This window comes from Bacillus cereus group sp. Bce041 (genome assembly GCF_052646455.1).
Genome location: NZ_JBQXON010000022.1, coordinates 1 through 48,412 on the forward strand (window position 1 = coordinate 1; position 48,412 = coordinate 48,412).

A 48,412-nucleotide genomic window follows, 5' to 3' on the forward strand; every position below is an offset into this window, starting at 1 on the left:
GGCAGAGAGGTCACACCCGTTCCCATACCGAACACGGAAGTTAAGCTCTCTAGCGCCGATGGTAGTTGGGACCTTGTCCCTGTGAGAGTAGGACGTCGCCAAGCAACTAAAAACACAAGTCATTTGACTTGTGTTTTTTTGTATTGTTAAAAAGAATGGGAAAGAAGTAATGGAAATACAAACACGTTGCCCAAGAGTTAATCATATTATATAAAAGATGGGTGTATATTTTTCTGTAAATTGTTAAGGATTAGAAGTATAAAATAGGTTCACTTAAATAGGGAGGGAAGATTATGAAATTACAAAGTGAAGTTTGTATTGTTTGTGAGACAAAAAGAAAAGAAGGTATATATGTTTATAATAATTTAATATGCCATGAATGTGAAAAGGATATGGTGAATACAGAGACAGATGATCCGAAATATATATATTATTTAAAGCAGCTTCGAAAATTAGAAGTATCATATTTTTAAATAGGCATATGCCTATTATTTTTTTTGTTCTGTATAATAGATAGAGAATGAATAATAAGGAAGAGATGTAGATGAATCAAAATCGTATGCCTTTATATGAGGCGTTAATAGAGTTTAAAGAAAGAGGGCCGTTATCCTTTCATGTTCCTGGTCATAAGAATGGTTTAAACTTCCCTCAGGAGGCAATAAGAGAGTTTAAAGGTATTCTATCTATTGATGTAACTGAATTAGCAGGACTAGATGATTTGCATAGTCCGTTTGAATGTATAGATGAGGCACAACAATTATTGGCTGAAGTTTATAATACAAAGAGAAGTTATTTTTTAATTAATGGTTCAACAGTCGGGAACTTAGCAATGATTTTGTCTTGTTGCGGGGAACATGATATTGTTCTTGTACAAAGAAATTGTCATAAATCAATTATTAATGGTTTAAAACTTGCGGGAGCAAATCCCATTTTTTTAGATCCATGGATTGATGAAGCTTATAACGTACCAGTGGGAGTTCGTAATGAAATTATTAAGAACGCAATTGGAAAGTATCCAAATGCGAAAGCACTTATTTTAACGCATCCTAATTATTATGGTATGGGGATGGATCTAGAGGCAAGCATCGCTTTTGCACATGCACATAAAATCCCTGTTTTGGTAGATGAGGCACATGGGGCACATCTATGTTTGGGAGAACCATTTCCGAAGTCAGCATTAACATATGGTGCAGATATTGTAGTTCATTCTGCACATAAAACATTACCCGCAATGACAATGGGTTCCTATTTACATATAAATAGTCATTTAGTAGACGAAGATAAGGTTACTACTTATTTAAGTATGCTACAATCTAGTAGTCCATCGTATCCAATTATGGCTTCCTTGGATATAGCACGCTTTACAATGGCGCGTATAAAAGAAGAAGGTCACAGTGAAATTGTTGAGTTTTTACGAAGATTTAAGGAACAATTACGTTCTATTCCCCAAATCACCATTTTAGAATATCCGTTGCAAGATGAGTTAAAGGTCACCGTACAAACTCGTTGTCAGTTATCAGGGTACGAATTACAGTCTGTATTTGAAAAGGTCGGTATATATACAGAGATGGCTGATCCGTACAATGTCCTATTTATTTTACCCTTACAAGTAAATGAGGGATATATGAAGGTTATAGAGATGATCCGAGTAGCATTGCAACATTATGAGGTGAAAGACAAGAGGGAATCTATTCGTTATACTTATAATGGTGAATTCTCTCTTTTACCGTATACGTATAAACAACTAGACGGATATGAAACAAAGATAGTATCTATAGAAGAGGCTGTTGGAATGATAGCGGCGGAAATGGTGATTCCGTATCCACCTGGAATTCCATTAATTATGTATGGAGAGAGAATTACTTCAGAGCATAAAGAGCAAATTATGTATTTAGAAAGAGCAGGAGCTCGTTTTCAAGGTAATACGAAATATATGAAAGTGTATGATATAGAAAGTAGGTTTTAGGATGAAGGGATTATTTGTAACAATTGAGGGCCCAGAAGGTTCAGGTAAAACAACGTTAATTAAAAGCTTATTGCCATATTTTGAACAAAAAGCACAGAAGGTAATGGCGACAAGGGAACCAGGCGGTATTGCAATTTCTGAGGACATTAGGACGATTTTACATAAACAAGAATATACGATGATGGAAGCACGTACAGAAGCGCTTCTTTATGCTGCTGCGCGCAGACAACATTTAGTAGAAAAAGTTATGCCAGCACTTAATGAGAACTACCTCGTGTTATGTGATCGTTTTATAGATAGCTCTTTAGCATACCAAGGCTATGCAAGAGGATTGGGTATGGATAAGGTATTTGAAATAAATCGTTTCGCAACAGAGGACTGTATGCCTAGTTTAACAATTTATCTAGACATTGAGCCTGAGGTTGGTTTGGCTCGGATTGAAAAAGATGCAGGACGTGAAGTAAATCGACTAGATATGGAAGATATCTCTTTCCATAAACGTGTGCGCGAAGGGTATTTACAAGTTGTAGAACGTTTCTCGGATCGTATTGTATTGGTAAATGCTGATCAACCGATGGAAAAACTTATAGAAGAAGTTGTTCAGATTATAGAAGATAAATTGTTATAATAGAAGGAAAGAATGAAATAAGTGAGGTATGCATTATGACGAAGACGTGGGAGCAGCTTTCTGCTATACAACCCATCGGTGTAAAAATGTTGATGAATAGCATTGCAAAAGAGCGTATATCCCACGCTTACTTGTTAGAGGGAGGGAAAGGGACAGGAAAGTTTGCGACAGCAATTCAAATGGCAAAGAGTTTCCTCTGTTCTGAGCGGAATGGAGTAGAGCCCTGTCATGTATGTACAAACTGTAAGCGAATTGATTCAGGTAACCACCCTAACTTACATATTGTAAAACCAGACGGATTATCTATTAAGAAGCAGCAAATTCATGATTTGCAAGAAGAGTTTTCAAAAACAGGATTAGAGGCAAATAAAAAATTATATATTATTGAGCACGCAGATCGTATGACAGCAAATGCGGCAAATACACTTTTGAAATTTTTAGAAGAACCAAGTAGTGATACAACTGCTATTTTACTTACTGAACAAAGTCATCAAATTTTAAATACGATTTTATCTCGCTGCCAAGTTGTTACGTTTAGACCGTTACCTACGGAATCTTTAATTAGAAGATTACAGGATGAAGGGATTACAGCATCTTTATCGACACTTGCTGCTCAACTTACAAATAGTTTTGATGAAGCTTTAGCTTTATGTAGTGATGAATGGTTTGCACAAGCACGAGCTTTAGTGATAAAATTATGTGAAGCGCTCGAAAAAGATAAAACCTCTATTTTTTTTGTACAAGAAAAATGGGGAAAACACTTTGGAGAGAAAGAACAATTACAGCAAGGTTTAGATATGTTACTCCTTATTTATAAGGATTTATTATATGTTCAACTTGGAGAAGAAGATCGTCTTGTTTTTCATGAGCAGAAAGAGATGTTTGAATCGTTTTCCTATGCTCAGAAGCGCATTGTATCAGCTCTCTTTAATATATTAGAGGCAAAAAATAGAATCAACGCTAATGTAAATGCGCAGCTTGTGTTCGAACAGTTAGTGTTGCGGTTGCAGGAGGGATGACCGTTTTGTATGATGTAGTAGGTGTTCGCTTTAAGAAGGCCGGAAAGGTATATTACTTTGATCCAAACCAGTTCGATATCTCTGAAAATGAGTTTGTCATTGTAGAAACGGTAAGAGGTATTGAATACGGAAAAGTAGTTATTACCAAAAAACAAGTTGATGAAAACGACGTTGTATTACCGCTAAAAAAGGTTATTCGTATTGCAAATGAAAATGATCGTACCATTGTTGAAGAGAACAAACATGCTGCCAAAGAAGCATATCAAGTCTGTCAACAAAAGGTAGTAGAGCATAATCTTGATATGAAACTTGTAGATGTAGAGTATACATTCGATCGTAATAAGATTATTTTCTATTTTACTGCGGATGGTCGGATCGATTTCCGCGAACTAGTGAAGGACTTAGCCGCAATTTTTAGAACAAGAATTGAACTAAGACAAATTGGTGTTCGTGATGAAGCGAAGATGCTAGGTGGTATTGGTCCATGTGGTCGTATGCTTTGTTGTTCTACTTTTTTAGGGGATTTTGAACCTGTATCCATTAAAATGGCAAAGGATCAAAATTTATCATTAAATCCTGCAAAAATCTCTGGTTTATGTGGTCGCTTAATGTGTTGCTTAAAATATGAGAATGATGAATATGAGGCAGCAAAGGAACAACTTCCTGATTTAGATCAACGTATACAAACCCCGCATGGTACTGGCCGTGTTATCGGATTAAATATTTTAGAAAGATTAATTCAAGTGGAACTAGTAGACAAGGAACGGATAGTAGAATATACGTTAGATGAGTTAGTGAATAAAGGGGTCGTTTCGAGTCAAACCACAGATTAATGAGGTGGGTGCTTGTGGAGAAAAAAGATATTTTTGAATCGGTTTCTAGTATGGAAGAGCAAATTGGACATTTATATAAACAGTTGGGAGAATTAAAACAGCATCTTGCAGAGTTGTTGGAAGAAAACCAGCATATAAAAATGGAAAATAACAATTTGCGACACCGTTTTGAAGAAGTGCAGAATAAAGAAAAACAAAAAACTCAAAAACGTAAAGAAGTGAAGCCGAAAACAGATATTGGTGAAGGCTATGACAATTTAGCCAGACTATATCAAGAAGGTTTTCATATTTGCAATCTACATTATGGAAGTGTACGTAAAGAGGGAGATTGTTTGTTCTGCCTTTCATTCTTAAATAAAAAGTGAAATTACCTTTCCAATTATAATTGGAAAGGTAATTTTTTATACATGAAATAGGGTAGGTTAAGGGTAAGAAAAGGAGCAGTATATGAATTTATATGAAGATGAACGTTTAGATTACTTATTAGCACAAGACATGAAGATTATACAAAGCCCATCAGTATTTAATTTTTCTTTAGATGCCGTTTTACTCGCAGATTTTGCATGGGTACCAATTCAAAAGGGGAATTTACTTGATTTGTGTACAGGTAACGCGGTTGTTCCCCTTCTATTAAGTACAAGAACAAAAGGAAATATTACTGGTGTGGAAATTCAAGAACGCTTATATGATATGGGAGTAAGAAGTGTTCAATACAATGGGTTGGAAGAAAGAATTCACCTCATACATGGAGATTTGAAAGATATGCCAGAGAAACTTGGGCGTCATCAATATGATGTTGTTACATGCAATCCACCATATTTTCAAACACCTCAAACTTCAGAGAAAAATATGAATGAACATTTAGCGATAGCTCGTCATGAAATTATGTGTACATTAGAAGATGTTGTATCTGCAAGTAGTCAGTTAGTAAAACAAGGTGGGAAAGTAGCGTTTGTACATCGTCCAGGGCGATTACTAGACATTGTCACATTAATGCGTAAATATAAAATTGAACCAAAGCGTGTGCAATTTGTTTATCCTAAGGTTGGAAAAGAAGCAAATACATTGTTAATTGAAGGAATTAAGGATGGAAATGCAGATTTGAAAATTTTACCGCCTCTCGTTGTATATGAGAACAATAACGAATATACAAAGGAGCTACGTTCAATTTTATATGGAGAAGAATAAGCACTTTTTTTATGTGGTAGAGTGCTCTGATGGAAGTTATTATGCTGGATATACAAACCATATAGAAAAGAGAATTCAGACTCATAATAGCGGCAAAGGGGCTAAGTATACACGCGTCAGGCTTCCTGTCGTTTTAAAATATGTAGAGACCCACGATGATAAGCGTACAGCTATGCAAGCGGAGTATTACTTTAAGCAATTAACGAGAAAACAAAAAGAGGCATATATGCAAAAAGGAGAACGCTATGTGGCAACAAAAAAGCTTTCAACAAAATGAAAAGGGAGTTTTATATTTAGTACCAACTCCTATTGGAAATCTAGAAGATATGACATTTCGTGCAATCCGAATTTTAAAAGAAGTTGATTTAATTGCTGCTGAAGATACGAGACAAACGAAAAAACTTTGTAATTATTTTGAAATTGAAACACCTGTCACGAGTTATCATGAGCACAATAAAGAAGTAAGTGGGAAGAAACTGTTAGAGAAATTAGAGGATGGAAAGAATGTAGCACTTGTTAGTGACGCTGGTATGCCGTGTATTTCTGATCCAGGTTACGATATTGTCGTTGAGGCAGTAGCTGAGCAATATCATGTAATTCCGCTTCCTGGAGCAAATGCAGCCCTTACAGCATTAATTGCATCCGGTCTTGAAACAAAGCAGTTTTATTTCTATGGTTTCTTGCAGAGAAACAAAAAGGAACGGAAGATGGAGTTAGAAAAGCTTCGTTATGTACAAACTACAATGATGTTTTATGAAGCACCTCATCGTTTAGATGATACTTTAATTTCGATGCAGGAAGTGTTGGGAAATAGAGAGATTGTATTATGTCGAGAGTTAACGAAAAAATTTGAGGAATTTATTCGAGGAACAATCGAAGAAGCAATTGAGTGGACGAAGCAAAATGAAGTACGTGGTGAGTTTTGTATTTTAGTATCTGGTTCAACAGAAGAACCTGCTCCAGAAGAACAATGGTGGGAATCTCTTTCGGTATATGATCATATTGAATATTATATAAATGAAAAAAGTATGAATTCAAAAGAAGCGATTAAAACAGTCGCTAAAGATCGAGATTTGTCGAAAAGAGATGTATATCAAATCTATCATGTCGATAAAAAATAAGCTTCTCATAATTGAGAAGCTTATTTTGCTGTTTCGATATAATCTTGAAGTTCGTTTAAGATTTGTTCAGCGCCTTCTTTGCTTAAGATGATTTTACCTTCAGCTAAAGAAAGGTTACCGTCAGATACTTCACCAGTTACTTGGCAAGTCATGTTTGGTTTATATTTCTTTAAGATGATTTTTTCGTCATCAACATAGATTTCAAGAGCGTCCTTTTCTGCAATACCTAAAGTACGGCGTAATTCGATTGGAATTACTACACGACCTAATTCATCAACTTTACGAACAATACCAGTAGATTTCATAATTTTTTTCCTCCTAAATAAATAGTTTATAAGTTTCGAGTCTATTTTTAGATTCGTCATTTTTCGACAAAATACCCTATGGACATATGATACCAATCATTTACATTTCCGTCAATTCTTAAATTCTATATTTTTTAAAAAGATTTATAGATTTCTTATTTCTTATATATAATAGATTGAGAGGAAATTCCACAATTATTTACATTATTTTCTGAAAAAATAATAAATTAAAAGTGGATATTGTATATTTTTTTTGAAATATGAGCAATAGATGATAAAGATATTGAGCATTAAGACCTAAATTGAAAATTAGGTTGGCGTAAAGAAGATAAGTTAGATTTGGGCTGCTCGTAAAAGCCCAATTAACGTAGGCTAATAATTAGTGGGGAGGAACAAAAACCCTACTGATTAAAGTTTCACTTTATATATGAGTTTTTGATATACTGTTTATAAATACATATGAGGTTATTCGGGAGGTCCAAAACAATGACAGAGGAAAATAAGTCCTTTTATATTACTACCCCAATTTATTATCCAAGTGGAAAATTACACATTGGACATGCTTATACGACAGTAGCAGGAGATGCGATGGCACGATATAAGCGTATGCAAGGTTATAATGTGCATTATTTAACAGGAACTGATGAGCATGGACAGAAGATCCAAAAGAAAGCAGAAGAGTTAAATATTACGCCACAGGCATATGTTGATAACATTGTTGCAGGAATTAAAGAGCTTTGGGAGAAGATGGATATTTCTTATGATGATTTTATTCGTACAACTGAAGATCGTCATAAAGATGTTGTCGAAAAAATCTTTAAACAATTAGTAGATCAAGGTGACATTTATCTTGATGAATATGAAGGTTGGTATTCTGTACAAGATGAGACGTTCTATACAGAGCATCAATTAGTAGATCCAATTATGGAAGGCGACAAAGTAGTTGGAGGAAAAAGCCCAGATAGTGGTCATGATGTAGAACTTGTTCGTGAAGAATCTTATTTCTTTAGAATGGGTAAATATGTCGACAGACTATTAAAGTTCTATGAAGATAATCCACATTTCATTCAGCCGGAGTCTCGTAAAAATGAAATGATTAATAATTTTATTAAACCGGGATTAGAAGATTTAGCAGTTTCTCGTACTTCATTTGACTGGGGAGTTCGTGTTCCTGGTAACCCAAAACACGTTATTTACGTGTGGGTTGACGCATTATCTAACTATATTACGGCGTTAGGTTATGGAACAGCAAATGAAGAGAAATATAAAAAATTCTGGCCTGCAGATGTGCATTTAGTTGGGAAAGAAATTGTTCGTTTCCATACAATTTATTGGCCGATAATTTTAATGGCATTAGATTTACCTCTTCCGAAGAAAGTCTTTGCTCATGGCTGGATTTTAATGAAGGATGGAAAGATGAGTAAGTCAAAAGGAAACGTAGTAGATCCAGTTACATTAATCGATCGTTACGGATTAGATGCATTACGTTATTACCTACTTCGTGAAGTTCCATTTGGATCTGATGGCGTATTTACACCAGAAGGATTTGTGGAGCGTATTAATTTCGACTTAGCAAATGACTTAGGTAATTTATTAAATCGTACAGTAGCTATGATTGATAAGTACTTTAACAGAGAAATCCCTGCATTTAAAGCAAATGTGACGGAATTTGATGAAACGTTAGTAGCGTTTGCACAAGATACTTTGAAAAAAGTAGAAGAAGCAATGGAGAATATGGAGTTCTCTGTAGCGTTAGGATCTATTTGGCAACTAGTTAGTCGTACGAATAAATATATTGATGAAACACAACCATGGGTATTAGCAAAAGATGAGAATGATCGTGAAAAGTTAGCCTCTGTAATGGCTCATTTAGCAGAAGTACTTCGTCAAACAGGTATTATGCTTATGCCATTCTTAACAGTAGCACCAAGCAAGATGTTTGCTCAGCTTGGCCTTACTGATGAAGCTCATAAATCTTGGGAAAGTCTATCTACAATTGGCTGCATTCCAGCTGGAACAAAAGTAGAAAAAGGAAACCCAATTTTCCCTCGTTTAGAAATGGAAGTGGAAGTAGAGTACATTAAAGAACAAATGAAAAGCTCTGCTCCTAAAGTAGAAGAGAAAAAAGAAGAAGAACCGAAGGCAGAAGAAATTACAATTGATGATTTCTTTAAAGTAGAATTACGCGTAGCTGAAGTACTATCTGCTGAACCTGTGAAAAAAGCAGACAAGCTGTTAAAAATTCAACTAGACTTAGGTACAGAAAAGCGTCAAGTTGTTTCTGGAATTGCAAAATTCTATTCGCCGGAAGACTTAAAAGGTAAAAAGGTTATTTGTGTAACAAACTTAAAACCTGTAAAATTACGCGGTGAATTATCGCAAGGTATGATTTTAGCGGGTGAAGAGAATGGCGTATTGTCATTAGCATCAATTGACCAAAATCTACCAAATGGTACAAAAATCAAGTAATTAAGACAAGAAAAGAGATGTTTCACGTGTAACATGTGTGAAGCGTCTTTTTTCTTTTTACACTCTCTATTTTTGCATTAAGATTGTAGTATTGTTATCGTTAAGTTATTAAAGAACTTATTTTTGTAGAATAAACTTGATTTCAATATAAAAGGAGTTATGTATTATGTTGTTTGATACACATTCACATTTGAATGCAGAGCAATTCGAAGGAGATTTGCAAGAGGTTATTGCCCGAATGAAAGAAGCGGGAGTTACTTATACAGTTGTTGTTGGTTTTGATGAAGTAACGATAAAAAAGGCGATGGAATTAGCTGAAGCCTATGATTTTATTTACGCTGCGGTTGGGTGGCACCCAGTTGATGCGATCGACATGACAGAAGAACATTTAGCTTGGTTAGAAGAACTTGCTTCTCATCCTAAAGTCGTTGCACTTGGAGAAATGGGCTTAGATTATCACTGGGATAAGTCTCCAAAAGAAATACAGAAAGAAGTATTCCGTAAACAAATTGCATTAGCGAAAAAAGTAAAATTGCCGATTATTATACATAACCGCGATGCAACTCAAGATATTGTTGATATTCTAGAAGAAGAGAATGCAGCTGAAGTAGGAGGCATTATGCATTGCTTTAGCGGCAGCGTAGAGGTAGCAGAGCGATGTGTTGATATGAACTTTTTAATTTCGTTAGGTGGACCAGTTACATTTAAAAACGCTAAGAAGCCGAAAGAGGTTGCTACGGAGATTCCATTAGAGAAATTGTTAATAGAGACGGATTGTCCGTATTTAACACCGCATCCATTTCGAGGGAAACGAAATGAACCGAGTTATGTAAAACTCGTGGCAGAAGAAATTGCGAATTTAAAAGGAATTTCTTATGAGGAAGTAGCAAAAATGACAACTAAAAATGCAAAAGTTTTATTTGGTGTTGAATAAAAAAGAATGGGGAAACCTGTTCTTTTTTATTTTGAGAAAAACTAGTAGAAGTGATGAAGAAAATAAATGTGAATGATGAAGTGTTACAATAAGGACAGAGAACAAAGATTTTTCTATTCTATTTTTTAAAATATAAGAATGGGGAAAATAATAATGGAAAAGTCGTCATTTTTTTGTTTTACTAAGTAGAGACGAAATGAGTGTGGAGGCAAGCATGAAAATAAAAGAGATTATCGTTGTAGAAGGTAAAGATGATACAGTTGCGATTAAGCGTGCTGTTGATGCGGATACAATTGAAACGAACGGTTCAGCAATCGGTGATCATGTTATTGAGCAAGTTAAATTAGCGCAGCAAAAAAGGGGCGTTATTATTTTCACAGATCCGGATTATCCTGGAGAGCGTATTCGAAAAATTATTTCTGACAAGGTTCCTGGCTGTAAGCATGCCTTTTTACCGAAGGAAGAAGCGCTTGCTAAAAGGAAAAAGGGTGTTGGGATCGAACACGCTTCTAATGAGTCGATTCGCCGCGCTCTAGAGAATATACATGAAGAAATGGAAGCTTACACAAGTGAAATTAGTTGGAGTGATTTAGTCGATGCAGGCTTAGTGGGCGGAGAAATGGCAAAGAGCCGCAGAGAAAGAATGGGTAAGCTATTAAAGATTGGTTATACAAATGCAAAACAGTTACATAAACGATTACAGATGTTTCAAGTTTCAAAGGAATCATTTGCAGAAGCTTATAAGCAAGTAATACAGGAGGAAAAAAAATGAAGGATATCGCAACGCCAAATCGTACAAAAGACATTGTTGAAAAGTATGGATTTTCATTCAAAAAAAGTTTAGGACAAAACTTTTTAATTGATACAAATGTATTAAATCGTATTGTCGATCATGCAGAAATTGGTTCAGAAAGTGGTGCAATTGAAATTGGACCAGGTATTGGTGCATTAACAGAGCAATTAGCAAAGCGTGCTAAAAAAGTAGTGGCTTTTGAAATTGATCAAAGACTATTACCAATTTTAGATGAGACGTTAGCGCCATATGGTAACGTTACAGTTATTAATAAAGACGTACTAAAAGCAGATGTACATGAAGTATTTAATGAGCAATTTGAAGAAGGGCAAGATGTAATGGTAGTAGCTAACTTACCATACTATATTACAACGCCAATTTTATTTAAATTGCTTGAAGAAAAGTTACCAGTTCGTGGATTTGTTGTTATGATGCAAAAAGAAGTTGGAGATCGTTTAGCTGCTAAACCTGGAACGAAAGAGTATGGTTCTTTATCGATTGCTATTCAGTATTATACAGAAGTTGAAACAGTTATGACTGTACCGCGTACAGTGTTTGTACCACAGCCAAATGTTGATTCTGCAATTATTCGCCTTCTAAAGCGTCCGAAACCGGTTGTAGAGGTGACAGATGAAACATTCTTCTTTGAAGTAGTACGAGCAAGTTTCGCACAGCGCCGTAAAACTTTGATGAATAATTTATCAAATAATTTAAATGGTTTCCCGAAAGATAAGGAATTATTGGATCGAATTTTAACAGAAGTAGGAATTGATCCAAAGCGAAGAGGCGAAACGCTATCTATTGAAGAGTTTGCAACATTAAGTAATGCATTAGTTCTTCATAAATTATCATAAGAATATGAAAGGGACAGTTCAAGTTGAACTGTCCCTTTTGTCACCTTTCTCTCTTTAAATTCATACTTTAAAAACAGGTAAGATGGCCTAATGAGTTTGGAGGTAGGAGAATGGTTTTACATGTTGGAGAATTAGTGGAACGATATTCTCATAAGAGGGATATTCTTTTTCGTATTATAGAAATAAAAGGCGAGATAGCTATATTGTTTGGAGAGGAAATTAGACTGGTGGCGGATGCGCCACTTGAAGATTTAATTAGTATAGATCAAAGAGAACATAAAAAAAGGGTGAAGCGTGAGAAAGAAACAATGGAGCGCACGTATCGTTTGTTTCAACAAGATTATGTACTGATGAAACAAAGGCATGAACATACTTCAACTGGTGGATACACAAGTGAGGTGAATTATTTTCAAATGCCGGGACGTGTATTGCATATAGATGGAGACCCTTTATATTTGCGCAAGTGCTTAGATTTATATAATAAAATTGGCGTTCCTGTTCAAGGTATTCATTGTAAAGAAACGGAGATGCATGAAAAAGTAGTAGACTTAATAGATCACTTTCGCCCAGACATTCTCGTTATTACAGGGCATGATGCATATACAAAATCAAAAGGAGTGAAGGGAGATTTAGCGGCATATAGGCATTCAAGACATTTTGTACAGGCTGTTCGTGAAGTGCGAAAAAAATATCCATCATTGGATCAACTTGTTATTTTTGCTGGGGCATGTCAATCACATTTTGAGGCACTAATTCGTGCAGGGGCCAATTTCGCTAGTTCACCATCTAGAATTAATATTCATGCACTAGATCCTGTATATGTAGTTGGTAAAATTAGTTTTACTTCATTTATGGAGAGAGTCAATGTATGGGATGTCGTACGTAATACAATTACTGGTGAAAAGGGACTAGGTGGAATTGAAACGAGAGGGATTTTACGAACGGGATTACCTTTTCAACATTACGAAGAGTAAGCAGGATACATATGTATCTTGCTTTTTTGTATGGAAGGATTTAAATGAATTTGGATAAAAAGAGGTAAGAACGTGCAGACTACGTAATGATACTTTTACAATATAGTATTTCTTCTATCTATTCAAACGCAGGATGATATTAGCTGTGAATCGCGGTTAATAATTAGGATAGATATATCGTGCTTTAAGTGTTCAATCTAAATTACAGCGAGGTGTAGCGAAGTATATGTCAAAACGTTTAGATGAAATTAAAAGCGAATTAGATCACCATCTTGGACAGCGACTTATGTTAAAAGCAAATAGTGGAAGAAGAAAAACTGTGGAGCAATCAGGTGTACTAGCAGAAACATACCGTTCCGTTTTTGTTGTACAATTAGATCAACAAGAAGATGCGTTGCAACGTGTATCTTATAGTTATGCAGATGTTTTAACAGAGACAGTAGAGTTAACATTTTATGGAGACCCTCATAATGAGGTCATTTTATAATCCGTATATCATTACATATATTCCCATAAATGAAAAGCTATATTATTTTGCATACTAACTATACCGTAGCAAAATAAGGAGGGACTCTGCATTGAGTAGACGAAGAGGTGTCATGTCAAACCAATTTAAAGAAGAGCTAGCAAAAGAGCTTGGCTTTTATGATGTTGTTCAGAAAGAAGGATGGGGCGGAATTCGTGCGAAAGATGCTGGTAACATGGTGAAACGTGCTATAGAAATTGCAGAACAGCAATTAATGAAACGAAACCAGTAGTTGTAAGATACTTTCTATGCTACGGTAGCCGAGGAGACATTCCTCGGCTTTTTGTACTCTAAAAGGTGCCATCATTTTACATAAGTAGTTTCATTCTGAATGCTTTTCGTTATAATTAGGGAAGTGTCATCGTCTTACTATAAATTTATGGTAAAATAAACGATAAAAGATTGAGTACATAGAGTGGGTGAATAGATTGAAGCTACTAGTGAAAGCACCAGCAAAGATTAATCTGTCGTTAGATGTACTGGGAAAAAGACAAGACGGATATCATGAAGTGAAAATGATTATGACAACCATTGATTTAGCAGATCGTCTAGAACTAACGGAATTAGCAGAAGACCGTATTGAAATTTTATCCCATAATCGGTATGTCCCAGACGACCAACGAAATTTAGCTTATCAGGCAGCGAAATTATTAAAAGAGAAGTTTAATGTAAAAAAAGGTGTATCTATTACTATTGAAAAAACGATTCCAGTAGCAGCTGGATTAGCAGGTGGAAGTAGTGATGCAGCAGCCACATTACGTGGTCTTAATAAATTATGGAATTTAGGGCTTACAATTGATGAGTTAGCAGAGCTTGGCGCAGAAATTGGATCAGATGTATCGTTCTGTGTATACGGAGGCACAGCAATTGCCACTGGAAGAGGAGAGAAAATTGAGCATATAAAGACTCCGCCTTCTTGTTGGGTTATTTTAGCGAAACCACATATAGGTGTATCTACTGCTGATGTGTATGGAAATTTAAAGTTAAATCGAGTTACACATCCGAATGTAGATAAAATGGTTGATGTCATAAATTCTGGTGATTATAAAGGAATTTGTGATACTGTTGGTAACGTTTTAGAAGATGTAACATTTGGAATGCATCCTGAAGTTGCCCGTATTAAATCACAGATGAAGCGATTTGGAGCGGATGCTGTATTAATGAGTGGAAGTGGTCCAACTGTATTTGGACTTGTACACCATGATTCACGAATGCATCGCATTTATAACGGATTAAAAGGATTTTGTGAACAAGTCTATGCGGTACGTTTATTAGGAGAGCGAGAAACGCTTGAATAAAGACGTATAATACGTTATGATTTGTTTAGAATATTCGTGATTTGAGGTGAGAGTATGAAAATTAGAAGAAGTACAAGATTAGTCGATATGACTTATTACTTGCTACAAAACCCTCGTCAGCTAGTATCTCTCACTTTTTTTGCTGAAAGGTATCAATCGGCTAAGTCTTCCATTAGTGAAGATTTAGTTATTATTAAGCAAACGTTTGAACAACAAGGGGTCGGCACATTGCAAACGATACCAGGAGCAGCAGGAGGAGTGAAATATATACCGTATATAAGTGAAGAAGAGGCAGATCTAATTATTGATGAGCTTTGTGGCTTATTTGAAAACCCAGATCGTATTTTGCCTGGCGGTTACTTATACATGACAGATTTATTGAGTAATCCTCGCCATATTAATGGCGCAGGTCGTTTGTTTGCTTCTGTTTTTGCTAGGCAACCAATTGATGCAGTTATGACGGTGGCAACGAAGGGGATTCCACTTGCTTATGCAGTGGCAAATTACTTAGATGTACCAGTTGTAATTGCAAGGAAAGATAATAAGGTAACAGAAGGTCCGACTGTTAGTATTAACTATGTGTCGGGTTCTTCTAAACGAATTCAAACAATGACGTTAGCAAAACGCAGTCTTCCAGAAGGGTCGAATGTTTTAATTATTGATGACTTCATGAAAGCTGGCGGAACAATTCAAGGTATGATGAGTATGTTAGAAGAGTTCAAGGCTAATGTTGTTGGTATTGGTGTATTAGTAGAATCCACAGATATTGAAGAACGACTAATTAATAATTTTGTATCATTAATTCGTCTATCGGAAGTTGATGTGAAAGAAAAAACGATTCAAGTGGAAAAAGGGAATTATTCTCTTGCGCCATTTGATGAAGGGCTTGTAGAGGCGGAATAAAAGATAGAGCAGATAGCTCTATCTTTTTTATTTTATTTATAGATTATAAAATAGATGGACAAACTGCCTTTCGTACACTATTTTTAAAGAGTAAAATAAATAATAAAAGGGTGAAAAGTATGAAAGTTGTTCAAACAAGCAAGGCACCACAAGCAATTGGACCTTATTCACAGGGGATTATTGTAAATAACATGTTCTATAGCTCAGGACAAATTCCATTGACGGCAAATGGGGAGCTTGTAACAGGAGATGTAACAGTACAAACAGAACAAGTATTTCAAAATTTACAAGCGGTATTAGAGGAAGCAGGTGCTTCATTTGATACAGTCGTAAAAACAACAGTATTTTTAAAGGACATGGATGATTTTAATGCTGTGAATGAAGTGTATAGCTCTTATTTCTCTACTCATAAACCAGCTCGATCTTGTGTGCAAGTAGCAAAATTACCGAAAGATGTTTCCGTTGAAATTGAAGTAATCGCCCTAGTTAAGTAACCTTTTGTAAGCGATAACCTCCACTAATCTCTATATTCAACTACTTTAAAAATTTTTATCTTAAAAATTTTTAAAAAATTAAAGGGAAAATAGAAAATTTGTGGAATTTATACAAATATATCGCTTATTTAGAAAAGGGTGGTGAACACAAGATGGAAGTGACTGACGTAAGATTACGCCGCGTAAACACAGAAGGCCGCATGAGAGCAATTGCCTCTATTACTCTAGACCATGAATTTGTTGTTCATGATATTCGTGTAATTGATGGTAATAATGGATTATTTGTAGCAATGCCAAGTAAACGTACTCCAGATGGAGAGTTCCGTGACATTGCACATCCAATTAATTCTGGTACACGCTCTAAAATTCAAGATGCGGTTTTAACAGAGTATCATCGTTTAGGCGAGTTAGAAGAGGTTGAGTTTGAAGAAGCGGGTGCTTCGTAAAATTCGAATGAAAAGGGCTTTTGACAAAAAGCCTTATAATTTTGTAGCAAACTCCTGTAAGCATTTACAGGGGTTTGTTTTTTTTGCTTTATATTTGGAAACTGCATAATTTATTAACATAAAAAGAAGAAACTACTAATTTTTTCAAAATCATTTTAAATAGTATAGCTTATTTCTTAAAAAAGATACTAAAGAGTAAAACATCTTATAAGAATTATGGTAAAATTTAATAGTTAAAATGTGTTTCTTGAAATATATGATGATTTAGGATAATATCTTTAATGGATAAATAGGTTGCGATGGAGGGTCTATATGTCAAACAGATTTGCAGTGATTCTAGCTGCAGGTAAAGGCACACGTATGAAGTCTAAGCTATACAAAGTGCTGCATCCTGTATGTGGAAAACCTATGGTACAACACGTAGTCGATCAAGTATCTCAATTAGGATTGCAGAAACTTGTAACGGTTGTTGGACATGGTGCTGAAATGGTACAAGAACAGCTAGGGAACGTAAGTGAATTTGCATTACAAGCAGAACAACTTGGTACAGCACATGCTGTAGATCAAGCTGCAAGTGTACTTGCAAATGAAGAAGGAACAACTTTAGTTATTTGTGGTGATACGCCTCTAATAACTGCTGAAACAATGGAAGCATTACTTCAGCAACATAAAGAAGCAGGAGCAATGGCGACGGTGCTAACAGCATACATAGAAGAGCCTGCTGGATATGGCCGTATTGTTCGTAATGAGAATGGTCATGTTGAAAAGATTGTTGAGCATAAAGATGCAAATGAGAAAGAATTAGCTATTAAAGAAATCAATACAGGTACGTATTGTTTTGATAATAAGGCTTTATTTGCTTCACTTTCTAAAGTTTCAAATGATAACGTGCAAGGTGAATATTACCTTCCAGATGTTATTGAGATTTTAAAAAATGAAGGTCATATCGTATCAGCTTATCAAACAGAGCAGTTCGACGAAACGTTAGGTGTTAACGACAGAGTCGCTCTATCGCAAGCGGAAATTATTATGAAAAACCGTATCAACCGAAAGAACATGGTAAACGGTGTTACAATTATTGATCCAAGTAACACTTATATTTCTGCTGATGCAGTTATCGGTAGTGATACAGTTCTTCATCCAGGAACAATTATTGAGGGGAACACTGTAATTGGCTCTGATTGTGAAATTGGACCGCATACAGTAATTCGCGATAGTGAAATTGGAGATCGTACGACAATTCGACAATCTACTGTACATGATAGTAAGCTTGGTACAGAAGTATCGGTTGGTCCATTTGCACATATTCGCCCAGATTCAGTTATTGGAGACGAAGTACGCGTTGGAAACTTCGTGGAAATCAAAAAAACTGTCTTTGGTAATAGAAGTAAAGCTTCACACTTGAGTTATATCGGGGATGCACAAGTTGGAGAAGACGTGAATCTTGGTTGTGGTTCAATTACGGTGAACTATGACGGTAAGAATAAATTCAAAACTGTGATTGGTAATGGGGTATTTATTGGATGTAATTCAAACCTTGTTGCTCCAGTAACAGTTGAAGATGGTGCTTATGTGGCAGCAGGCTCTACAATTACAGAGAATGTTCCATCAAAAGCATTATCGGTAGCACGTGCACGTCAAGTTAACAAAGAAGACTATGTTGATCAATTGCTGAATAAGAAAAAATCATAATGTGGAGGGTTAATCTAGATGTCGACTCAATATCTAAATTCTAATTTGAAAGTATTCTCTTTAAACTCTAATAAGGAACTTGCTGAGCAGATTGCAAAGCATATTGGAGTAGGGCTAGGAAAATGTTCTGTTGATCGTTTTAGTGATGGAGAAGTTCAAATTAACATTGAAGAAAGTATCCGTGGTTGCGATGTATTCATTATTCAATCTACAAGCTTCCCAGTAAACGAACATATCATGGAATTACTTATTATGATTGATGCATTAAAACGTGCATCTGCGAAAACAATTAATATTGTTATTCCTTACTATGGTTATGCGCGTCAAGACCGTAAAGCGCGTTCTCGTGAACCAATTACATCGAAACTTGTAGCAAACTTGCTTGAAACAGCAGGTGCAACTCGTGTAATCACTCTAGATTTACATGCTCCACAAATTCAAGGGTTCTTTGATATCCCAATCGACCACTTAATGGGTGTACCGATTCTTTCAGATTACTTTGAAACAAAAGGTCTTAAAGATATCGTAATCGTGTCTCCTGACCATGGTGGTGTAACTCGTGCAAGAAAAATGGCAGATCGTCTAAAAGCGCCAATCGCTATTATTGATAAGCGTCGTCCTCGCCCGAACGTATCAGAGGTAATGAACATTATCGGTAATATTGAAGGTAAAACAGCGATTTTAATTGATGACATCATTGATACAGCTGGTACAATTACATTAGCAGCAAACGCTCTTGTTGAGAACGGTGCTTCTGAAGTATATGCTTGCTGTACACACCCAGTATTATCTGGTCCAGCAATTGAGCGTATTCAAAATTCAAATATTAAAGAGTTAGTTGTAACGAACTCTATCGTATTACCAGAAGAGAAGAAAATCGACAAAGTACATGAACTTTCAGTTGCTCCATTAATCGGAGAAGCAATCATTCGTGTATACGAAGAAGAATCTGTGAGTGTATTATTCAATTAATTGGATAGAATGAGACGTAACCAAAATTGGTTACGTCTTTTCGTATCGAAAAAAGAAAGTAGTGGTACAAGAATGAAATTGATAGTAGGACTTGGGAACCCAGGTAGAGAATATGAATTAACAAGGCATAATATTGGATTTATGGCCATTGATGAACTTGCGAAGCGTTGGAACATTTCTTTGAATGAACAAAAATTTAAAGGTGTATTTGGTGCAGGGTTTGTTAATGGAGAAAAGGTAATCTTATTAAAGCCGCTAACATACATGAACTTATCTGGGGAAAGTATTCGTCCACTCATGGATTATTATAAAATTGATGTTGAGGACTTCGTTGTTATGTACGACGATTTGGACATTCCTGTAGGTAAATTGCGTCTTCGCATGAAAGGTAGTGCTGGTGGACATAATGGTATAAAGTCAACGATTTCGCACCTAGGAACACAAGAATTTCAACGTATCCGTATGGGAATCGATCGCCCGAAAAATGGAATGAAGGTAGTCGATTATGTATTAGGACGCTTTACATCTGAAGAGATTCCGGATGTTAACCATTCTATTGAAAAAGCAGCGGATGCATGTGAAGAGTGGCTAAATAAGCCTTTTCTCCAAATCATGAATACTTTCAATAGTTAAAAATGAGATTGGGAATATTTCTCTTTTGTTTTACCCATACTAGTAGTAATTGAATTTTTAGGAGGCTAGTATGGAAGGGTATTATTATTGCAGACACTGCGGAGGTAATGTAGGCTCCATTAACGCAGAAAAAGTATATAGCGACGTTTTATTTCAACTAACAGAGCAAGAAGTAGTAGAAATGATTCATTTTCATGAAAATGGAAATATATATATAAAAACGATTTGTGAATCGTGTCAAGAAACGCTCGCATCTTATCCTGAGTATTATGAGTATGAAAAATTTCTGCAATAAAATGTTGTCGCTTTGGCATGTCCAAAGCATTTTTCTGTTTTCCTTTTCCGAAATATTTGCATAAAATAGAATGACTTGCTCTTTATGTTGAGAGGAGTTTTAAAAATGATAGGTTTATTAGAGCAATTTTATAAAAATGAAGAGATACAATCGGTTATTAATGGATTAGAAGATGGGTTAAAAGAACAACTTATATCAGGGATGGCAACGTCTTCTCGTTCGTTATTAATGGCGGCTTTATATAAAAAAACAAAAAAATCACAATTAATCGTGACACATAACTTATACCAAGCACAAAAAGTACATGAAGATTTAGTGGCGTTACTTGGTGAAAAAGATGTGTGGCTATATCCAGTGAATGAACTGATAGCATCGGAAATTGGGGTTGCAAGTCCAGAATTGAAGGCGCAACGTATAGAAGTGTTAAATCGCTTGGCTGCGGGAGAGAATGGAATCATTGTAGCGCCAGTGGCAGGATTGCGTAGATTTTTACCAATAAAAGAATTGTGGAAGCAAAAGCAAGTTGAAATCAATCTAGGGCAAGAGATTGATTTAGATGCGCTCTTGCATACTTTACATCATATTGGCTATGAACGTAAGTCGATGGTAGAAGCTCCAGGGGAGTTCAGTTTGCGTGGGGGAATATTAGATATTTATCCTTTAACTGAAGAACTACCATTTCGTATTGAATTCTTTGATACAGAAGTCGATTCTATTCGATTATTTGATGTGGATGAACAGCGTTCTCAAGGTAAAAAAGAAAGCGTTAGGTTTGGTCCGGCAACAGAGTTTTTATTTTCACAGGAAGAATTAAAATCAGGAATTCAGCATCTTGAAGAAGGTTTAACTAAGACGATGCAAAAACTTTCTGATGATAAACTAAAGACTACAGTGCTTGAGACGGTAAGTCATGAAATTGAGATGTTGAAAAACGGGCAAAGTATAGAACAGATGTTTAAATACTTATCTATTTTCTATAAAGAACCTGCTAGTCTGATAGATTATTTACCAGAAGACGGTGTTGTAATTTTAGACGAGATTTCCCGTATTCAAGAAACAGCATCGCATCTTGAAACAGAAGAGGCGGAATGGTATATATCACTTCTTGGTGAAGGAACAATTATTCAAGATTTATCTTTCTCTCACCCATTCGAGGGGTTTCTTCATCATAAAAAAAGAAGTTTTGTATATTTAACGTTATTCTTGCGTCATATCGCACACACACATCCGCAAAATATTGTTAATGTAACATGTAAAACAATGCAAGATTTCCATGGACAGATGAATTTGTTAAAAACAGAAATTGATAGATGGAATGAAGGGCATTTTACGACTGTTGTACTTGGAACAGATGATGAACGTGTGAAAAAATTACAACATATTTTAAGTGATTATGATATTGAGGCAGATATTGTAGAAGGTACAGATATCTTATTGCCTGGAAGGTTACAAATTGCTGTAGGTGATTTACATGCAGGATTTGAAATGCCGATGCAAAAGCTTGTTGTCATTACTGAAAAGGAGCTTTTTCATAAGAAAGTTAAAAAATCACAACGTAAACAAAAGTTATCGAATGCTGAACGTATTAAAAGTTATTCGGAATTAAAAGTTGGAGATTATGTAGTTCACGTAAATCATGGTATAGGTAAATTTTTAGGTATTGAGACATTAGAGATTAATGGTGTTCACAAAGATTATTTAAATATTAAATATCAAGGTAATGATAAGCTATACGTTCCAATTGAACAAATTGATCAAGTCCAAAAATATGTAGGATCTGAAGGTAAGGATCCGAAAGTTTATAAATTAGGCGGTAATGATTGGAAAAAGGTTAAAACGAAAGTTGAAAAATCTGTACAAGACATTGCGGATGACCTAATTAAACTATATGCTGAGCGCGAAGCTTCAAAAGGCTATGCATATACGCCAGATACGGCAGAACAACAAGAGTTCGAATCCTCTTTCCCATATCAAGAGACAGAGGATCAGTTACGTTCTATTGACGAGATTAAAAAAGATATGGAACGCGGACGCCCGATGGATAGGCTCCTTTGTGGTGACGTAGGGTATGGAAAGACTGAAGTGGCTATTCGTGCGGCATTTAAAGCAATTATGGATGAAAAACAAGTTGCAATTTTAGTACCGACAACGATTCTTGCGCAGCAACACTATGAAACAATTCGAGAGCGTTTTCAAGATTATCCGATCAATATAGGCTTATTAAGTAGATTCCGTACGAGAAAACAACAAAATGAAACAATTAAGGGCTTAAAGGATGGAACAGTAGATATTGTAATCGGAACACATCGTATTTTATCTAAAGATGTTACGTATAAAGATTTAGGGCTTCTTATTATTGATGAAGAACAAAGATTTGGTGTAACACATAAAGAAAAAATTAAACAATTGAAGGCAAATGTTGACGTATTAACATTAACGGCAACTCCGATTCCGCGGACGCTTCATATGTCTATGCTTGGTGTGCGCGACTTATCTGTTATTGAGACACCACCAGAAAATCGTTTCCCAGTCCAAACGTATGTAGTCGAGTATAATCCAGCGTTAATGCGAGAGGCAATAGAGCGAGAGCTTGCAAGAGGTGGTCAAGTTTACTTCCTATATAACCGTGTAGAGGATATTGAAAGAAAAGCAGATGAAATTTCGATGTTAGTTCCAGATGCCCGCGTAACGTACGCACATGGGAAAATGAACGAAAGCGAATTAGAGTCTGTTATGCTATCATTTTTAGAAGGACAGCATGATGTTCTTGTAAGTACAACAATTATTGAGACGGGTGTAGATATTCCGAATGTAAATACGTTAATTGTATTTGATGCAGATCGTATGGGATTATCACAGTTGTATCAGCTTCGTGGGCGTGTTGGACGTTCTAATCGTGTTGCGTATGCATACTTTGCATATAAACGTGACAAAGTGCTGTCAGAGGTTGCAGAGAAGCGTCTACAAGCAATTAAAGAGTTCACGGAACTTGGATCTGGTTTCAAAATTGCGATGAGAGATTTATCTATTCGTGGAGCAGGTAATTTGTTAGGGGCAGAACAGCATGGATTTATTGATTCTGTCGGATTTGATCTATATTCGCAAATGTTAAAAGATGCAATTGAACAGCGTAGAGGAACAGATGGGGCTGAAAATATAGTTAATGTTGAAATTGACTTAGAGGTAGATGCATATTTACCAGATGCTTATATTTCAGATAGTAAGCAAAAAATTATGATGTATAAACAATTTAGAGGTGTTTCTGCAATTGAGGATATTGAAGAATTGCAGGAAGAAATGATCGATAGATTTGGCGATTATCCACAAGAAGTTGGTTATTTATTACAAATTGCAAATATTAAAGTGTTGGCAATGAAAGAACAAATTGAATTAATTAAACAGAATAAATTTGAAGTAACATTCCTGTTTTCTGAACAAGCAAGTCAAAATATTGATGGTGGAAAATTATTCATGCTCGGAAATAGTTTTGGACGTATGATCGGTTTAGGAATGGAAGGATCACAATTGAAAATTGTTATGAAAACAAATGGCTTAGAGACATCGAAGTGGTTAACAATTGCTGAAAATTTATTAAAAGGCTTACCAGATGTAAAAAAAGAAGTAATAAATGCCTAAAATAAGATAAAAAAATACAATTCGACGTGCATAGAAGAACTAATGTGTAAAATACTATGTCTAACAGTTGGTGATTTTTACATGAACAGGTAAATTCACCACTTTGATCATCAGTAGAAAGTGAGGCAGCATTAGAATGAAAGCAACTGGAATCGTACGTCGAATTGATGATTTAGGCAGGGTAGTAATCCCGAAGGAAATTCGTAGAACTTTACGTATTCGAGAAGGAGACCCACTAGAAATATTTGTTGATCGCGATGGAGAGGTAATTTTAAAGAAGTATTCTCCAATTAGTGAGCTAGGTGATTTTGCGAAAGAATATGCTGATGCTTTATATGACAGCTTAGGACATAATGTGCTTGTGTGTGATCGAGATTCTATCATCGCAGTATCAGGCGTATCGAAAAAAGAATACTTAAATAAAAGTGTTGGCGATCTAATTGAAAAAACGATGGAAGAACGAAAGTCTGTTATTATGACGGATGAAAGTGATATTTCCATTATTGATGGTGTAACAGAAAAGGTTCATTCTTATACAGTTGGACCGATTGTTGCAAACGGAGATCCGATTGGAGCCGTCATTATTTTTTCAAAAGAAGCCATTATAAGCGAGATCGAGCATAAAGCGGTTAATACTGCTGCCAGTTTCTTAGCGAAACAAATGGAACAGTAAGGGTATATTGATTTTAGAAGTAGCAATCTTTCCTAATTATGATCTTTCTTTTTGAGAAATCAATTATTTGGAGATATATGTATATTGAATGAAGGTAGCACTTTGCTACCTTTTTTCGTTGAATATTTTTAACATTTAGGAACTCATTATTACCCGTGTTGGTAAGGGAGTTTGTTCTTTTCTTTATGATATAATACGAGAGGTGAGAATAGAAAAAGGAGTTTTCTTGTATGGAAGCGAAGAAGTATCAAGCCTTTTGGCGTGGGGCTATTATATTAACGATTGCAAGTTTCGTTACAAAAGTATTAAGCGCTTTTTACCGTATTCCATATCAAAATATAGCGGGGGATATTGGGTTTTATATTTACCAACAAATTTACCCGTTTTATGGATTTTGTTTAATTTTAGCTACTTATGGATTTCCTGTTATCATTTCGAAAATGGTTGCAGAACGACTAGAGCGGGGAAAACAAAAAGAAGCAGAAGAAATTATTTGTGTATCTTTTTGGTTCTTATTAGGGATTGGTTTTATAGGCTTCTTTACACTGTTTTTTGGGGCCGAAACAATTGCGGTAGCTATGGGCGATATACACTTAGATAAGTTACTACGTGTTATTTCATTTTCATTCTTATTGATGCCATTTTTGTCTGTAGCAAGAGGGTATTTTCAAGGATTCAATAATATGATGCCAACGGCTGTTTCGCAAGTAATAGAACAAACAATTCGAGTTTCTATTATTGTATTTTTATCGCTATTCCTAATTGCTCACGGATTTGATTTATATACAGTTGGTGCAGGGGCTATGTTAGGCTCAATTGCGGGTGGACTTATTGGGATTATTGTACTTATATTGTATATGCGTCAAGATTTTCGTTCTATATTCTTCAAAAGTGCAGCGAGAATTAAGGGTAAAAGGAAGATAGTTAAAATCCTTTTTTGGCAGGGGTTAGCGATTTGTGTTAGTAATTTAGTGCTTATTTTTATACAGATGGCTGATTCAGTGTCCTTTTACAGCTTACTTATTGGTGCGGGAGAACAGGCTGAAAATGCAAAGGTATTAAAGGGTGTTTATGATAGAAGTATTCCGCTAATGCAATTAGGTACTGTTGTGACGACTTCTTTCTCGTTGTCACTTATTCCGATTATTACAGCGGCGAAGGAAAGAGGAGATCTTTCCTTTATTCAAGAAAAGGTAAAGTTAGCAATGAAAATAACATTTGTTATTGGACTTGCAGCAGCTATTGGACTAACTTGTATTATTCAACCTACCAATATTATGTTGTTTGAAAACAGTGATGGATCAGATGTTTTATCTATTTTATCGTTATCTATTTTATTTAGTTCATTGTCAATTACGACAGCTTCTATTTTACAAGGATTAGGGCAAACGTTTAAGCCAGCGTTATTTGTTGTATTTGGAGGTTGCTTAAAGTTAGCGTTAAATTATATATTCATGCCTTATTTTGGTGTGAAAGGTGCAGCTTTTGCGACTTTATGTGCGTTAATTATAATCTCTGGATTAAATAGTTTATTGCTTACGAGAGCTGTATCAGGGTCACTTATCAATAAGCGAAATATGTTAAGGATAGTAATTAGTGGTATCTGTATGGGGTTTGTATTAATGATGTTCACACGTGTGTTACAGATGTCTGGATTAGTAATTAATACGGAACATAGAGGAAGCGCGACGCTTGAAGCGTTGTTAGGTGTAGCCATCGGCGGATTGACATATATGTTTTTTATTTTGAAATTACGTGTATTTACAAAAAAAGAATTAGGAACCGTTATGAAACAAGAGAAAAAAGAAGGTTCATTGAAGAAGAGTGGATAGAGGTGACTGGTTGTGAGTGGAATCATTACTATTTTAGGTTTAGGAGCTGGTGAATTAGATCAGCTAACGATGGGGGTATATCGAAAAATAAAAGAAGCAGACCATCTGTTTGTTAGAACGAAGGAACATCCAGTTATAGAAGAATTGGAGAAAGAAGGCGTACAATATACGTCTTTTGATGCTGTATATGAAGCGCATGATACGTTTGAAATTGTATATGAAACAATTGCGAATAAATTGCTAGAACAAGCTGAAGGTACAGAAATTATCTATGCTGTTCCCGGGCATCCACTTGTAGCAGAAAGAACAGTTCAGCTACTGTTAGAAAAAGGAGAAGTTTCAAATGTTGAAGTGCGAATTGAGGGTGGACAAAGTTTCCTTGATCCTATGTTTGCAAGTCTAAAGATTGATCCGATTGAAGGATTCCAATTACTTGATGCTACATCATTTGAAAGAGGGCAATTAGAACTGCGTCAACATTTAATCTTTTGCCAAGTATATGATGCATTCGTTGCATCTGATGTGAAATTAACATTAATGGAGATGTTACCAGATGATTATGAAGTGTATATCGTAACAGCTGCAGGAACTTCATTTGAACAAGTAAAGAAGGTACCGTTGTACATGTTAGATCATGAAACGGAATTGAATAATTTAACGAGTGTGTACGTGCCGCCAGTTCAGGAGCGTGCGTCCTTGTATCAACAGTTTGATGTTCTTAGAGAAATTATTGCGGAACTTCGTGGTCCAAATGGTTGTCCGTGGGATAAAAAGCAAACACATCAATCATTAAAGAAATATTTAATTGAGGAAGCTTATGAAGTGTTGGAAGCAATCGATGAAGAGGATGATGATCACTTAGTAGAAGAATTAGGTGATATATTATTACAAGTTATGCTTCATGCTCAAATCGGAGAAGATGAAGGTTGGTTCTCTATAGATGATATCATTCGAACTCTATCTGAGAAAATGGTTCGTCGCCATCCGCATGTGTTTGGAAATACGGATGTAAACAGCGCTGATGAAGTGATTGCAAATTGGGAAGAAATTAAAAAACAAGAAAAAGGATTCGTGAAAGAATCTGTTTTAAATGGCGTTCCAAAAAGTTTGCCGCAGTTACTACGCGCCTATGAAATTCAGAAGAAAGCTGGTAAGGTTGGATTTGATTGGGTTGATGTGCAACCGATGATAGAGAAAGCTTTGGAAGAATGGCAAGAGTTCCAACAAGAGGTTACAAATATGGATGAGGAAAAGATGCTGGGTGAGTTTGGTGATTTACTATTTGCATTTGTTAATATAGCTCGTCATTACAAAATAGATCCAGAAGAGGCGTTACGTTCAACTAATGAGAAATTTACTGGTCGTTTTTTATACATGGAGGCAAAAGTAGCTGAAATGAATAAAGAGATGAAAGATTTATCATTAGAACAGTTAGATGTTTTATGGGAAGAAGCGAAACAAACAGAGCGTTAATAGGGGGATTTGATATGCGTCTAGATAAGTTTTTAAAAGTATCACGTTTAATTAAAAGAAGAACATTAGCGAAAGAAGTAGCTGATCAAGGAAGAATATCTATTAATGGTCAAGTGGCAAAAGCGAGTTCTGATGTGAAAGTAGCTGACGAATTAACAATTCGTTTTGGTCAAAAAATAGTGACTGTGAAAATAAATGAATTAAAAGAAACAACTAAAAAAGAAGATGCAGCAAATATGTATAGCTTAGTTCGTGAAGAAAAAGTAAAAGCGGAAGAAGGCTTGTTCTAAAATCATGTATCCCCTCATACATTACTATTAGCTAGTAAAAACCTATGGGGGGATTTACGTGAATAATGGTTACTCACCTACGTCTTCTAATCAACAAAATGTTTCTGTAGAGCATGACATTATTATGCGTGGCAGGCGTATAATTGATATTACCGGTGTGAAGCAGGTAGAGAGTTTTGATAGCGAAGAGTTTTTACTAGAGACCGTAATGGGTTTTTTAACGATTCGTGGTCAAAATTTACAAATGAAAAATTTAGATGTGGAAAAAGGTATTGTGTCGATTAAAGGGAAAGTTAATGAGATGCTGTATATTGATGAAAATCAAGGGGAAAAAACTAAAGGTTTCTTTAGTAAGTTGTTTAAATGAGCTTAACAATTCAGTTGTATACAATGCTTTCAATGATTGGGATGGGTGCTTGGATTGGAGCGTCTTTAGATACATATCAACGTTTTTTAAAGCGCCAAGAACGTAAACGTTGGCTTGTATTTATACATGATATATTATTTTGGATTGTCCAAGCATTATTCGTCTTTTATGTATTGCTTATCGTAAATGAAGCTGAGCTACGTATATATGTGTTTTTGGCATTATTATGTGGTTTTGCGGCATATCAAAGCTTATTGAAGGCACTATACATGAAGCTGTTAAATTTTCTCATCTATATTTTTATGCAAACAACATATTTTTTTGTTCGAATTATACAGCTACTCATGATAAAACCTGTTATTATTATAGCGCAGCTATTTATTGCATTTATATTATTCTTATTTCGTATACTGCTTTCAATTGGACATGTGTTATGGAAAATGGTGATTTGGATATTACTTTTCATATGGAAAGTTTTTTTCTGGCCTGTTCGATTTATTGCTTCGCTCATATGGAAACTTCTCCCTAATCGTGTTAAACTTTTTATAGTGAAACATATAGGGTTCCTGCAATATATAGCAAAATTGAAGGGACATATCTTCCAACTATGGGAGCATATAAAAAAGAAGTTAGGGGGACCTCGGAAATGAGGGAACTGAGACAAAGAACAATCGAAAAACAGAGTCCAAATCCTGTTAAAGAGCATATAATACAAACGGATGAGAACAGGAAGCGACTTTATCGCCGTTTAGCGGTTTTTCTTGTCTTTACTTTTACAATTATTGCGAGTATTAGTGTAACGTTTTATCAACAAAACAGTTCCATTAAAGCAAAAGAAGCAAAAGTTAAGGACATGAAAAAAGAACTGGATTCATTAACGAATAAAGAAAAAAGTCTAAAAGACGAAGTTCAAAAGTTAAATGATGAAGAGTACGTATTAAAGATTGCTAGAAGGGATTATTTCTTCTCTGGTAAAGGGGAGATAATTTTTCCTGTTTCTAAGTAGAGTATGTCTTATTGACACTATATTTTAGGATTATATATAATAAAGTAAAATTTGACTTTTTAACCACTAAGGAGGAGCATTTTTTTTATGTCAATCGAGGTAGGCAGCAAGTTACAGGGTAAAGTAACAGGTATTACAAATTTTGGGGCTTTTGTGGAGCTGCCAGAGGGCTTAACGGGTCTTGTTCATATTAGTGAAGTTGCTGATAACTATGTAAAAGATATTAACGATCACTTAAAAGTGGGCGACCAAGTAGAAGTAAAAGTTATTAATGTTGAAAAAGATGGAAAGATTGGTTTATCTATCAAAAAAGCGAAAGAACGTGAAAAAACAGAAGGAGATCGTCCACGTGGTGAATACCAACGCGGTGGTGATCAACAACGTTCTGGACGTCCACAACGTAATAATCGCTCTTTCAACAGAGATAATCGCGGTGGCGGTAACGACCGAGCTCCGAAAGAAACATTTGAGCAAAAGATGGCACGCTTCTTAAAAGATAGCGAAGATCGTTTAACTTCTTTAAAGCGTAACACAGAGTCTAAACGTGGTGGCCGTGGCGCGCGTCGCGGATAATAAGGACGTTTAGTTTTTAACATATAGAGAGGTACCCAGAGTAATGTCTCAGGGTGCTTTTTTATATGTAAAAAATATTTTCAAAAAAGTTTTTGAGATGTGTTGACTTTAATTAGTATCTGATGTAAGATACTAATTGTCCGTTAAATAAGACGACATGGCGGTGTAGCTCAGCTGGCTAGAGCGTACGGTTCATACCCGTGAGGTCGGGGGTTCGATCCCCTCCGCCGCTATATTTAATTTAACGGCCCGTTGGTCAAGTGGTTAAGACACCGCCCTTTCACGGCGGTAACACGGGTTCGAATCCCGTACGGGTCATCTAAAAAGATCATGCAAATTTGCATGATCTTTTTTTGTTAAATAAATTAAGATATACAACACTTCTACAAAATCACCCTATATTTTCTGAATATTTAATTAAAATATCGAAAATAACTTACATACCCTGTATATCTGTAGAGTTATTTCGAATAAAAAGTCGAACGATTATAAAAGTGAAAACTGTTGTTTTGACAAAAAAAACAACAATCATCTTTTATAATGACAGTAATTAAACTATGCAGGTGGTGTTAAAAATATGCCTAAAGCAGGAAGGAATACTATGAATACAAGTGCATTGGCAATGAATGAGAGTCAGCTTGATGGAATAAAGTGGACGAGTAAGTTGCGAATGAAATTTGAGCAAGTTTTCTTTAGATGGGGATTTATTATTGTTGTTATTGGTTTTCTTTTGGGACGAGCATATATATTAACAAATATTTTACCGTTTGCACTGCCATTTTTTGCTGCTGTTTATGTTATGAAGCGGGATAAGATGCCGCTAGCATTTTTAGCTCTAATGGGAGGAGCTCTTTCAGTATCGATAGATAATTTGTTTTTTACCTTTGCATCTATCTTTACCTTCTTCATTTATAATATCTTCTTTAGTCGATTTACACGTAAAACTGTTGGACTTGTTCCATTTCAAGTATTTATCTCCGCATTAACCGCACACTTAGTTGTTGTATATTTTGCGCAACAAACTGTCACCATGTACGATTTACTCGTTAGTACCATTGAGGCTGGGCTTAGTTTTGTATTAACTATGATATTTTTACAAAGTGTCCCACTTTTAGTGGAAAGGAAAGGAAAACAACAGGCATTAGAGACGGAAGAAATTGTTTGTTTGATTATATTACTAGCATCTGTTTTAACGGGTACAACAGATTGGTTTGTATATGATGCTTCTATTCAACATATTTTTACAAGGTATTTAGTGCTAGTATTTGCATTTATTGCGGGTGCTGCCACAGGGTCTACAGTGGGGGTTGTAACAGGACTAATATTAAGTTTAGCAAATGTGTCTAGCTTGTCTCAGCTTAGCCTTCTTGCTTTTTCTGGATTGCTTGGTGGATTGTTAAAAGAAGGAAAGCGTTTAGGTGTTAGTTTAGGTTTATTAATTGGGACAAGCTTAATTACATTATATGTAGACAAACAGACAAATATTGTAACAACTTTAATTGAGTCAGGTGTAGCGATTGTTATCTTCTTATTAACACCGAAGCTTGTTTTGGATCGTATTGCTAAATTTATGCCAGGTACACAAGAGCATTCGCAAGATCAACAACAATATTTAAGAAGGATGCGTGATGTTACAGCAAATAAAATCAACCAATTTGCAAATGTATTTGCTGCTTTATCTAATAGCTTTTCTGTATATGGGTATGTAGAGGAAGAAGATAAAGAGACAGAAGCAGATTTGTTTTTGAGTACAATTACTGCGAAAACATGTCAAACATGCTTTAAAAAGGATCAATGCTGGGTAGTGAATTTTGATAAAACGTACGATTATATGAAACAAATAATGAATGAAACGGAAGAAGGAACCCTGCAACATAATCGTAAATTAGTTCGTGAGTGGGACAAGCATTGTGTGAGAGGGAAAAAAGTGACGGATTTAGTAGCCGGTGAATTAGATCACTTCTATGAGGGACAAAAATTACGAAAACAAATGAAGGAAAATCGTAGAATAGTAGCGGAGCAACTATTAGGTGTATCAAAGGTTATGGAGGATTTTGCTAAGGAGATACAACGAGAGCGTGAAAATCATCAAGTGCAGGAAGAACAGATTATGCAAGCGTTCCGAGATTTTGGTGTCGAAGTAGAGCATGTTGATATTTATTGTTTAGATAGAGGAAGTATTGATATTGAAATGTTAATTCCAGTTGCATCTAATGAACATGGTGAGTGTGAAAAGTTAGTTGCACCGATGCTTTCAGATATCCTTAAAGAAAATATTGTCGTTAAACATGAAGAAAAGTCTTCTTATCCAAATGGCCATAGTTTAATATCATTTGGTTCGGCGAAGACGTATTCTCTTGATACAGGATTGGCTACAGCTGCAAAAGGCGGTGGATTTGTTTCGGGTGACTCTTATGCGATGATGGATTTAAGTGTTGGTAAATATGCACTTGCGATTAGTGATGGTATGGGTAATGGGCAAAGAGCTCATATGGAAAGTAAGGAAACGGTGAAATTATTACAAAAAATACTCCAATCAGGCATTGATGAAGAAATAGCAATTAAGTCTATCAATTCAATTCTTTCTTTGAGAACGACAGAAGAAATGTTTACGACATTAGATTTAGCTATGGTAGATTTGCGGGATGCGAGTGCAAGGTTTTTAAAGATTGGATCGACGCCGAGTTTTGTTAAACGCGCAAATAATATTTTGAAAATTGAAGCAAGTAATTTGCCGATGGGAATCATCGAAGATGTTGAAGTTGATGTGGTGGGTGAACAATTAAAAACGGGCGATATTCTTATTATGATGAGCGATGGGATTTTTGAAGGAGCACAGCATGTGGAGAATCATGAATTGTGGATGAAACGAAAAATTAAAGAATTGCAAACCGAAGACCCGCAAGAAATTGCTGATATCATTATGGAAGAAGTGATTCGCTCTTGTGATGGTTATATAAATGATGATATGACTATTGTAGTGGCAAAAGTGAAGAAAAATATGCCGAAGTGGGCTACGATTCCGATTGTAGGAATGCAGGCGCAGTAAAATATAAGTGGAATGTTTATCTATAATTTGATTTTAAAAACCTAGGTAAATACCTAGGTTTTTTTGTGGGAAAAGGTAATGTTATTAATTTTGTGAATATACACGGAGGATGTAAGATAAAAATGTAATTTTTGTATATCTTTTTTTTGCACAATGTTTGTAAAAGTTGTACCATTGTAGACAAGGTGACTAAGGTTGCTGTTCTTGTTTAATGAAAGGTGATTGCGAAGTTGAAAGATACATTTGTTGAAAAAGTAGATGACTTTGTAAAGCAGCATGATGTATTAAAGAATGATTCAACAATTGTTGTGGGAGTTTCTGGTGGTCCTGACTCGTTAGCGCTTTTATATTATTTATTAGAAAAAAGAGCGGAAAAACAGTTGGAAATTGTAGTTGCTCATGTGGATCATATGTTTAGAGGTGATGAATCTTATGAGGATTTACAGTTTGTGCAGGGCCTTTGTGAAGAACTGGGAATTATTTGTGAAACGATAAGGATTAATGTATCACAATATCAACAGCAATACGGAATGAATGCACAGGTTGCTGCGAGAGAATGCAGATATGCATTTTTGGAAAGAATAATGAAGAAATATGATGCGAGATATGTTGCTCTTGGACATCATGGAGATGATCAAGTCGAGACAATTTTAATGCGTCTTGTAAGAGGGAGTACTCCGAAAGGATATGCAGGAATTGCAGTGAAGCGTCCTTTTCATAATGGATATTTAATTAGGCCGTTACTTGGCGTAACGAAGGAAGAAATTGTTGATTACTGTAATAAGCTAAATTTAATGCCACGTATAGATCCGAGTAATAAAAAGGAAGTATATACAAGGAATCGATTACGTAAATATGTCCTTCCTCATTTGAAAGAAGAAAATCCACAAATGCATGAGAAATTCCAAAAATTTAGCGTGCAGATGCAAGAGGATGAGGCTTATTTGCAGGAATTAGCTTTTGAGAAAATGAATAAAGTAATTACAAAAAAAAGTGATAAACAAATTAGCTTATCAATTCCTGCCTTTGAATCCATGTCTATGCCTTTACAAAGAAGAGGGATTCAACTAATATTAAACTATCTTTATGAATATAAGATTCCATCTTCTCTTTCTTCTATACATATTGACAAGTTGATTGAGTTTTTTAAGCGGACACAACCTTCAGGTTCACTTGATTTTCCGGGTGATTTGAAAATTGTTCGTTCATACGAGGAGTGTAGCTTTAGATTTAAACAAGAAATTGTCTCTCCTTTTTCACAAGATTTATTAGTACCCGGGACCATTACGCTATTGAACGGGGATGAATTTGTAACAGAGGTGAGCGAAGATATACCAAGTAACATGAATGAAACAGTATTTGTTGCTAAGTATAATGATATATCATATCCACTTCGTATTCGTTCTAGAGAAAATGGAGATCGCATGTCAATACAAGGTATGAATGGCACGAAAAAGATAAAAGCTATTTTTATCGAAGCGAAAGTACCGAAAGAAAAAAGAGAAGAATGGCCGGTCGTTTGTGATGCAAGTGGGACTATTATTTGGGTACCCTTGTTGAAACGATCTGCATTTGCAATTTCGAAAGAGATGGCAAAGAAGGATAAATATATGATTATTCACTACAAAAGCAAGGAGTCTTCCGGGAGGATAATGAAATGATGAATCAAGATATCGAAAAAGTATTAATTTCTGAAGAGCAAATACAAGAAAAGGTGCGCGAACTAGGTGCAATTATTGCAGAGGATTATAAAAACACAGTACCTCTTGCAATTGGTGTACTAAAAGGCGCAATGCCATTCATGGCAGATTTATTAAAGAGAACAGATACATATCTTGAAATGGATTTTATGGCTGTATCTAGTTACGGTCACTCTACAGTTTCAACAGGCGAAGTGAAAATTTTAAAAGATCTTGATACTTCTGTAGAAGGTCGCGATATTTTAATCGTCGAAGATATTATTGATAGTGGTCTTACACTAAGCTACTTAGTAGACTTATTCAAATATCGTAAAGCGAAGTCTGTAAAAATTGTTACATTATTAGATAAGCCAACAGGCCGTAAGGTTGATCTGAAAGCGGATTATGTTGGATTTACTGTTCCACATGAATTTGTAGTAGGATATGGATTAGATTATAAAGAGCAATACCGTAATCTTCCTTATGTAGGCGTATTAAAACCAAGCGTTTACTCAAATTAATTAAATATAGGCTTCACAATTGTATAGGAAAGTTTTTCTATGTTACGATTTACTATAGTGTTTATGCCGTGAGAGGAGGTTAGGAATGAATCGTATCTTCCGTAATACCATCTTTTATTTACTGATATTCTTAGTAGTAATTGGAATCGTGAGCTATTTTAATGGTTCGACACAAAAAACGACATCAGTTAGCTACGACAAATTCATTACTAAACTAGAAAGCGGTGAAGTGCGTAATGTGCAACTTCAACCGAAAAATGGTGTATTTGAGGTAAAAGGACAATTTAATAACTCTAGCCAAGGAGAACAATTTGTTACTTATGCACCAAATACTGAGGAATTACAAAAGAAAATTAATGATAAAGCGAAAGGTGCCGAAGTTAAGTATCAACCAGCAGAAGAAACAAGTGCTTGGGTAACATTCTTTACTTCAATCATTCCATTTGTCATCATCTTCATTTTATTCTTCTTCTTATTAAACCAAGCTCAAGGCGGCGGTAGCCGTGTTATGAACTTCGGGAAAAGTAAGGCGAAGTTATATAATGATGAAAAGAAAAAAGTTCGTTTCAGAGATGTTGCTGGTGCGGATGAAGAGAAACAAGAACTTGTTGAGGTAGTTGAATTCTTGAAAGACCCTCGTAAGTTCTCTGAAGTTGGTGCTCGTATTCCAAAGGGTGTCCTATTAGTTGGACCTCCAGGTACAGGTAAAACTTTATTAGCACGTGCTGTTGCAGGTGAGGCTGGCGTTCCATTCTTCTCTATCAGTGGTTCTGACTTCGTAGAGATGTTTGTCGGTGTCGGTGCATCACGTGTACGTGATTTATTTGAAAATGCAAAGAAAAATGCTCCTTGTATCATTTTCATTGATGAAATTGATGCAGTAGGTCGTCAACGTGGCGCAGGTCTTGGTGGTGGTCATGATGAGCGTGAGCAAACATTGAACCAATTACTTGTTGAAATGGATGGATTCGGTGCAAACGAAGGTATTATTATCGTTGCTGCGACAAACCGTCCAGACATTCTTGACCCAGCGTTATTACGTCCAGGTCGTTTTGACCGTCAAATTACAGTAGATCGTCCAGATGTAAATGGCCGTGAAGCTGTACTGAAAGTACATGCGCGTAATAAACCACTTGATGAGCATATTAATTTAAGAGCAATTGCGACTCGTACACCAGGATTCTCTGGTGCGGATCTTGAAAACTTATTAAACGAAGCTGCTTTAGTAGCTGCACGTCAAGATAAGAAGAAAATTGATATGAGTGATATCGATGAAGCGACGGATCGTGTTATTGCAGGTCCAGCTAAGAAAAGTCGTGTTATCTCTGAAAAAGAACGTAATATCGTTGCTTTCCATGAAGCAGGTCATACTGTAATTGGTGTTGTTCTCGATGAAGCAGATGTCGTTCATAAAGTAACAATTGTCCCTCGTGGTCAGGCTGGTGGATATGCGGTAATGCTTCCGAAAGAAGATCGTTACTTCATGACGAAACCAGAGTTACTTGATAAAATCACTGGTTTACTTGGTGGCCGAGTAGCTGAGGAGATTGTATTTGGTGAAGTGAGTACAGGTGCTCATAATGACTTCCAACGTGCGACTGGTATTGCAAGACGTATGGTTACGGAATTTGGTATGAGTGACAAACTTGGACCGATGCAATTTGGTAGCTCGCAAGGTGGTCAAGTGTTCTTAGGAAGAGACTTCCACTCAGAACAAAACTATAGTGATGCGATTGCACATGAAATCGATATGGAAATGCAATCAATTATGAAAGAATGTTATGCTCGTGCAAAACAAATTCTTACTGAAAACCGTGATAAACTAGATATTATCGCACAAACGTTACTTGAAGTAGAAACGTTAGATGCAGAGCAAATCAATCATTTATGTGATTACGGCAGATTGCCAGAACGTACAACATCTTCAGATGATGTGAAAGTAAACATCAACATGAAGAAAGACGATGAAGATAAAGAAGATAAGTAAGAAGTGAAGGAGTGACTATCGTCACTCCTTTTTTGTTTGTTAAAATCTTTGTTAATTACTATTGAGAACTTAGTGGATAAAGTAATTTAAGTAAAACTAGTATTAAAAATTGAAATAGAGAGCAATCTTTTTGTAAAATGATGAGGATAGGAAAGCTGATTATATAAGTATGTGTGATATGATGTTTTTATAAGTTTTATACATACTGCACAAATATAGATTAAATAAGATAAGTGGTGAGAATATGATTTTTGTATTGGATGTAGGGAACACAAATGCTGTACTAGGTGTGTTTGAAGAGGGGGAACTTCGTCAGCATTGGCGCATGGAAACAGATCGTCATAAGACAGAAGATGAATATGGAATGCTTGTAAAGCAATTGCTTGAGCATGAGGGTCTTTCGTTTGAAGATGTGAAAGGTATTATTGTGTCTTCAGTCGTACCACCAATTATGTTTGCTTTAGAGCGCATGTGTGAAAAATATTTTAAAATTAAACCGCTTGTAGTAGGGCCTGGGATAAAAACAGGACTAAATATTAAATATGAAAATCCGCGTGAAGTAGGCGCAGACCGAATTGTAAATGCAGTAGCAGGAATCCACTTATATGGAAGTCCGCTCATTATTGTTGATTTTGGTACGGCTACTACATATTGTTATATTAACGAAGAAAAACATTATATGGGTGGAGTTATTACGCCAGGAATTATGATTTCAGCAGAGGCTTTATATAGCAGAGCAGCAAAACTTCCTCGTATCGAAATTACAAAACCAAGCAGTGTTGTTGGGAAAAATACAGTAAGTGCGATGCAATCTGGTATCCTTTATGGTTATGTTGGACAAGTGGAAGGTATTGTTAAGCGTATGAAAGAAGAAGCTAGACAAGAACCTAAAGTTATTGCAACAGGTGGATTGGCAAAATTAATTTCCGAAGAATCGAATGTAATTGATATTGTAGATCCGTTTTTAACGTTAAAAGGTTTGTATATGTTATATGAACGTAATGCAAATTTACAGCATGAGAAAGGTGAATAAATACGTATGAAAGATTATTTAGTAAAAGCGTTAGCATTTGATGGAGAAGTGCGTGCGTATAGTGTACGTACAACAAATACAGTAAGTGAGGCGCAAAGACGTCATGATACATGGAGAACAGCTTCAGCGGCACTAGGGCGTTCTTTGACTGCGGGTACAATGATGGGCGCAATGTTAAAGGGTGAGCAAAAGTTAACGATTAAGGTAGAAGGTAACGGTCCAATTGGCCCTATCTTAGTAGATGCTCATGCAAATGGAGATGTACGTGGTTATGTAACGAATCCGCATGTTGATTTTGAAGGAACAGAACAAGGGAAGTTACGTGTATATCAAGCGGTAGGTACAGAGGGGTTTGTAACTGTAATTAAAGATATTGGAATGCGTGAGCCGTTTATTGGTCAATCTCCAATCGTTTCAGGAGAATTAGGAGAAGACTTTACGTATTATTTTGCAGTTTCTGAACAAACGCCTTCTTCTGTAGGTGTTGGTGTTCTTGTAAATGGAGATGATAGCATATTAGCGGCAGGTGGATTCATCCTTCAAATTATGCCGGGTGCGCAAGATGAAACGATTTCATTTATTGAAGACCGTTTACAAAAGATTCCACCTGTATCAACGTTGATTGAACAAGGTCTTTCTCCGGAAGAGCTACTATATGCAGTTCTTGGAGAAGATAAAGTAAAAGTATTAGAAACAATGGATGTTCAATTTAATTGCACATGCTCACGCGAGCGTATTGAGAGTGTATTAATTAGTTTAGGTAAAACAGAGTTAGAGCAAGTTCGTGAAGAAGAGGAAGAGACAGAAGTTCACTGTCATTTCTGTAATGAACGATACAAGTTCTCTAAAGAAGATATTACAAATTTAATCGAGAATTTGTAATAAGGGAATTAAGAGGAGCAATCCTCTTAATGAATTGACAAACAGGGAATTTTCTGACAAAATCTAAATATAGATAAAACCAATAAAAATACTCGGTGTTAGGAGTGACAGGAATGCGAGTGGCACAATCAGTTTCAGAATTAATCGGGAAAACGCCGATCGTTAAGTTGAACCGCATCGTAGAATCAGACAGCGCAGATATATACTTAAAATTAGAATTTATGAATCCGGGGAGTAGTGTTAAAGATCGTATCGCATTAGCTATGATTGAAGATGCTGAAAAAAAGGGATTATTAAAAGAGGACGATACTATCATTGAGCCGACAAGTGGTAACACAGGAATTGGTTTAGCGATGGTAGCGGCTGCTAAAGGATATAATGCAATCTTAGTAATGCCAGAAACAATGAGTATTGAGCGTCGTAATTTATTACGTGCTTACGGTGCGGAATTAGTATTGACTCCAGGGCCTGAAGGAATGGGTGGAGCAATTCGTAAAGCGACTGAATTAGCAAAAGAACATGGCTACTTTATACCACAACAGTTCAAAAACCAATCGAATCCAGAAATTCACCGTTTAACAACAGGTCCAGAAATTATTGAACAAATGGGCGACCAATTAGATGCGTTTATTGCAGGTATTGGTACAGGTGGAACGATTACTGGTGCTGGTGAAGTACTGAAGGAAGCGTATAAAGATATTAAAATTTATGCAGTAGAACCTGCAGATTCACCAGTATTATCTGGTGGGAAGCCAGGTCCACATAAAATCCAAGGAATTGGGGCGGGATTTGTTCCGGAGACGTTGGATGTAGAAGTATATGATGAAATTATTCAAGTGAAAACAGAGCAAGCATTCGAATATGCGAGAAGAGTGGCTAAAGAGGAAGGTATTTTAGTTGGTATCTCTTCAGGCGCAGTTATTTATGCAGCAACAGAGGTTGCGAAAAAGTTAGGTAAAGGGAAAAAGGTACTTGTTATTATCCCGAGTAACGGTGAACGTTATTTAAGTACACCACTTTATCAATTTGAATCCTAATTAAACGCGATTGAAAAAGCATCCTTGAAAAAGGGTGCTTTTTCTTTTGGGATTGGAAATAGGAAAAGAGTGAATGACTAGAAAACTTCATGTAAAATAAGAGGTAGTATAATTAAATTATTTTCACTAGCCTTCGAGTATAATCAATCTCTATATAAATAACTTATGTAGTTTGAGCTGGTTTATCTAAGAGGGTGGGATAAAAGAAGACGGGGTGTTGATATGCAACGAAGAAAATCTTTAGCGCTTTCTATTCCATATCAGTTAGATTTCTTTAAGCAATATAAATTTCTTTCTCAGGGTAAATCGCAACATATTTTGTTAGAAAGCGGCCGTGGCGGTCGTTATAACATTGTAGGGCTGAACCCAGTAGCGGTAATTCGAGGGAAGGATGAAACGTTACATATAAGTGAAAGTGGTAAGGAAACAATAAAACGAGGGAATCCGTTAGATTTAATGCAAGAATATATGGAACAATGGAAGACGGACTATAACCCAGAGTATCCGCCTTTTCAAGGTGGTGCAATTGGCTATTTCAGTTATGATTGTATCCGTTATATTGAAAAGCTACCTTCTCTTGCGGAAGATGATATTAATATACCTGACATCTTCTTTTTATTATTTGATGACGTATTTGTCTATGATCAAAAAGAACAAGTGTTATGGGTTATTACGCATTATGTAGATAAATATGAAGAGGCGAAAGAACGGCTAAATGAGTGGAAGAGTCTTTGGATGACAGAAGCGCCTGAAGTGACCGTGCCCTTTGAAAGTCCTGAAAAGAAAAGTGAAGCAGTTGCTTTTACTGAAGCTGGCTTTATGAAGGCAGTTGAATGTATTCAAGAATATATTGGAGCGGGTGATGTGTTCCAAGTAAACTTGTCGACGAGACAAGAAAGAACGTTACAGACACACCCACTAGAAATTTATACAAGTCTTCGTGAAATTAATCCATCTCCATATATGGGTTACCTGGAGCTTGGGGATTTTCAAATCGTTAGTGGATCGCCAGAGTTGTTAATTAAGAAACAAGGAACTGAAGTAAGTACAAGACCAATTGCTGGAACGAGATCTAGAGGCGCGGATGAGCAAGAGGATGAAGAATTAGCAAGAGAATTAATTGAGAACGAAAAAGAAAGAGCAGAGCATGTAATGCTTGTGGATTTAGAAAGAAATGATTTAGGACGTGTTTGTAAATATGGCACTGTAGAAGTAGATGAATTTATGGTAATTGAGAAATACTCGCATGTTATGCATATTGTTTCTAATGTACGTGGTGAGGTGGAAGAAGATAAAGATGCTTTTGATTTAGTGAAGGCTGTATTCCCTGGGGGAACAATTACTGGTGCCCCAAAAATACGTACGATGGAAATTATTGAGGAATTAGAACCTGTTCGAAGAGGGATTTATACAGGTTCAATCGGTTGGATGGGTTATTCTGGAGATACAGAATTGAATATTGTAATTAGAACACTTCTTGCTAAAGATGGAAAAGCTCATGTACAAGCAGGGGCGGGAATTGTAATTGATTCAAATCCGGAAAATGAATATAAAGAGTCGTTAAAAAAGGCGATTGCTTTATGGCGTGCAAAAGAACGTAGCGAAGAAACGGTTAGGTGAGAGAAATGATATTAATGATTGATAATTATGATTCTTTTACATTTAATTTAGTGCAGTTTCTTGGAGAACTTGGACAAGAGCTCGTTGTTAAACGTAACGATGAAGTGACCATTTCAGATATTGAGAATATGAAACCAGATTTTCTAATGATTTCTCCAGGCCCATGTAGTCCTAATGAAGCTGGGATTAGTATGGAAGCTATTAAATACTTTGCTGGAAAGACTCCGATTTTTGGTGTTTGTCTAGGGCATCAATCTATTGCACAAGTGTTTGGGGGAGAGGTTGTCCGTGCAGAGCGATTAATGCATGGGAAAACGTCGCTTATGCATCATGATGGAAAGACGATTTTTTCGGATATTCCTAATCCGTTTACTGCGACGCGCTATCATTCCCTTATTGTTAAGAAAGAGACGTTACCCGATTGCTTAGAGGTAACATCTTGGACAGAGGAAGGGGAAATTATGGCACTTCGTCATAAGACATTACCGATAGAGGGTGTGCAATTCCATCCAGAATCTATTATGACTTCTCATGGGAAAGAGCTGTTGCAGAATTTCATTCGTAAATACAGTCCAAGTGCGACATTATGTTAATTTACGTAAATGGTCAGTATGTAGAAGCAAGTGAAGCGAGAATTTCTCCTTATGATCATGGTTATTTATATGGTCTTGGAGTTTTTGAAACGTTTCGTATTTATAATGGTCATCCTTTCTTATTGGATGATCATTATAACCGTTTAATAGAGGCGCTGGATACATTGCAAATTAAATGGACAATGACAAAAAATGATGTGATGCTTATTTTGAAAGATTTACTCGCTAAGAATGAATTGAAGCATGCATATGTACGTTTTAATGTATCGGCGGGTATAGATGAAATAGGATTACAAACGGAAATGTATGAAGAGCCTTCTGTTATTGTTTTTATAAAACCTTTAACAGCTCCAGGGGATGTAGTGGAAAAAGAAGGTGTTATTCTAAAACAAGTGCGAAATACACCGGAAGGGACATTTCGCCTGAAGTCTCATCACTATTTAAATAATATTTTAGGGAAGCGTGAAATTGGAAATGTTGTGAGTAAGGAAGGTATTTTCCTCACTGAAGCAGGTTATGTTGCAGAGGGCATTGTTTCGAATCTATTTTTTGTGAAAGGTGATGTTTTATATACACCTTCGTTAGAGACAGGGATTTTAAATGGTATCACTCGTGCGTTTATTATAAAGAGTGCTGAAGAATTAAATATAGAAGTAAAGGAAGGTTTCTTTACAAAAGATGAGCTATTTTCAGCGGATGAAGTCTTCGTAACAAACTCCATTCAAGAAATTGTTCCGCTTTATCGTATAGAAGCGCAGGATTTCCCGGGTAAAGTAGGAGTGGTTACAAAAAGTTTAATGTACCTTTATGGAATGCAAAGAGAGAAATTATGGAGCAGAAATGAATTACGAAGAGGAGATGTGTAGTTTGAAGTGGGATTATGATTTGCGCTGCGGCGAATATACATTGAATTTAAATGAAAAAACATTAATTATGGGGATTTTAAATGTAACACCAGATTCGTTTTCTGATGGTGGGAGTTACAACGAGGTAGATGCTGCGGTACGTCACGCAAAAGAAATGCAAGGTCAAGGTGCTCATATTATTGATATTGGTGGCGAATCTACTCGCCCAGGTTTTGCTAAAGTATCAGTAGAAGAAGAAATAAAGCGAGTTGTCCCGATGATTCAAGCAGTTTCAAAAGAAGTAAAATTGCCTATATCTATCGATACATATAAAGCTGAAGTTGCAAAGCAAGCAATTGAGGCTGGTGCTCATATTATTAATGATATTTGGGGAGCGAAGGCGGAGCCAAAAATTGCTGAAGTCGCAGCTCATTATGATGTACCCATCATTTTAATGCATAACCGCGATAATATGAATTATCGTAATTTAATGGCGGATATGATTGCTGATTTGTATGACAGTATTAAAATTGCTAAAAATGCTGGTGTGCCAGATGAGAATATTATTTTAGATCCAGGTATCGGTTTTGCTAAAACACCTGAGCAGAACTTAGAGGCGATGCGTAATTTAGAACAGTTAAATGTGCTAGGTTATCCAGTTCTCTTAGGTACTTCGAGAAAGTCCTTTATTGGGCACGTATTAGATTTGCCAGTGGAGGAACGCCTTGAGGGAACAGGAGCTACCATTTGTCTTGGTATTGAAAAGGGCTGTGAGTTTGTTCGTGTCCATGATGTGAAAGAAATGGCGCGTATGGCTAAAATGATGGATGCGATGATTGGTAAGGGGGTAAGGTAATTGGATAAAATTTATATCCATGATATGGAGTTTTATGGTTATCATGGTGTGTTCCCAGAGGAGAATAAATTAGGTCAGAGATTTAAAGTTGACTTAACGGTGGAGTTGGATTTAAAGCGTGCAGGGGAAAGTGATGACTTAGAGCATTCGGTCAATTATGGAGAGCTTTTCGAATTATGTAGAAAAGTTGTTGAGGATAGAAAGTATAAGCTTGTGGAGAGTATCGCTGAAAATATTGCTGCAGATATATTAAAACAATATGAAAGTATTTCACGCTGTACAATTAAGGTAATTAAGCCGGATCCACCGATACCGGGTCATTATCGTGCTGTAGCAGTAGAAATTACGAGAGAACGTCCATGAACAATATAGCTTACATTGCATTAGGGTCAAATATTGGAGAGCGTTATACGTATCTAACTGAAGCGATTCAGTTTTTAAATAAAAATCCTTATATTCAGGTTGATGATATTTCATCTGTATATGAAACTGAGCCAGTTGGCTATACTGACCAAAGTTGCTTTTTAAATTTAGTTATAAAAATTTCTACCAATTTATCACCACAAGAGTTATTGAAAGTAACACAAAAAGTAGAAAATGACCTAGGAAGAAAAAGGGAAATTAGGTGGGGGCCGAGGACTATCGACCTTGACATTTTACTTTATAATCAAGAGAATATTGAAGCAGAGAATCTTATTGTTCCGCATCCGCGGATGTTTGAAAGAGCTTTTGTTATCGTTCCGTTGTTAGAGATTAATCAAGACATAAAACAAAACATTTCACGTTCACAAGTAGAAGAAATGAAAAGGCGAGAGGGAGTAACGGTATGGAAGCAGAAAAATGGGGAAGACGCATTCGTGCTTTTCGAAAGCTAAAAGGCTATACACAAGAAGGTTTTGCTAAAGAACTAGGGGTATCTGTATCTGTTTTAGGTGAGGTTGAGAGAGGGAATAGATCGCCTTCTCAAGATTTTGTAGTAGAAGTTGCTAAGGCATTAAATGTTTCGATAGAGGAATTAATGCCAAAGTGATTGTACAGGAAGGAGTAGGTTGATTGTTAAAGATTGCAAATATCGAGATGAAAAATCCGGTTGTACTAGCACCGATGGCGGGAGTGTGTAACTCTGCATTCCGTTTAACAGTAAAAGAATTTGGTGCCGGCTTAGTTTGTGCTGAAATGGTAAGTGATAAGGCAATATTACTTAATAATAAAAGAACATTAGATATGTTATATATCGACGAGAGAGAAAAGCCATTAAGTTTACAAATTTTTGGTGGAGAGAAAGAAACTCTTGTAGATGCTGCGAAATATGTAGATAAATATACGACAGCAGACATAATTGATATTAATATGGGTTGTCCAGTGCCGAAAATCGTTAAATGTGATGCGGGGGCAAGGTGGCTTTTAGATCCGAATAAAATATATGAAATGGTAGCAGCGGTTGTAGATGCTGTAAAAAAGCCGGTTACAGTTAAAATGCGTATCGGTTGGGATGAAGAACATATTTTCGCAATAGAAAATGCTAGGGCTGTTGAGCGTGCTGGTGGCCAAGCTGTGGCGGTTCACGGACGTACACGAGTGCAAATGTATGAAGGAAAAGCGGATTGGGATATTATTAAACAAGTAAAACAATCTGTAAATATCCCGGTTATCGGAAATGGTGATGTCGCAACGCCGCAAGATGCAAAGCGTATGCTTGATGAAATTGGTGTAGATGGTGTTATGATTGGTCGTGCGGCTCTTGGAGATCCGTGGATGATTTATCGTACGGTAAAGTATTTGGAGACAGGTGAATTAATGCCGGAACCAACAGTGCGCGAGAAAATTGATGTATGTATGTTACATCTAGATCGTCTTATTGACTTAAAGAACGAAAGTGTCGCTGTAAGAGAGATGAGAAAACATGCAGCTTGGTATTTAAAAGGTGTTCGTGGTAATGCGAGTGTACGTAATGGTATTAATGCTTGTAACACACGGGAAGACCTTGCGAATGTGTTAGGTACATTTGTAGAAGAAGTGGAAGCGAAACAACAAACAATTTACGTTGGTTAATAATGGACATAGGAGATTGACATTCTTCTATACACTTCCTATAATTACGTGAAAGAAAGAAGAGCTGCCAGTTAGTTGCTGGCAGTTTTTCTAGTTGAGTAGAAAATGCTATACTGTATATATTGTAAAATTAAATAGAGCTGGAGTGATATCAATATCATGGATAACATGAACCACGAAGAATTAAACGACCAATTGATTGTTCGTCGTGAAAAGCTACATAATTTACGTGAACAAGGAATTGACCCGTTCGGTAAAAGATTTGAACGCACAAATTCAACAACTGATTTAGTGAGTCTATATGGAGAGTTCTCTAAGGAAGAATTAGAGGAGAAGGAAATCGCTGTTTCTATCGCTGGTCGTATTATGACAAAACGCGGAAAAGGGAAAGCTGGATTTGCACACGTTCAAGATTTACATGGACAAGTTCAAATTTATGTTCGTAAAGATGCTGTTGGAGATGACGAGTACGAATTATTTAAAACAGCAGATTTAGGTGATTTAGTAGGTATTGAAGGTAAAGTGTTCAAAACAAACGTTGGAGAACTTTCAGTAAAAGCAACAGGCTTTACGCTATTAACGAAATCTCTTCGTCCATTACCAGATAAATACCATGGATTAAAAGATGTTGAACAACGCTACCGTCAACGTTACTTAGACTTAATTACAAGTATGGAAAGTCGTGAAACGTTCGTTACTCGTAGTAAAATCATTCGTGAGATGAGAAGATACCTAGATGACAACGGTTATCTTGAAGTGGAAACACCTATGATGCATGCAATTGCAGGTGGAGCTTCTGCGCGTCCTTTCACTACACATCATAATGCGTTAGATATGGAATTATATATGCGTATCGCAATTGAGCTACATTTAAAGCGTCTTATTGTGGGTGGTTTGGAAAAAGTATATGAGATCGGCCGTGTATTCCGTAATGAGGGTGTATCAACTCGTCATAACCCTGAGTTTACAATGATTGAATTATATGAAGCATACGCTGATTATAAAGATATTATGAAGTTAACAGAAGATATGGTTGCTCATATCGCGAAAAAAGTACTGGGTACAACAACAATCCAGTATGGTGATTATGAAATTAATCTAGAACCAGAATGGACACGTCTTCATATGGTAGATGCGATTAAGCAATACTCTGGAGCTGATTTCTGGAATCCGATGAGTGTAGAAGAAGCACGTGAGCTTGCAAAAGAACATAATGTAGAAATTAAAGATACAATGGAAGTTGGTCATATTATAAATGAATTCTTCGAACAAAAAGTAGAAGATAAATTAATCCAACCAACATTTATTTACGGTCATCCGGTAGAAATCTCGCCGCTTGCGAAAAAGAATGATGAAGATTCAAGATTTACAGATCGTTTCGAATTATTTATCGTTGCGCGTGAACATGCAAATGCATTCACTGAGTTAAATGATCCAATCGATCAAAAAGAACGTTTTGAAGCGCAATTAAAAGAGCGCGAACAAGGTAATGATGAAGCTCATATGATGGATGACGATTATATTGAAGCTCTTGAGTACGGTATGCCTCCTACGGGTGGATTAGGAATCGGTATTGATCGTCTAGTTATGTTATTAACAAATGCACCATCTATTCGTGATGTATTATTATTCCCTGCTATGCGCCATAAACAAGACTAAGCTTTGGAGATTTCTCCAAAGCTTTTTTTATTTGAGCATGAGTTGTGTGGGTATAGTAAGTCTTGATAGTGCGAGAAATTATATTTATATAGAAGAAATGTGCTGTTTTTATACTTTTTTACTAAGTTAAAAATTTTATTAGAAAAACTATTGCATTTTAATAATCAAACTGGTATATTTATATTCGTTGCCACGAAAGGTAACAAACAAAACGAACGAAAAACAACTTATTGAAAAAAGTTGTTGACGAAAATATAACGAAATGTTATATTGATAAAGTCGCTTCTGAGCGACGAAGTAGTTCTTTGAAAACTGAACGAAACAAACAACGTGAAACGTCAATTTTTATTTTAGATGCTAGACAAACTAACTTTATTGGAGAGTTTGATCCTGGCTCAGGATGAAC

50 protein-coding genes, 2 tRNA genes and 1 rRNA gene are annotated in these 48,412 nt (G+C 36.0%); 52 read left to right on the forward strand and 1 reads right to left on the reverse strand.

The features are described from left to right. From rrf to rsmI, 10 genes are all read left to right on the forward strand, one after another. Positions 1-104: ribosomal RNA gene (rrf, locus tag ACUN13_RS29635) — 5S ribosomal RNA — on the forward strand; the annotation flags it as partial. Between the two features lie 189 nt (positions 105-293). Next, a complete protein-coding gene (locus ACUN13_RS29640; protein ID WP_000776278.1) occupies positions 294-473 on the forward strand; it encodes a sigma factor G inhibitor Gin in 180 nt (59 codons plus the stop codon). A gap of 71 nt (positions 474-544) precedes the next feature. Beyond that, positions 545-1,966, forward strand: coding sequence for an aminotransferase class I/II-fold pyridoxal phosphate-dependent enzyme (locus ACUN13_RS29645; protein ID WP_017657146.1), 1,422 nt, complete (start codon positions 545-547; stop codon positions 1,964-1,966). Between the two features lies 1 nt (position 1,967). Next, positions 1,968-2,594 carry a dTMP kinase gene (gene tmk / locus ACUN13_RS29650; RefSeq protein ID WP_000677218.1) on the forward strand — a complete coding sequence of 209 codons (627 nt, stop codon included), beginning with the start codon at positions 1,968-1,970 and terminating at the stop codon, positions 2,592-2,594. Positions 2,595-2,629: 35 nt separating this feature from the next. Next, a complete protein-coding gene (holB, locus tag ACUN13_RS29655; protein ID WP_000169564.1) occupies positions 2,630-3,613 on the forward strand; it encodes a DNA polymerase III subunit delta' in 984 nt (327 codons plus the stop codon). Positions 3,614-3,618: 5 nt separating this feature from the next. Further along, positions 3,619-4,446, forward strand: coding sequence for a PSP1 domain-containing protein (locus ACUN13_RS29660; RefSeq protein WP_000272429.1), 828 nt, complete (start codon positions 3,619-3,621; stop codon positions 4,444-4,446). A gap of 14 nt (positions 4,447-4,460) precedes the next feature. After that, positions 4,461-4,811 carry a DNA replication initiation control protein YabA gene (yabA, locus tag ACUN13_RS29665; RefSeq protein WP_000412063.1) on the forward strand — a complete coding sequence of 117 codons (351 nt, stop codon included), beginning with the start codon at positions 4,461-4,463 and terminating at the stop codon, positions 4,809-4,811. 82 nt (positions 4,812-4,893) lie between these two features. Continuing rightward, entirely contained in the window at positions 4,894-5,634 is a 741-nt protein-coding gene (locus ACUN13_RS29670; RefSeq protein WP_001055366.1) for a tRNA1(Val) (adenine(37)-N6)-methyltransferase, read from the forward strand. Beyond that, positions 5,621-5,911 carry a GIY-YIG nuclease family protein gene (locus ACUN13_RS29675; protein WP_000414350.1) on the forward strand — a complete coding sequence of 97 codons (291 nt, stop codon included), beginning with the start codon at positions 5,621-5,623 and terminating at the stop codon, positions 5,909-5,911. The genes ACUN13_RS29670 and ACUN13_RS29675 overlap by 14 nt, the downstream gene beginning before the upstream one ends. Continuing rightward, a complete protein-coding gene (rsmI, locus tag ACUN13_RS29680) occupies positions 5,880-6,755 on the forward strand; it encodes a 16S rRNA (cytidine(1402)-2'-O)-methyltransferase (RefSeq protein ID WP_025686737.1) in 876 nt (291 codons plus the stop codon). The genes ACUN13_RS29675 and rsmI overlap by 32 nt, the downstream gene beginning before the upstream one ends. 20 nt (positions 6,756-6,775) lie before the next feature. Here the strand turns inward: rsmI and ACUN13_RS29685 are convergent, their stop codons facing one another. Continuing rightward, entirely contained in the window at positions 6,776-7,060 is a 285-nt protein-coding gene (locus ACUN13_RS29685; RefSeq protein ID WP_000843036.1) for an AbrB/MazE/SpoVT family DNA-binding domain-containing protein, read from the reverse strand. A gap of 486 nt (positions 7,061-7,546) precedes the next feature. Between ACUN13_RS29685 and metG the strand changes: the two genes are divergently transcribed. The 42 genes from metG to lysS all read left to right on the forward strand — a co-directional run bounded on the left by metG (position 7,547) and on the right by lysS (position 48,006). Continuing rightward, entirely contained in the window at positions 7,547-9,529 is a 1,983-nt protein-coding gene (metG, locus tag ACUN13_RS29690) for a methionine--tRNA ligase (protein ID WP_025689154.1), read from the forward strand. Between the two features lie 166 nt (positions 9,530-9,695). Further along, positions 9,696-10,463, forward strand: coding sequence for a TatD family hydrolase (locus tag ACUN13_RS29695; RefSeq protein ID WP_445424140.1), 768 nt, complete (start codon positions 9,696-9,698; stop codon positions 10,461-10,463). 214 nt (positions 10,464-10,677) lie between these two features. Beyond that, the gene (gene rnmV / locus ACUN13_RS29700) at positions 10,678-11,235 is read left to right on the forward strand and encodes a ribonuclease M5 (RefSeq protein WP_000692835.1); all 558 of its coding nucleotides are present in this window, start codon (positions 10,678-10,680) and stop codon (positions 11,233-11,235) included. After that, a complete protein-coding gene (gene rsmA, locus ACUN13_RS29705) occupies positions 11,232-12,110 on the forward strand; it encodes a 16S rRNA (adenine(1518)-N(6)/adenine(1519)-N(6))-dimethyltransferase RsmA (protein WP_000651548.1) in 879 nt (292 codons plus the stop codon). Before rnmV ends, rsmA begins: the two co-directional genes overlap by 4 nt. 110 nt (positions 12,111-12,220) lie before the next feature. Continuing rightward, complete coding sequence (gene yabG, locus ACUN13_RS29710; protein ID WP_000242868.1) at positions 12,221-13,084, forward strand: sporulation peptidase YabG; 864 nt, start codon at positions 12,221-12,223, stop codon at positions 13,082-13,084. A 226-nt stretch (positions 13,085-13,310) separates the two neighbouring features. Further along, a complete protein-coding gene (gene veg / locus ACUN13_RS29715; RefSeq protein WP_000044347.1) occupies positions 13,311-13,571 on the forward strand; it encodes a biofilm formation stimulator Veg in 261 nt (86 codons plus the stop codon). A 91-nt stretch (positions 13,572-13,662) separates the two neighbouring features. Then, positions 13,663-13,842 carry an acid-soluble spore protein SspF gene (sspF, locus tag ACUN13_RS29720; RefSeq protein WP_002094215.1) on the forward strand — a complete coding sequence of 60 codons (180 nt, stop codon included), beginning with the start codon at positions 13,663-13,665 and terminating at the stop codon, positions 13,840-13,842. Positions 13,843-14,038: 196 nt separating this feature from the next. Next, the gene (gene ispE, locus ACUN13_RS29725) at positions 14,039-14,908 is read left to right on the forward strand and encodes a 4-(cytidine 5'-diphospho)-2-C-methyl-D-erythritol kinase (RefSeq protein ID WP_000772104.1); all 870 of its coding nucleotides are present in this window, start codon (positions 14,039-14,041) and stop codon (positions 14,906-14,908) included. A gap of 54 nt (positions 14,909-14,962) precedes the next feature. Then, the gene (purR, locus tag ACUN13_RS29730; protein WP_000702466.1) at positions 14,963-15,811 is read left to right on the forward strand and encodes a pur operon repressor; all 849 of its coding nucleotides are present in this window, start codon (positions 14,963-14,965) and stop codon (positions 15,809-15,811) included. A gap of 119 nt (positions 15,812-15,930) precedes the next feature. Further along, a complete protein-coding gene (locus tag ACUN13_RS29735) occupies positions 15,931-16,305 on the forward strand; it encodes a RidA family protein (RefSeq protein ID WP_000869815.1) in 375 nt (124 codons plus the stop codon). Positions 16,306-16,457: 152 nt separating this feature from the next. Then, the gene (spoVG, locus tag ACUN13_RS29740; protein ID WP_000454041.1) at positions 16,458-16,751 is read left to right on the forward strand and encodes a septation regulator SpoVG; all 294 of its coding nucleotides are present in this window, start codon (positions 16,458-16,460) and stop codon (positions 16,749-16,751) included. A 312-nt stretch (positions 16,752-17,063) separates the two neighbouring features. Further along, entirely contained in the window at positions 17,064-18,443 is a 1,380-nt protein-coding gene (glmU, locus tag ACUN13_RS29745; protein ID WP_000071041.1) for a bifunctional UDP-N-acetylglucosamine diphosphorylase/glucosamine-1-phosphate N-acetyltransferase GlmU, read from the forward strand. A gap of 18 nt (positions 18,444-18,461) precedes the next feature. Beyond that, complete coding sequence (locus ACUN13_RS29750) at positions 18,462-19,415, forward strand: ribose-phosphate diphosphokinase (protein WP_000107420.1); 954 nt, start codon at positions 18,462-18,464, stop codon at positions 19,413-19,415. A 72-nt stretch (positions 19,416-19,487) separates the two neighbouring features. Continuing rightward, positions 19,488-20,048, forward strand: coding sequence for an aminoacyl-tRNA hydrolase (pth, locus tag ACUN13_RS29755; RefSeq protein WP_445424141.1), 561 nt, complete (start codon positions 19,488-19,490; stop codon positions 20,046-20,048). A 70-nt stretch (positions 20,049-20,118) separates the two neighbouring features. Further along, the gene (locus ACUN13_RS29760; protein WP_000399438.1) at positions 20,119-20,343 is read left to right on the forward strand and encodes an anti-sigma-F factor Fin family protein; all 225 of its coding nucleotides are present in this window, start codon (positions 20,119-20,121) and stop codon (positions 20,341-20,343) included. A gap of 105 nt (positions 20,344-20,448) precedes the next feature. After that, positions 20,449-23,979 (forward strand): transcription-repair coupling factor, encoded by a 3,531-nt coding sequence (mfd, locus tag ACUN13_RS29765; RefSeq protein WP_000579688.1) that lies wholly within the window; start codon positions 20,449-20,451, stop codon positions 23,977-23,979. A 136-nt stretch (positions 23,980-24,115) separates the two neighbouring features. Then, positions 24,116-24,652, forward strand: coding sequence for a stage V sporulation protein T (spoVT, locus tag ACUN13_RS29770; RefSeq protein ID WP_000648302.1), 537 nt, complete (start codon positions 24,116-24,118; stop codon positions 24,650-24,652). Positions 24,653-24,882: 230 nt separating this feature from the next. Next, positions 24,883-26,484, forward strand: a complete 1,602-nt coding sequence (locus tag ACUN13_RS29775) for a putative polysaccharide biosynthesis protein (RefSeq protein ID WP_445424142.1) — start codon at positions 24,883-24,885, stop codon at positions 26,482-26,484. Between the two features lie 12 nt (positions 26,485-26,496). Further along, positions 26,497-27,957, forward strand: a complete 1,461-nt coding sequence (mazG, locus tag ACUN13_RS29780; RefSeq protein WP_000014239.1) for a nucleoside triphosphate pyrophosphohydrolase — start codon at positions 26,497-26,499, stop codon at positions 27,955-27,957. 14 nt (positions 27,958-27,971) lie between these two features. Further along, positions 27,972-28,247, forward strand: a complete 276-nt coding sequence (locus ACUN13_RS29785) for an RNA-binding S4 domain-containing protein (RefSeq protein WP_001234876.1) — start codon at positions 27,972-27,974, stop codon at positions 28,245-28,247. A gap of 58 nt (positions 28,248-28,305) precedes the next feature. After that, complete coding sequence (yabP, locus tag ACUN13_RS29790; protein WP_001059104.1) at positions 28,306-28,614, forward strand: sporulation protein YabP; 309 nt, start codon at positions 28,306-28,308, stop codon at positions 28,612-28,614. Further along, positions 28,611-29,264, forward strand: a complete 654-nt coding sequence (gene yabQ / locus ACUN13_RS29795; protein WP_445424143.1) for a spore cortex biosynthesis protein YabQ — start codon at positions 28,611-28,613, stop codon at positions 29,262-29,264. Before yabP ends, yabQ begins: the two co-directional genes overlap by 4 nt. Then, the gene (divIC, locus tag ACUN13_RS29800) at positions 29,261-29,620 is read left to right on the forward strand and encodes a cell division protein DivIC (RefSeq protein WP_001208739.1); all 360 of its coding nucleotides are present in this window, start codon (positions 29,261-29,263) and stop codon (positions 29,618-29,620) included. Before yabQ ends, divIC begins: the two co-directional genes overlap by 4 nt. 87 nt (positions 29,621-29,707) lie before the next feature. Continuing rightward, on the forward strand, positions 29,708-30,193 hold the full coding sequence (locus tag ACUN13_RS29805; protein ID WP_000021451.1) for a S1 domain-containing RNA-binding protein: 486 nt from the start codon (positions 29,708-29,710) through the stop codon (positions 30,191-30,193). 159 nt (positions 30,194-30,352) lie between these two features. Further along, positions 30,353-30,426 (forward strand) — tRNA-Met (locus ACUN13_RS29810). A gap of 13 nt (positions 30,427-30,439) precedes the next feature. Continuing rightward, positions 30,440-30,511 (forward strand) — tRNA-Glu (locus tag ACUN13_RS29815). A gap of 259 nt (positions 30,512-30,770) precedes the next feature. Continuing rightward, positions 30,771-33,242, forward strand: a complete 2,472-nt coding sequence (gene spoIIE / locus ACUN13_RS29820; protein WP_001123541.1) for a stage II sporulation protein E — start codon at positions 30,771-30,773, stop codon at positions 33,240-33,242. Between the two features lie 230 nt (positions 33,243-33,472). After that, complete coding sequence (gene tilS / locus ACUN13_RS29825) at positions 33,473-34,903, forward strand: tRNA lysidine(34) synthetase TilS (RefSeq protein ID WP_000655463.1); 1,431 nt, start codon at positions 33,473-33,475, stop codon at positions 34,901-34,903. Further along, positions 34,900-35,442, forward strand: a complete 543-nt coding sequence (gene hpt / locus ACUN13_RS29830; protein ID WP_000981842.1) for a hypoxanthine phosphoribosyltransferase — start codon at positions 34,900-34,902, stop codon at positions 35,440-35,442. Before tilS ends, hpt begins: the two co-directional genes overlap by 4 nt. An 85-nt stretch (positions 35,443-35,527) precedes the next feature. Beyond that, positions 35,528-37,429, forward strand: a complete 1,902-nt coding sequence (ftsH, locus tag ACUN13_RS29835) for an ATP-dependent zinc metalloprotease FtsH (RefSeq protein ID WP_445424144.1) — start codon at positions 35,528-35,530, stop codon at positions 37,427-37,429. A gap of 244 nt (positions 37,430-37,673) precedes the next feature. After that, positions 37,674-38,462 carry a type III pantothenate kinase gene (locus ACUN13_RS29840; RefSeq protein ID WP_000578368.1) on the forward strand — a complete coding sequence of 263 codons (789 nt, stop codon included), beginning with the start codon at positions 37,674-37,676 and terminating at the stop codon, positions 38,460-38,462. A 6-nt stretch (positions 38,463-38,468) separates the two neighbouring features. Further along, positions 38,469-39,344: a redox-regulated molecular chaperone HslO gene (hslO, locus tag ACUN13_RS29845; RefSeq protein WP_000656372.1), complete on the forward strand. Its 876-nt coding sequence runs from the start codon at positions 38,469-38,471 to the stop codon at positions 39,342-39,344. A 113-nt stretch (positions 39,345-39,457) separates the two neighbouring features. Further along, positions 39,458-40,381, forward strand: a complete 924-nt coding sequence (gene cysK, locus ACUN13_RS29850) for a cysteine synthase A (RefSeq protein ID WP_025689126.1) — start codon at positions 39,458-39,460, stop codon at positions 40,379-40,381. 222 nt (positions 40,382-40,603) lie between these two features. Then, the gene (pabB, locus tag ACUN13_RS29855) at positions 40,604-42,001 is read left to right on the forward strand and encodes an aminodeoxychorismate synthase component I (RefSeq protein ID WP_445424145.1); all 1,398 of its coding nucleotides are present in this window, start codon (positions 40,604-40,606) and stop codon (positions 41,999-42,001) included. 5 nt (positions 42,002-42,006) lie between these two features. Continuing rightward, positions 42,007-42,594 (forward strand): aminodeoxychorismate/anthranilate synthase component II, encoded by a 588-nt coding sequence (pabA, locus tag ACUN13_RS29860; protein WP_000602290.1) that lies wholly within the window; start codon positions 42,007-42,009, stop codon positions 42,592-42,594. Then, entirely contained in the window at positions 42,588-43,460 is an 873-nt protein-coding gene (gene pabC / locus ACUN13_RS29865; RefSeq protein WP_086404255.1) for an aminodeoxychorismate lyase, read from the forward strand. Before pabA ends, pabC begins: the two co-directional genes overlap by 7 nt. Then, positions 43,435-44,295 carry a dihydropteroate synthase gene (folP, locus tag ACUN13_RS29870; RefSeq protein WP_140158308.1) on the forward strand — a complete coding sequence of 287 codons (861 nt, stop codon included), beginning with the start codon at positions 43,435-43,437 and terminating at the stop codon, positions 44,293-44,295. Before pabC ends, folP begins: the two co-directional genes overlap by 26 nt. Then, the gene (gene folB / locus ACUN13_RS29875; protein WP_000358062.1) at positions 44,296-44,658 is read left to right on the forward strand and encodes a dihydroneopterin aldolase; all 363 of its coding nucleotides are present in this window, start codon (positions 44,296-44,298) and stop codon (positions 44,656-44,658) included. Then, on the forward strand, positions 44,655-45,170 hold the full coding sequence (gene folK, locus ACUN13_RS29880; RefSeq protein ID WP_001059450.1) for a 2-amino-4-hydroxy-6-hydroxymethyldihydropteridine diphosphokinase: 516 nt from the start codon (positions 44,655-44,657) through the stop codon (positions 45,168-45,170). Before folB ends, folK begins: the two co-directional genes overlap by 4 nt. Next, complete coding sequence (locus ACUN13_RS29885; RefSeq protein ID WP_000387031.1) at positions 45,122-45,325, forward strand: helix-turn-helix domain-containing protein; 204 nt, start codon at positions 45,122-45,124, stop codon at positions 45,323-45,325. Before folK ends, ACUN13_RS29885 begins: the two co-directional genes overlap by 49 nt. Positions 45,326-45,348: 23 nt before the next feature. Then, positions 45,349-46,347: a tRNA dihydrouridine synthase DusB gene (gene dusB / locus ACUN13_RS29890; protein WP_445424146.1), complete on the forward strand. Its 999-nt coding sequence runs from the start codon at positions 45,349-45,351 to the stop codon at positions 46,345-46,347. 159 nt (positions 46,348-46,506) lie between these two features. Further along, a complete protein-coding gene (gene lysS, locus ACUN13_RS29895) occupies positions 46,507-48,006 on the forward strand; it encodes a lysine--tRNA ligase (RefSeq protein WP_000369669.1) in 1,500 nt (499 codons plus the stop codon). The last annotated feature ends 406 nt before the right edge of the window (positions 48,007-48,412 follow it).

Bases quoted from the DNA above. Each gene is read 5' to 3' on its own strand.
- pabA (WP_000602290.1), top strand. From the start codon at position 42,007: ATGATATTAATGATTGATAATTATGATTCTTTTACATTTAATTTAGTG.
- ACUN13_RS29840 (WP_000578368.1), top strand. From the start codon at position 37,674: ATGATTTTTGTATTGGATGTAGGGAACACAAATGCTGTACTAGGTGTG.
- metG (WP_025689154.1), top strand. From the start codon at position 7,547: ATGACAGAGGAAAATAAGTCCTTTTATATTACTACCCCAATTTATTAT.
- rnmV (WP_000692835.1), top strand. From the start codon at position 10,678: ATGAAAATAAAAGAGATTATCGTTGTAGAAGGTAAAGATGATACAGTT.
- ACUN13_RS29885 (WP_000387031.1), top strand. From the start codon at position 45,122: ATGGAAGCAGAAAAATGGGGAAGACGCATTCGTGCTTTTCGAAAGCTA.
- ftsH (WP_445424144.1), top strand. From the start codon at position 35,528: ATGAATCGTATCTTCCGTAATACCATCTTTTATTTACTGATATTCTTA.
- ACUN13_RS29750 (WP_000107420.1), top strand. From the start codon at position 18,462: ATGTCGACTCAATATCTAAATTCTAATTTGAAAGTATTCTCTTTAAAC.
- ACUN13_RS29685 (WP_000843036.1), bottom strand. From the start codon at position 7,060: ATGAAATCTACTGGTATTGTTCGTAAAGTTGATGAATTAGGTCGTGTA.
- ACUN13_RS29645 (WP_017657146.1), top strand. From the start codon at position 545: ATGAATCAAAATCGTATGCCTTTATATGAGGCGTTAATAGAGTTTAAA.
- rsmA (WP_000651548.1), top strand. From the start codon at position 11,232: ATGAAGGATATCGCAACGCCAAATCGTACAAAAGACATTGTTGAAAAG.
- purR (WP_000702466.1), top strand. From the start codon at position 14,963: ATGAAAATTAGAAGAAGTACAAGATTAGTCGATATGACTTATTACTTG.
- pth (WP_445424141.1), top strand. From the start codon at position 19,488: ATGAAATTGATAGTAGGACTTGGGAACCCAGGTAGAGAATATGAATTA.
- divIC (WP_001208739.1), top strand. From the start codon at position 29,261: ATGAGGGAACTGAGACAAAGAACAATCGAAAAACAGAGTCCAAATCCT.
- folP (WP_140158308.1), top strand. From the start codon at position 43,435: ATGAATTACGAAGAGGAGATGTGTAGTTTGAAGTGGGATTATGATTTG.
- lysS (WP_000369669.1), top strand. From the start codon at position 46,507: ATGGATAACATGAACCACGAAGAATTAAACGACCAATTGATTGTTCGT.
- mfd (WP_000579688.1), top strand. From the start codon at position 20,449: ATGATAGGTTTATTAGAGCAATTTTATAAAAATGAAGAGATACAATCG.
- ACUN13_RS29735 (WP_000869815.1), top strand. From the start codon at position 15,931: ATGAAAGTTGTTCAAACAAGCAAGGCACCACAAGCAATTGGACCTTAT.
- holB (WP_000169564.1), top strand. From the start codon at position 2,630: ATGACGAAGACGTGGGAGCAGCTTTCTGCTATACAACCCATCGGTGTA.
- ACUN13_RS29785 (WP_001234876.1), top strand. From the start codon at position 27,972: ATGCGTCTAGATAAGTTTTTAAAAGTATCACGTTTAATTAAAAGAAGA.
- spoVT (WP_000648302.1), top strand. From the start codon at position 24,116: ATGAAAGCAACTGGAATCGTACGTCGAATTGATGATTTAGGCAGGGTA.
- glmU (WP_000071041.1), top strand. From the start codon at position 17,064: ATGTCAAACAGATTTGCAGTGATTCTAGCTGCAGGTAAAGGCACACGT.
- hslO (WP_000656372.1), top strand. From the start codon at position 38,469: ATGAAAGATTATTTAGTAAAAGCGTTAGCATTTGATGGAGAAGTGCGT.
- ACUN13_RS29640 (WP_000776278.1), top strand. From the start codon at position 294: ATGAAATTACAAAGTGAAGTTTGTATTGTTTGTGAGACAAAAAGAAAA.
- spoIIE (WP_001123541.1), top strand. From the start codon at position 30,771: ATGCCTAAAGCAGGAAGGAATACTATGAATACAAGTGCATTGGCAATG.
- folK (WP_001059450.1), top strand. From the start codon at position 44,655: ATGAACAATATAGCTTACATTGCATTAGGGTCAAATATTGGAGAGCGT.
- pabB (WP_445424145.1), top strand. From the start codon at position 40,604: ATGCAACGAAGAAAATCTTTAGCGCTTTCTATTCCATATCAGTTAGAT.
- cysK (WP_025689126.1), top strand. From the start codon at position 39,458: ATGCGAGTGGCACAATCAGTTTCAGAATTAATCGGGAAAACGCCGATC.
- ACUN13_RS29675 (WP_000414350.1), top strand. From the start codon at position 5,621: ATGGAGAAGAATAAGCACTTTTTTTATGTGGTAGAGTGCTCTGATGGA.
- yabG (WP_000242868.1), top strand. From the start codon at position 12,221: ATGGTTTTACATGTTGGAGAATTAGTGGAACGATATTCTCATAAGAGG.
- ACUN13_RS29805 (WP_000021451.1), top strand. From the start codon at position 29,708: ATGTCAATCGAGGTAGGCAGCAAGTTACAGGGTAAAGTAACAGGTATT.
- yabQ (WP_445424143.1), top strand. From the start codon at position 28,611: ATGAGCTTAACAATTCAGTTGTATACAATGCTTTCAATGATTGGGATG.
- ACUN13_RS29695 (WP_445424140.1), top strand. From the start codon at position 9,696: ATGTTGTTTGATACACATTCACATTTGAATGCAGAGCAATTCGAAGGA.
- spoVG (WP_000454041.1), top strand. From the start codon at position 16,458: ATGGAAGTGACTGACGTAAGATTACGCCGCGTAAACACAGAAGGCCGC.
- rsmI (WP_025686737.1), top strand. From the start codon at position 5,880: ATGTGGCAACAAAAAAGCTTTCAACAAAATGAAAAGGGAGTTTTATAT.
- hpt (WP_000981842.1), top strand. From the start codon at position 34,900: ATGATGAATCAAGATATCGAAAAAGTATTAATTTCTGAAGAGCAAATA.
- ACUN13_RS29760 (WP_000399438.1), top strand. From the start codon at position 20,119: ATGGAAGGGTATTATTATTGCAGACACTGCGGAGGTAATGTAGGCTCC.
- pabC (WP_086404255.1), top strand. From the start codon at position 42,588: ATGTTAATTTACGTAAATGGTCAGTATGTAGAAGCAAGTGAAGCGAGA.
- ACUN13_RS29670 (WP_001055366.1), top strand. From the start codon at position 4,894: ATGAATTTATATGAAGATGAACGTTTAGATTACTTATTAGCACAAGAC.
- ACUN13_RS29775 (WP_445424142.1), top strand. From the start codon at position 24,883: ATGGAAGCGAAGAAGTATCAAGCCTTTTGGCGTGGGGCTATTATATTA.
- veg (WP_000044347.1), top strand. From the start codon at position 13,311: ATGTCAAAACGTTTAGATGAAATTAAAAGCGAATTAGATCACCATCTT.
- tmk (WP_000677218.1), top strand. From the start codon at position 1,968: ATGAAGGGATTATTTGTAACAATTGAGGGCCCAGAAGGTTCAGGTAAA.